51 protein-coding genes and 1 pseudogene (2 of these 52 cut by a window edge) are annotated in these 57,671 nt (G+C 66.7%); 19 read left to right on the plus strand and 33 right to left on the minus strand.

Annotation, left to right across the window (positions count from 1 at the left end; all coding sequences use genetic code 11):
* The 9 genes from ASC63_RS15445 to ASC63_RS15485 all read right to left on the minus strand — a co-directional run.
* A protein-coding gene (locus tag ASC63_RS15445; protein ID WP_235492361.1) for a GDSL-type esterase/lipase family protein crosses the window boundary here: on the minus strand, positions 1-132 show its beginning. 450 nt of this gene lie to the left of the window's left edge; only the first 132 of its 582 coding nucleotides appear in the window; it begins with the start codon at positions 130-132; its stop codon lies beyond the left edge, outside the window.
* Between the two features lie 188 nt (positions 133-320).
* A complete protein-coding gene (locus tag ASC63_RS15450; RefSeq protein ID WP_055816406.1) occupies positions 321-1,181 on the minus strand; it encodes an aldehyde dehydrogenase family protein in 861 nt (286 codons plus the stop codon).
* On the minus strand, positions 1,178-2,740 hold the full coding sequence (locus ASC63_RS15455; RefSeq protein WP_235492362.1) for an aldehyde dehydrogenase family protein: 1,563 nt from the start codon (positions 2,738-2,740) through the stop codon (positions 1,178-1,180). Before ASC63_RS15455 ends, ASC63_RS15450 begins: the two co-directional genes overlap by 4 nt.
* 3 nt (positions 2,741-2,743) lie before the next feature.
* Entirely contained in the window at positions 2,744-3,769 is a 1,026-nt protein-coding gene (gene deoC / locus ASC63_RS15460; RefSeq protein WP_055816408.1) for a deoxyribose-phosphate aldolase, read from the minus strand.
* On the minus strand, positions 3,766-4,764 hold the full coding sequence (locus tag ASC63_RS15465; protein ID WP_235492363.1) for a sugar-binding transcriptional regulator: 999 nt from the start codon (positions 4,762-4,764) through the stop codon (positions 3,766-3,768). Before ASC63_RS15465 ends, deoC begins: the two co-directional genes overlap by 4 nt.
* Positions 4,765-4,993: 229 nt before the next feature.
* Complete coding sequence (locus ASC63_RS15470) at positions 4,994-5,692, minus strand: nucleotidyltransferase domain-containing protein (RefSeq protein WP_055816409.1); 699 nt, start codon at positions 5,690-5,692, stop codon at positions 4,994-4,996.
* 7 nt (positions 5,693-5,699) lie between these two features.
* Positions 5,700-6,527 (minus strand): class I SAM-dependent methyltransferase, encoded by an 828-nt coding sequence (locus tag ASC63_RS15475; protein WP_055816411.1) that lies wholly within the window; start codon positions 6,525-6,527, stop codon positions 5,700-5,702.
* Positions 6,524-7,024 (minus strand): MarR family winged helix-turn-helix transcriptional regulator, encoded by a 501-nt coding sequence (locus ASC63_RS15480; RefSeq protein WP_055816413.1) that lies wholly within the window; start codon positions 7,022-7,024, stop codon positions 6,524-6,526. Before ASC63_RS15480 ends, ASC63_RS15475 begins: the two co-directional genes overlap by 4 nt.
* A 10-nt stretch (positions 7,025-7,034) precedes the next feature.
* Positions 7,035-8,105 (minus strand): alkene reductase, encoded by a 1,071-nt coding sequence (locus ASC63_RS15485; protein WP_055816415.1) that lies wholly within the window; start codon positions 8,103-8,105, stop codon positions 7,035-7,037.
* Between the two features lie 197 nt (positions 8,106-8,302).
* Between ASC63_RS15485 and ASC63_RS15490 the strand changes: the two genes are divergently transcribed.
* On the plus strand, positions 8,303-9,244 hold the full coding sequence (locus ASC63_RS15490) for an ROK family protein (RefSeq protein ID WP_055816417.1): 942 nt from the start codon (positions 8,303-8,305) through the stop codon (positions 9,242-9,244).
* A gap of 54 nt (positions 9,245-9,298) precedes the next feature.
* On the opposite strand, the gene ASC63_RS15495 is transcribed toward ASC63_RS15490, so the two are convergent.
* Entirely contained in the window at positions 9,299-10,519 is a 1,221-nt protein-coding gene (locus ASC63_RS15495) for an MFS transporter (protein ID WP_055816652.1), read from the minus strand.
* Between the two features lie 58 nt (positions 10,520-10,577).
* Here ASC63_RS15495 and ASC63_RS15500 point away from each other — a divergent pair, with 58 nt between their 5' ends.
* Positions 10,578-11,246 carry a maleylpyruvate isomerase family mycothiol-dependent enzyme gene (locus ASC63_RS15500; protein WP_055816419.1) on the plus strand — a complete coding sequence of 223 codons (669 nt, stop codon included), beginning with the start codon at positions 10,578-10,580 and terminating at the stop codon, positions 11,244-11,246.
* A 7-nt stretch (positions 11,247-11,253) separates the two neighbouring features.
* Here the strand turns inward: ASC63_RS15500 and ASC63_RS15505 are convergent, their stop codons facing one another.
* The 5 genes from ASC63_RS15505 to ASC63_RS15525 are packed head-to-tail and all read right to left on the minus strand — an operon-like array spanning position 11,254 to position 14,649.
* A complete protein-coding gene (locus ASC63_RS15505; protein WP_055816422.1) occupies positions 11,254-12,183 on the minus strand; it encodes a bifunctional riboflavin kinase/FAD synthetase in 930 nt (309 codons plus the stop codon).
* Positions 12,180-12,647 carry a hypothetical protein gene (locus ASC63_RS15510; protein ID WP_055816424.1) on the minus strand — a complete coding sequence of 156 codons (468 nt, stop codon included), beginning with the start codon at positions 12,645-12,647 and terminating at the stop codon, positions 12,180-12,182. Before ASC63_RS15510 ends, ASC63_RS15505 begins: the two co-directional genes overlap by 4 nt.
* A 33-nt stretch (positions 12,648-12,680) precedes the next feature.
* The gene (locus ASC63_RS15515) at positions 12,681-13,049 is read right to left on the minus strand and encodes a hypothetical protein (protein ID WP_055816426.1); all 369 of its coding nucleotides are present in this window, start codon (positions 13,047-13,049) and stop codon (positions 12,681-12,683) included.
* Positions 13,046-14,014, minus strand: coding sequence for a tRNA pseudouridine(55) synthase TruB (gene truB / locus ASC63_RS15520; protein WP_055816428.1), 969 nt, complete (start codon positions 14,012-14,014; stop codon positions 13,046-13,048). Before truB ends, ASC63_RS15515 begins: the two co-directional genes overlap by 4 nt.
* Positions 14,011-14,649 (minus strand): TetR/AcrR family transcriptional regulator, encoded by a 639-nt coding sequence (locus ASC63_RS15525; RefSeq protein ID WP_055816430.1) that lies wholly within the window; start codon positions 14,647-14,649, stop codon positions 14,011-14,013. Before ASC63_RS15525 ends, truB begins: the two co-directional genes overlap by 4 nt.
* A 72-nt stretch (positions 14,650-14,721) precedes the next feature.
* Between ASC63_RS15525 and ASC63_RS15530 the strand changes: the two genes are divergently transcribed.
* The 6 genes and pseudogenes from ASC63_RS15530 to ASC63_RS15555 all read left to right on the plus strand — a co-directional run bounded on the left by ASC63_RS15530 (position 14,722) and on the right by ASC63_RS15555 (position 20,316).
* Positions 14,722-16,155: a DHA2 family efflux MFS transporter permease subunit gene (locus ASC63_RS15530; RefSeq protein WP_235492365.1), complete on the plus strand. Its 1,434-nt coding sequence runs from the start codon at positions 14,722-14,724 to the stop codon at positions 16,153-16,155.
* A 260-nt stretch (positions 16,156-16,415) separates the two neighbouring features.
* Positions 16,416-16,766: pseudogene (locus tag ASC63_RS15535) on the plus strand (NAD(P)/FAD-dependent oxidoreductase); the annotation flags it as partial.
* Between the two features lie 51 nt (positions 16,767-16,817).
* Entirely contained in the window at positions 16,818-17,570 is a 753-nt protein-coding gene (locus tag ASC63_RS15540) for a 3-oxoacid CoA-transferase subunit A (protein ID WP_055816435.1), read from the plus strand.
* Positions 17,567-18,235 carry a 3-oxoacid CoA-transferase subunit B gene (locus tag ASC63_RS15545; RefSeq protein ID WP_055816440.1) on the plus strand — a complete coding sequence of 223 codons (669 nt, stop codon included), beginning with the start codon at positions 17,567-17,569 and terminating at the stop codon, positions 18,233-18,235. The genes ASC63_RS15540 and ASC63_RS15545 overlap by 4 nt, the downstream gene beginning before the upstream one ends.
* The gene (locus tag ASC63_RS15550; protein WP_055816441.1) at positions 18,235-19,146 is read left to right on the plus strand and encodes an amidohydrolase family protein; all 912 of its coding nucleotides are present in this window, start codon (positions 18,235-18,237) and stop codon (positions 19,144-19,146) included. Before ASC63_RS15545 ends, ASC63_RS15550 begins: the two co-directional genes overlap by 1 nt.
* Before the next feature lie 171 nt (positions 19,147-19,317).
* Positions 19,318-20,316 (plus strand): ketopantoate reductase family protein, encoded by a 999-nt coding sequence (locus tag ASC63_RS15555; protein WP_055816443.1) that lies wholly within the window; start codon positions 19,318-19,320, stop codon positions 20,314-20,316.
* 7 nt (positions 20,317-20,323) lie between these two features.
* On the opposite strand, the gene ASC63_RS15560 is transcribed toward ASC63_RS15555, so the two are convergent.
* Positions 20,324-20,998, minus strand: a complete 675-nt coding sequence (locus ASC63_RS15560; protein WP_055816445.1) for a hypothetical protein — start codon at positions 20,996-20,998, stop codon at positions 20,324-20,326.
* A 43-nt stretch (positions 20,999-21,041) separates the two neighbouring features.
* Between ASC63_RS15560 and ASC63_RS15565 the strand changes: the two genes are divergently transcribed.
* Complete coding sequence (locus tag ASC63_RS15565; RefSeq protein WP_082487919.1) at positions 21,042-21,980, plus strand: A/G-specific adenine glycosylase; 939 nt, start codon at positions 21,042-21,044, stop codon at positions 21,978-21,980.
* Between the two features lie 12 nt (positions 21,981-21,992).
* Here the strand turns inward: ASC63_RS15565 and rbfA are convergent, their stop codons facing one another.
* From rbfA to ASC63_RS15595, 7 genes are all read right to left on the minus strand, one after another.
* On the minus strand, positions 21,993-22,463 hold the full coding sequence (gene rbfA, locus ASC63_RS15570) for a 30S ribosome-binding factor RbfA (RefSeq protein WP_055816448.1): 471 nt from the start codon (positions 22,461-22,463) through the stop codon (positions 21,993-21,995).
* A 127-nt stretch (positions 22,464-22,590) separates the two neighbouring features.
* The gene (gene infB / locus ASC63_RS15575; protein WP_055816450.1) at positions 22,591-25,365 is read right to left on the minus strand and encodes a translation initiation factor IF-2; all 2,775 of its coding nucleotides are present in this window, start codon (positions 25,363-25,365) and stop codon (positions 22,591-22,593) included.
* An 83-nt stretch (positions 25,366-25,448) separates the two neighbouring features.
* Complete coding sequence (locus ASC63_RS16150; RefSeq protein WP_082487920.1) at positions 25,449-25,712, minus strand: YlxR family protein; 264 nt, start codon at positions 25,710-25,712, stop codon at positions 25,449-25,451.
* Between the two features lie 34 nt (positions 25,713-25,746).
* Entirely contained in the window at positions 25,747-26,757 is a 1,011-nt protein-coding gene (gene nusA, locus ASC63_RS15580; RefSeq protein ID WP_055816452.1) for a transcription termination factor NusA, read from the minus strand.
* 106 nt (positions 26,758-26,863) lie between these two features.
* A complete protein-coding gene (locus ASC63_RS15585) occupies positions 26,864-28,627 on the minus strand; it encodes a proline--tRNA ligase (protein ID WP_055816454.1) in 1,764 nt (587 codons plus the stop codon).
* A 44-nt stretch (positions 28,628-28,671) separates the two neighbouring features.
* On the minus strand, positions 28,672-29,820 hold the full coding sequence (gene ispG / locus ASC63_RS15590; RefSeq protein WP_200936947.1) for a flavodoxin-dependent (E)-4-hydroxy-3-methylbut-2-enyl-diphosphate synthase: 1,149 nt from the start codon (positions 29,818-29,820) through the stop codon (positions 28,672-28,674).
* A gap of 44 nt (positions 29,821-29,864) precedes the next feature.
* Positions 29,865-31,235, minus strand: a complete 1,371-nt coding sequence (locus tag ASC63_RS15595; protein WP_055816456.1) for a M50 family metallopeptidase — start codon at positions 31,233-31,235, stop codon at positions 29,865-29,867.
* Between the two features lie 108 nt (positions 31,236-31,343).
* Between ASC63_RS15595 and ASC63_RS15600 the strand changes: the two genes are divergently transcribed.
* The 3 genes from ASC63_RS15600 (at position 31,344) to ASC63_RS15610 (ending at position 34,098) form a co-directional block, all read left to right on the plus strand.
* On the plus strand, positions 31,344-32,612 hold the full coding sequence (locus ASC63_RS15600) for a serine/threonine-protein kinase (RefSeq protein ID WP_235492367.1): 1,269 nt from the start codon (positions 31,344-31,346) through the stop codon (positions 32,610-32,612).
* Positions 32,609-33,076 carry a hypothetical protein gene (locus tag ASC63_RS15605; RefSeq protein ID WP_055816458.1) on the plus strand — a complete coding sequence of 156 codons (468 nt, stop codon included), beginning with the start codon at positions 32,609-32,611 and terminating at the stop codon, positions 33,074-33,076. Before ASC63_RS15600 ends, ASC63_RS15605 begins: the two co-directional genes overlap by 4 nt.
* Positions 33,077-33,186: 110 nt before the next feature.
* The gene (locus ASC63_RS15610; RefSeq protein WP_235492369.1) at positions 33,187-34,098 is read left to right on the plus strand and encodes a DsbA family protein; all 912 of its coding nucleotides are present in this window, start codon (positions 33,187-33,189) and stop codon (positions 34,096-34,098) included.
* 97 nt (positions 34,099-34,195) lie between these two features.
* Here ASC63_RS15610 and ASC63_RS15615 read toward each other — a convergent pair whose 3' ends face one another.
* The gene (locus ASC63_RS15615) at positions 34,196-35,287 is read right to left on the minus strand and encodes a 1-deoxy-D-xylulose-5-phosphate reductoisomerase (protein ID WP_055816459.1); all 1,092 of its coding nucleotides are present in this window, start codon (positions 35,285-35,287) and stop codon (positions 34,196-34,198) included.
* A 22-nt stretch (positions 35,288-35,309) separates the two neighbouring features.
* Entirely contained in the window at positions 35,310-36,269 is a 960-nt protein-coding gene (locus ASC63_RS15620) for an FKBP-type peptidyl-prolyl cis-trans isomerase (protein ID WP_055816461.1), read from the minus strand.
* A gap of 129 nt (positions 36,270-36,398) precedes the next feature.
* Between ASC63_RS15620 and gabT (ASC63_RS15625) the strand changes: the two genes are divergently transcribed.
* The 3 genes from gabT (ASC63_RS15625) to ASC63_RS15635 all read left to right on the plus strand — a co-directional run bounded on the left by gabT (ASC63_RS15625) (position 36,399) and on the right by ASC63_RS15635 (position 39,426).
* On the plus strand, positions 36,399-37,739 hold the full coding sequence (gene gabT, locus ASC63_RS15625) for a 4-aminobutyrate--2-oxoglutarate transaminase (protein WP_055816463.1): 1,341 nt from the start codon (positions 36,399-36,401) through the stop codon (positions 37,737-37,739).
* 29 nt (positions 37,740-37,768) lie between these two features.
* The gene (locus ASC63_RS15630; RefSeq protein WP_235492370.1) at positions 37,769-38,590 is read left to right on the plus strand and encodes a hypothetical protein; all 822 of its coding nucleotides are present in this window, start codon (positions 37,769-37,771) and stop codon (positions 38,588-38,590) included.
* Between the two features lie 155 nt (positions 38,591-38,745).
* Positions 38,746-39,426: a lysophospholipid acyltransferase family protein gene (locus tag ASC63_RS15635; RefSeq protein ID WP_082487938.1), complete on the plus strand. Its 681-nt coding sequence runs from the start codon at positions 38,746-38,748 to the stop codon at positions 39,424-39,426.
* A gap of 10 nt (positions 39,427-39,436) precedes the next feature.
* Here the strand turns inward: ASC63_RS15635 and ASC63_RS15640 are convergent, their stop codons facing one another.
* Entirely contained in the window at positions 39,437-39,910 is a 474-nt protein-coding gene (locus tag ASC63_RS15640; protein ID WP_055816470.1) for an OsmC family protein, read from the minus strand.
* A 132-nt stretch (positions 39,911-40,042) separates the two neighbouring features.
* Between ASC63_RS15640 and gabT (ASC63_RS15645) the strand changes: the two genes are divergently transcribed.
* Genes gabT (ASC63_RS15645) through ASC63_RS15655 form a run of 3 tightly spaced genes read left to right on the plus strand, consistent with a single transcriptional unit; the run spans position 40,043 to position 43,584 of the window.
* Entirely contained in the window at positions 40,043-41,392 is a 1,350-nt protein-coding gene (gabT, locus tag ASC63_RS15645; RefSeq protein ID WP_200936954.1) for a 4-aminobutyrate--2-oxoglutarate transaminase, read from the plus strand.
* Positions 41,393-41,406: 14 nt separating this feature from the next.
* Positions 41,407-42,453, plus strand: coding sequence for an asparaginase (locus ASC63_RS15650; protein ID WP_200936948.1), 1,047 nt, complete (start codon positions 41,407-41,409; stop codon positions 42,451-42,453).
* 3 nt (positions 42,454-42,456) lie between these two features.
* Positions 42,457-43,584 (plus strand): NAD(P)H-dependent flavin oxidoreductase, encoded by a 1,128-nt coding sequence (locus ASC63_RS15655; protein WP_082487922.1) that lies wholly within the window; start codon positions 42,457-42,459, stop codon positions 43,582-43,584.
* On the opposite strand, the gene ASC63_RS15660 is transcribed toward ASC63_RS15655, so the two are convergent.
* A complete protein-coding gene (locus tag ASC63_RS15660; RefSeq protein ID WP_055816476.1) occupies positions 43,579-44,778 on the minus strand; it encodes an ABC transporter substrate-binding protein in 1,200 nt (399 codons plus the stop codon). The two genes, ASC63_RS15655 and ASC63_RS15660, sit on opposite strands and share 6 nt — an antisense overlap.
* Positions 44,779-44,985: 207 nt before the next feature.
* Between ASC63_RS15660 and ald the strand changes: the two genes are divergently transcribed.
* On the plus strand, positions 44,986-46,107 hold the full coding sequence (ald, locus tag ASC63_RS15665; RefSeq protein ID WP_055816478.1) for an alanine dehydrogenase: 1,122 nt from the start codon (positions 44,986-44,988) through the stop codon (positions 46,105-46,107).
* Here the strand turns inward: ald and ASC63_RS15670 are convergent.
* The 6 genes from ASC63_RS15670 to ASC63_RS15695 form a co-directional block, all read right to left on the minus strand.
* On the minus strand, positions 46,088-49,168 hold the full coding sequence (locus ASC63_RS15670) for an FtsK/SpoIIIE domain-containing protein (RefSeq protein ID WP_055816480.1): 3,081 nt from the start codon (positions 49,166-49,168) through the stop codon (positions 46,088-46,090). The genes ald and ASC63_RS15670 overlap by 20 nt on opposite strands.
* Positions 49,169-49,318: 150 nt before the next feature.
* Positions 49,319-49,867 carry an FHA domain-containing protein gene (locus tag ASC63_RS15675; RefSeq protein WP_235492371.1) on the minus strand — a complete coding sequence of 183 codons (549 nt, stop codon included), beginning with the start codon at positions 49,865-49,867 and terminating at the stop codon, positions 49,319-49,321.
* Positions 49,868-49,932: 65 nt separating this feature from the next.
* A complete protein-coding gene (locus tag ASC63_RS15680) occupies positions 49,933-52,305 on the minus strand; it encodes a transglutaminase-like domain-containing protein (RefSeq protein ID WP_082487923.1) in 2,373 nt (790 codons plus the stop codon).
* Entirely contained in the window at positions 52,302-53,648 is a 1,347-nt protein-coding gene (locus ASC63_RS15685; protein ID WP_055816489.1) for a DUF58 domain-containing protein, read from the minus strand. The genes ASC63_RS15680 and ASC63_RS15685 overlap by 4 nt, the downstream gene beginning before the upstream one ends.
* Positions 53,645-54,616: an AAA family ATPase gene (locus tag ASC63_RS15690; protein ID WP_055816491.1), complete on the minus strand. Its 972-nt coding sequence runs from the start codon at positions 54,614-54,616 to the stop codon at positions 53,645-53,647. The genes ASC63_RS15685 and ASC63_RS15690 overlap by 4 nt, the downstream gene beginning before the upstream one ends.
* A gap of 84 nt (positions 54,617-54,700) precedes the next feature.
* Positions 54,701-57,671, minus strand: the final stretch of a protein-coding gene (locus ASC63_RS15695; protein WP_055816493.1) for a fibronectin type III domain-containing protein. The gene runs 2,975 nt beyond the window's last position; 2,971 of the gene's 5,946 nt are visible here — the last part of the coding sequence; its start codon lies off the right edge, out of view; its stop codon occupies positions 54,701-54,703.

Below are 57,671 nucleotides of genomic sequence, written 5' to 3' on the forward strand. Positions count from 1 at the left end.
CGAGATCACGTCATCGGTGGTGTCCCCGCCGACGCCGTAGTTCGCGACCTCCTCGTCGGAGAACCACTCCTGCCAGCGCCCGGCCTCGGTGAGGCTGTCGCCGATGAAGGCCGTCACGCTACTGCCTGGCACCTGTGGCTCCCGTCGCATTCCCCTTTGCATCCATCATCACTCGGATGCGAGGCAGACGCCACCCCACCATCGGCAACGATCTCGATTACGCAGGTGAGCCGTCACGAATCGACCCTCGTTCACGATCGGAAGGTCGAAATGCGTCGGCTCGGTACGCCACGCCAGCGCGTCAGGCTGGTGCGTCGGCGCTAAATGAGCGCCTTCGTATGCCAGACGGTCTTGGTCTCGGTGAAGGCGAGAATGCGGTCGAGGGCCGGCGAGGCGGCATCCGGCCCGTTCTCGGGCTGCAGCACACGCTTGAGCGTGTCGGCCGCAGCGATCTGCAGATCAACCCAGTCGAGCGCGCCGGCGCCGACCAGGTCGAGCGCGTTCACATCGGCGTGCGAGGCCAGCCAGGGCGTGATCTCTGCGGGCGAACCGGTGAGGATGTTGACCACGCCAGCCGGAACGTCGCTCGTCGCGAGCACCTCGGCGAGGCTGATGGCAGACAACGGCAGCGCCTCGCTCGCTATGACGACCACGGTGTTGCCCGCGACGAGCGCGGGCGCGACCGCGCTCACAAGGCCGAGTAGCGAGGAGTCCTGTGGCGCCACGATGGCGACGACGCCCGTGTGCTCGGGCACCGAGAGGTTGAAGTACGGGCCGGCTACCGGGTTGGCGTTGCCACTGACCTGCGCGTATTTGTCGGTCCAACCGGCGTACCAGACCCAGCGGTCGATGGCCTCGTCGACCTGGGCCGATGCGGCGGCGGATGTGACGCCCTCCGTCTCGATGATCTCCGCGATGAACTGCGCGCGGCGCCCATCGAGCAGCTCAGCGATGCGATAGAGCACCTGGCCGCGGTTGTACGCGGTGGCACCCGACCAACCGGTGACGGCAGAGCGCGCCGCTACCACGGCGTCCCGAGCATCCTTGCGCGAGGCCCTGGCCGCGTTGGCGAGAAAGGCGCCCTTCGACGAGAGAATCTCGTACGTACGGCCTGACTCACTGCGCGGGAATTTTCCGCCGATGAACAGCTTGTACGTCTTGGGAATGGCGAGGCGGCTCATTTGGTGGTTCCCTTCTTCGCGCGACCCGCTGATCGAGTAGCGCGCTCAGCGCGCGTCTCGAGATCCCCTGCGGCAGGCCCGACCTCGATACGCGGGCTACGCGCCCCTACTCGAGACGCGGTTGTCGCCGGCTTCAAGTACGCGGCGAGACCGTGCCGCCCACCCTCGCGACCGTAGCCCGACTCCTTGTACCCGCCGAATGGGCTGGCCGGGTCGAAGCGGTTGAAGGTGTTGGCCCAGATCACGCCGGCGCGCAGCTGGTCTGCGACGGCGAGAATGCGGCTGCCCTTGTCGCTCCAGATGCCCGCAGAGAGCCCGTACGGCGTGTTGTTCGCCTTGGCGATAGCCTCGGCCGGCGTGCGGAAGGTCAGCACCGAAAGCACCGGCCCGAAGATCTCCTCCCGGGCGATGCGGCTCGACGTCGACACATTCGTGAAAATCGTCGGGGCGAACCAGAAGCCGTTCTCGGGAATCGCGCAGTCGGCGCTCCAGCGCTCGGCTCCCTCGGCCTCGCCGATGTCGGAGAGCTCGCGAATGCGCTGCAGCTGCTCGGCCGAGTTGATGGCGCCGATGTCGGTGTTCTTGTCGAGCGGGTCACCGAGGCGCAGCGTCGACAGCCGCTGCTTGAGCCGCTCCACGACGTCATCGTGGATCGATTCCTGGACGAGCAGGCGGCTGCCCGCGCAGCACACGTGGCCCTGGTTGAAGAAGATGCCGTTGACGATGCCCTCGACCGCCTGGTCGATGGGCGCGTCGTCGAAGACGATGTTCGCAGCCTTGCCGCCGAGTTCGAGTGTGAGCTTCTTGTCTGTGCCGGCGACCGAGCGGGCGATCTCGCGGCCGACCGCCGTGGAGCCGGTGAAGGCGACCTTGTTGACATCCGGGTGGTTGACGAGAAGTCGACCGGTCTCCCCCGCACCCGTGACGATGTTGACGACGCCGGCCGGCAGCTCTGCCTGCTGCAGAATCTCGGCGAAAAGCAGCGCGGTCAACGAGGTGGTCTCGGCGGGCTTGAGCACGACGGTGTTGCCCGCGGCGAGCGCGGGAGCGATCTTCCACGCGAGCATCATCAGCGGAAAGTTCCACGGGATGACCTGCGCGGCGACACCCAGCGCGCGCGGCGCAGGGCCCACGCCGGCGTGATCGAGCTTGTCGGCCCAGCCCGCGTAGTAGAAGAACCAGGCTGCGACGAGCGGAACGTCGACGTCGCGACTCTCCTTGATGGGCTTGCCGTTGTCGAGGCTCTCCGCCACGGCCAGTTCGCGGGCGCGCTCCTGCACGAGCCGGGCGATGCGGAAAAGGTACTTGCCGCGGTCGGAGCCGCGCATGCGCGACCAGGTCTTCTCGTAGGCGCGACGGGCGGCGGCGACGGCGGCATCGACATCCGCTTCGCTTGCCGTGGAGATCGTGGCGATTCTCTTCTCGGTCGCGGGCGAGATGGTGGCGAACGGCGTGCCGCTGCCGTCAACGAACTCGCCGTCGATGAAGAGGCCGTACTCGCTCTTCAGGTTCAGGATCGCCTGCGACTCGGGGGCCGGGGCGTACTCGAGAAAGCTCATGGATCAATCCACCGTTACGTAGTCGGGGCCGGAGTAGTGGCCGGTTGTGATCTTCTGGCGCTGCAGCAGCACGTCGTTCAAGAGGCTCGACGCTCCGAAGCGGAACAGCTCGGGGCGCAGCCATTCCTCTCCGACGGTCTCGGCAACGGTCACGAGGTAGCGAATCGCGTCTTTCGAACTGCGGATGCCACCTGCCGGCTTCACGCCGATCTTCTCGCCGGTCATGCGATGCCAGTCCCGCACGACCTCGAGCATCGAGAGCGTGACCGGCAGGGTGGCTGCCGGCGACACCTTGCCCGTGGAGGTCTTGATGAAGTCGCCGCCGGCGAGGATCGCCAGCCAGGAGGCGCGCCGCACGTTGTCGTAGGTGTTGAGCTCGCCCGTCTCCAGGATCACCTTGAGGTGGGCGTATGTGCCGTCGCTGCGGCGGCATGCCTCTTTGACCGCGACGATCTCGTCGAAGACGAGCCCGTAGCGGCCCGAGAGGAACGCCCCCCGGTCGATGACCATGTCGATCTCATCCGCACCGGCGGCCACAGCATCCGCCGTATCGGCGAGCTTGACCGCGAGCGAGGCCCGACCGCTCGGGAACGCCGTGGCGACGGCCGCGACGTTGATGCCTCCGCCCAATCCGTGCGCCGAGGCGTGTGCATCGCCCAGGGCGCGCACCGCATACGGCACCATGTCGCCGTACACGCACACCGCGGCGACCCGCGGAACCGAGGCGTCGGACGGGTCGGGGTTCACCGCCTTGGCCACGAGCGAGCGCACCTTGCCGGGCGTGTCTGCGCCTTCGAGGGTCGTGAGGTCGATGAGCGAAATGATGGTGTCGAGCGCCCGCGCCTTCGAGGTGGTCTTGATGGAGCGCGTGGCCAGGCCGGCAGCACGCTGCTCGAGACCGACGGCGTCAACTCCGGGAATGCCGTGCAGGTACCGACGCAGACCGGCTTCGGTGAGGTCTCCGCCCAGCACATCGACGGCTCGCGCGGCGGGAGACAGGTTCCTCGCCGTGGGGGTTTCGAGAGTCACTTCGCTCCTTCTGCTTCGATGGGTTCGGTTTCGACGGGTTCTGTTGCGGCTGGCGCTGTTGCGACGGGTTCCAGCAGCGCGTGCGCACTCGCCTCGTCTGTGATGAGAATCGTGCACAGCCCGCTCACGGCGACGGCGCGGCACACGGCGTGCTTGGACTCCCCGGCTATCACCGCGATGCTCGTGCGCGCGCCGCGCAGTTCGTCCAGGGTGATGCCGAGGGTTCGGCCGTTGAGTTCATCGTCGGCCACGCTGCCGTCTGCCGTGATGAAGCGACCGACGACGTCACCGACCGCGCCTCGGGCGGCCAGTTCGGCAACCTCGTCGGCGCTGAGGTAGCCGCTGCCCACGTGCACCGAACTGGTGTCGGCAACGCCGGCACTGAAGAGATAGGCGGATGCGTTGCGAGCCAGTTCAAGCACGCTCTGCACCGATCGATCGGCCTCGATGGCGCGTCGCGTCGCGGCTTGTTCGAAGATGGCGGGGCTGGGCAGCAGCGTCGCCGTGCCCTGCGCCTTACGGGCGATGATGACGGCCGTGTCGGCCGCTGCGGTAGCCTGCCGAGTGCTGGAGACGCTGCCATTGATCTGCACGGGGTTGACGCCGACCGCCCAGCCGGGTCGCAGCCGCGCGGCTACAGCCTGCAGCGTACGGCCCCAGCTCACGCCGAGCGTGCGCGGCACGGGGCGCAGCGTGGTGAGGTAGTCGGCGGCGGCCTGAGCGACGCGCGCCTGCACATCGGAGTCGAGCACGGGAACGACGACGGCGTCGACGAGGCCGTACGCTGCGCACAGCTCGCGCTCGAGCGAGAACCGGCGAGCGCTGGGGTGCACGATCTCGATGCGCACGAACCCCTGTTCGCGCGCCTGCACGAGCAGCCGCCCGACCTTCCAGCGACTCACGCTGAGGGCCACGCCGATCTCGTCCTGCGTCTTGCCGGCCTCGTAGTAGAGCTCGGCGGCCTTGACGGCGAGTATCTCGTCTGTGTCGCTCATCGACATCGCCACACCTCCCGCTGGAATCTTCACCATCTTCAGCTTAGAAACAGCGAGCCCATATTGCTACGGTTGCGCATCCGTTGCTCAAATGCGCACAGTTCGCTGACCACCTCCACTGTGTGCCAGCGTTGCGCCAGTTCGTCACGGTTGCGCCAGCAGGGGTGGCGCATCTGACGCGAAAGGGCGCAACGGCCAACTCGAGTGTCTACTGTTGGGAAGAGAACGGTTATCGCACGAATTCCGCCTGCAGCCGTCCGCCGTATGGTTCGAGAAGTTCGGATGTCTTGGCAAGCAGCAGAGCGGAATCGTCGCTGAGAAGCGCGTCCGTCAGCTCGTGTGCGATCCGTCCGTCCCACTGGCGGAGGCGCCGCGCGAGCCACTTTCCGCTGCCGAGCCATTGATTGTTCGCGAGAAGCAGGAAGCTTGCGAGTTCGTCGAACAGTGCCGCCTTCACGACGGCGACCTCCAGAGCATCAGTTAAGGAGATGAGGTCGTCAGCAAGGTCGGTGAGGCGGTATCGACGAAGATCGAGTTCGTGATCCGATATGCGGGGTCCGGCGCTGATCCGTTCCTGATAGGAACCGCGAAGATCGGTGAGTTCGGAACCGTGCTTGATGGCAATTCCATCAAGCAGCATGTGCACGATAGTCGGACGGCTTTCGTCGATACCTTTGCTCGCCCACGAATCAAACGCTTCGGCGGTGTAGGCGAACACCTCAAAGATCTCGCCACCGTATTGAGTGGTCTGCGCAAGGCTCGTGGCCGCTCCGTCAAACATGGAAGGCGGTCCGATAACCAGGAGATCGATGTCGCTGGACGGCGTGCGCTGGCCAGTGCTGGTGCTTCCAGCCACGATCACATGATGAGCGTCAGGAAAGCGATCAGATGAGAAGTCCGTCGCCAGCGAGAACAGGCGGTTTTCCATACGCTCATTATGGCTTTCGGGCGACCAAAGAGAATTCGAGCGGCAACGCGTTCGGATCGCCTGGGTGAACGTATCCTTCCGACGACTCGACGAAGCTCGGAAGTGCCCGCCAGGGAATTGTCTTGCTCTCATGGAATGCCTCGAGGCGAAGGCCCGCAGTCAAAAGAGACTGAATGATCTCCGAAAGGGAATGCGACCATTCGAACGTCGTTGAATTCGCCAAGCGCACCTCGTCGTCCGCATAGGTCGTTCCGTGGTCGTACCGGGTCGGTTCATCGCTCTCGAAATAGGGCTGTTTGAGCACCAGCAGCCCATCGGTGCGGTCGTAGTCGATTGCGTTCAATACGGGGTGTGCGTCGCGCACGTAGAACGTACCTCCCGGTTTCAGAAGGCTGTGGATGGCATGGGCCCAGGTATCGAGACGAGGCAGCCACATGAGCACTCCGACGCTGGTGTAAACGACGTCGAACTGTTCCTTGACGACGCCCGGAGCCTCATCCACGGTGCATGTCTCAAACCGGGCGTCAACTCCGGCGCGCTCGGCGAGTTCGCGCGCGACTCGAATCGACTCGGGAGAGAAATCAATTCCGGTGGCCTGAGCCCCCAGACGCGCCCAGCTCAGGGTGTCCGTGCCGATGTGGCATTGAAGATGCGCCAGCGTCAGGCCACGGACAGATGAGGCAGGAAGAAGAGGGCGGAGTACGTCATAGTCGGCCTGCACGATACCCGATACAACATCCGGATCGTCAGCGAAGGCTGTCGCGCCGTATGCCTCTACGTGGGCGGGTACGCGTTCATCCCAATTCGCACGGTTCGTTTCGACGAAATCGTTCACTCGCTGGCCTCGACGGAGTTCAAGAGGAGCGGCGCGGGCGGTGTCGCTTCGATTGCGGCGAGAAGCCGCGCTGCGGTTGTGGCGAATACCTCTCGCTGGTCTGCGGAGAGACTGTGGGCGGTACGTTCTTCGAGTTCCGCCCAGGCTGCTCGAACCGGTTGCTCGAGAGCTCGACCCTTGTGCGTGAGATGAACGAGGGTCACGCGCCCGTCCTCCGAAGATCGCGACCGGGTGACGAGCCCCGCCCGCTCCAGGCGCTGCACGGATTTGGCGACGGTCGAGTGATCCAGTTTTTGGAGGTCCCCCAGTTCCTTCTGTGACCGACCGTCGCAGTCCCAGAGCTGGAAGAGCATGAGCTCCTGGCCCGGAAACAGGCCGAGTGGTGCGAGGAGGGATGCGGCCAGCGCGCGATGGGAGCGCGCCAGGGTAAAGACGGCCCAGCTCAACGGGTTGTCCTGCGCTGCGGAGAGCGGGGGCGTCGCGGGCTGGGCCGTCATGGGTTCCTCGTCAGTTCGTCGCGGTTTCGATGGCGGGATAGTCCGTATAGCCCGCCGCTCCCCCACCATAGAACGTTGCGGGATCAGCCTCGGTGAGGGGCGCACCGGTTCTGAGCCGCTCCACAACATCCGGATTGGCAAGGGCCCATCGCCCGATCGGCACGATATCCGCCAGGCCGGATTCGACGTCCTGGCCGACGGCATCGGGCGTACGTCCGGCGCGGAGCACCAACAACGCTCCCGGCCAGGCCGAGCGGATGTCACGGAGAAGCTCATCGTCACCAGCGTGGAAGACGTGCAGGTATGCCAGGCCCAGCGGCGCGAGCTCGCTCACGAGATGCCGGTATTGCTCGCCGGCGGTGTCACCCTCATCGATGCCGCCGATCGGCAGGCCGGGCGAGAGGCGGATGCCGACGCGGTCGGCCCCGATCTCCTCAGCGACGGCAGTCACGACCTCGACGACGAAGCGCGACCGCGCCTCGACCGAGCCTCCGTATTCGTCCGCGCGATGGTTCGCATTGGGCGAGAGGAACTGGTGCAACAGGTATCCATTCGCTCCGTGGATTTCGACACCGTCGGCACCGGCCTCGACCGCCGATGCCGCAGCATGGCGGAAGTCCGCGATGGTCTGGGCGATGTCCTTGGCGGTCATCTCGCGCGGCTCGGCGGTGGGCTGCCTTCCCGACAGGGTGAACATGTCAACGCCTGCGGCGATCGCCGATGGTGCCAGAGGCGCCCGATGGTGCGGCGTGTTGTCAGGGTGAGACATGCGCCCGACATGCATCAACTGGAGGAAGATGCTCGCTCCGGCCGCGTGAACGGCATCCGTCACCTCGCGCCATCCGGCGACGTGTTCGGGGCGGTAGATGCCCGGCGTGAAGATGTACCCCTGGCCGTCGTCGGAGGGTTGCACACCCTCGGTGATCAGGAGCCCAAGAGACGCACGCTGCGCGTAATACTCCGCGGTCAGCGACCCGGGGGTGCCATCTGCCTGCGCGCGACTGCGGGTCATCGGTGCCATCGCCAGACGGTGCTGCAAGTGCGTGCGACCGAGGGTGAAGGGATCCCAGACGATGCTCATGCCCCGACCTCCCCACGGAACTCGTTGATGACGTGTGCTTTCATGATTGCCTTCCTTTTCGCCTTGTCTATTTATGTTGCCGACCACATGAATCTACCTCGCGAAAGGTGGTCGGCAACGAATGTTCGATGTAGGCGAACAAAGCAGCATTCCCGGGCGAGGGCTTCCGCCACCGCTCAAGCCCCTAAAGTTAAGCCGTGACTACATCCGTTGCCCTCGCCCTTGATTTCGGCGGCACCAAGGTGGAGGCCGCGCTCGTCACCTCCGATGGCGTGCTCGTCGACGGCACCCGTTTTCGCCAGCCCACCGGGCGCAATGCGGCCAGCGTCGACATCGAGAACTCGGTGCGATCGGTCGTCATGAACTCACTCGAAACGCTGCCGACGGATGCGACGCTCGTGGGCGTCGGCATCGGGTGCGCCGGTCCCATCGAGCGTTCCGTGGGGCACGTCTCCCCCCTCAACGTGCCGGCCTGGCGCGGGTACCCCTTGCGCGACTTCGTGACCTCGATAGTGCATCCGATCGCCGGCGAGGTGCCCGTGCACCTGGAGATGGACGGCGTCGCCATCACGCTCGCCGAGCACTGGGTGGGCGCCGCCCAGGGCGTCGACAACGTGATGGGCATGGTCATCTCCACGGGCATCGGGGGCGGCCTCATCTCCGGCGGTCGAGTGCTGACAGGCTCCGGCGGCAACGCGGGACACATCGGCCACATCGAGGTCGCCGGAATCGTCGGGGAGAACACCTTCGGCAGCACCTCGCTGCTGGAGGCGATGGCATCCGGCCCGCACACCGTCGCCTGGGCGCGCACGCAGGGCTTCACGGGCACAACCGGCGAGGAACTTGCCGCGGCATACGCGGCAGGCGATCCCGTCGCCCACGACGCGATAGTGCGCACGGGCACGGCCGTCGGTCAGGCCATCGCGAGCGCGACGGCGCTGCTCGACCTGGACATCGTCGCCATCGGCGGCGGCTTCGCGCAATCCACTCCCGACCTCTTCGACGTGATCAAGCAGACCGTCGGTCGCCACCATTTCGCCTTCGTACGCAAGGTGCGGGTGGTGCCGTCCGGTCTCTCCGGCGCGGGCCCGCTCATCGGTGCGGCGGCGCTCATCCACCGCAGCGAACTGGTGCCCTGAGCAGGCACGTACCCAGATCAGGCACGGCGCACACGGCGCCGCCTCGACCGCGGCTCAGCGCCCGAAACTGTCCTCGAGCAGGCGTGGACGAGCGACCACGAACCCGGCGAGCGCTGCAACGAGCGCGGTTCCGAGCAGCACCCAGAGCGGAAGAATCCAGCCGCCAGAGACCTGATGCAGCACTCCGACCGCAAGAGGTCCCAGTGCGCCCAGCGTGTACCCGATGCCCTGCGCAAAACCGCTCAGCGCAACCGCGCCTGCGTGAGTTCGCGTGCGCAGATTGATCAGAACGAGGCAGAGCGGAAACAGCAGTGGGCCGAGACCCGCAGAAGCGACCCACACCCACGTTGCCGTGCCCGGCAGGAAGATCAGCCCCAGATCGCCGATAAGGAAGGCGACGACGCCGACATAGACGAGCACACCGACGTTTTTCATGCGGGAGGCGAGAACCGGTATCAGCAGCCCAGACGGGATCCCCATACCGGCGAAGAGCGAGAGCAGCACGCCTGCCTGGCTCGCATCCGTGCCCGCCGTGTCGTGCAGGATCTCGGGGAGCCAGGCGAACATCGCGTAGGCGTTCACCGAGGAGATGCCGAAGACCACACCCAGCGACCAGCCCAGGGCGGTGTGCCAGACGCGCCCGAGGACACGTGGCTCCGCCTCCTCGATGAGTTCGCCCGCCGAGGCGGCATGGGGACTGCGCTTCAGGAGAATCGCCATCCACGGCAGCACGGCGATAACGGCAAGCGCAGCCCACATGCCCACCGAAAGGCGCCAGCCCGCCCCGTCGGCAACAGGAACGGCGACGAGCGGTGGCAGCAGCGTACTCAGAGACAGAACCGTCGCATATAGCGAGGTCATCAAGCCGATGCGGTCGGGAAAATACCGTTTGACCAGCGGCGGAAGCAGCACGTTGCCGACAGCCATGCCCGCGAACGCAATGACCGAGCCTGCCGTGAGAATCGCGAACGAACCGGATACCGCACGCAGCAGGTGACCGACGATGATCGCAAGCAGCGACAGCACCACCACGAGTTCGAGACTCGCCCTCCGCGTGAACAACGGCGTGAGAATTCCGAAGAGCGCGAAGCAGACCGGAGGCAGCATGCCCAGCACGCCGACGGCGAGGCTGTCGAGCGGGATATCCGCCCGCACCTGGGAGAAGATTGGAGAGAGCGCCGCGACCGCCGTGCGCAGGTTGAATGCAACGAGCAGGATGCCGAGCAGCGCGAGCGTTCGACCGTGCCACAGGGGAAGGCTGCGAGGCTGTGGCACCACCTCAGCCTACCGGCGCGACGGGCGGCCTCCTTGCACCGCACGTAGACTCGTGCGCATGGCCGAGTTTGCGAAATACCTGCCGCTGAGCCAGCGTCCGAGGGTCGATGAGACAGGCGTGAGTTCTCACTGGGACGCCGCCATCGGGGGCATTCTTGTGCGCCTGGCCGGCATGCTCGAGGGGCTCACCCCCGAGCAATGGGAGTCACCCAGCCTGTGTGAAGGCTGGCGTGTGCGCGATGTCGCCGGGCACCTGGTGTGGCGGGTCGGCAGCAGCACGGGCCAGATGCTCAAGACCGGCCTGCGCGAATATGTCGGCACGCACGTGAACCCGATGAGGGCGATGGATGTCTTGAGCCTGCGCGCGGCGGAGGCGAGCTATGCGACGCTCGTCGCACAACTGCGGCACATCGCCGCACTCAAGCTCGCGGGTACCGGTCGTCTGGGCCTGGGCGAGCTGACCGAGGTCGTTGTGCACGGATTCGACATGGCGCAGCCCCTGGGCATCGATCTGGCGATCGATGGCACCGTGACGGGTGCTGTCGCTCTCGGGCGCACCATGATCCTGCCGCTGGAGAAGAAGGAAGTGCTGCGCCGGCGCACTCTGGTGGCCACCGATGCCGACTGGAAGCTCGGCCGGGGCCCTGAAATCCACGGCAGCGCCGAGGCCATAGTGCTCTTCCTGTTCGGCCGGGGGCCGCTGCCTGCTGCTTCGGTGGTTGAGTAACGAATCGTCAGGCGAGGATGCGGCGGGCCCGGTCCACGTCGTCGGCGATCTGGGCGATGAGCGGGTCAATGCCGGAGAACGCCACCATTCCGCGGATGCGTTCGACGAATGAGATAGACACCCGGTGTCCATAGAGGTCGAGGTCGCGATCGAGAACGTACGCCTCGACCTGTCGCTGCGGCACCCCTTCGAACGTCGGATTGTTGCCGACCGAGATGGCTGCGGGATATCTCTCTCCGGCGTCGGTGAGCCATCCGGCGTAGACCCCGTCGGCGGGAATCAGCCCCTCGGACTCGGGCGAGAGGTTGGCCGTGGGAAAACCCAGCTCCCGGCCGCGTTTGGCGCCGTGAACCACAACGCCGTGCACGGCCGGAATGTGGCCGAGCAGCCGCGCGGCGTGTGCGACGTCGCCCTCGGCGAGCAGCTGGCGAATCCAGGTGGATGACACGCGCCGCCCGTCTTCGGGGCGCACATCGTCGATGAGCTGTACGCGGAAACCGAGCTCAGCGCCGAGCGCGGTGAGCGTGTCGATGTTGCCCGCACCGCGCGAGCCGAAGCGGAAGTCGCTGCCGATGAGCACAACCTTCGCGTGCAGGGCATCGACCAGGATGCGCCGCACGAACTGCTCGGGCGTCTGCGAGGAGAACGCGCGGTCGAAAGCCAGCACCAGGCTGGCCTGCACGCCCGTACCCGCCAGCAGCTCGAGCTTCTGCTCGAGGCCGACCAGATCGGAAGGGCACTTGTCGGGAGCCAGCAGCCGCAGCGGATTGCGGTCGAAGGTGACGACCGCGGACTGCAGGCCCTCGGCATCCGCGACGCTCGTGAGCATGCCTATCACGGCGCGATGGCCCGTGTGTACCCCGTCGAACTTGCCAATGGTGACGGCGCTCGGCCCGAAATTCTCCGGAACGGCTGCAAGGCCGCGAAAGACCTTCACGCTGTCTCCGCCGGACGGTGGCGGGCAAGCCAGAGCATGCCGAGAATCGGAAGAACGAGCGGAATGAACAGGTAGCCCATGCCGTAAACCGACCACACGGTGGACTGGCGCCCGAACGGGTCGATGCTGCTCAAGCCCAGCGCCGCCGGCAGGAACAGGCTCAGCGAACCGACGATGAGAACGCCGCACAGTTCGAAGCTGATGGTCGACCATGCCACGCGATACCAGCGAGCGCCCGGGGCGATGAGGGCGATGGTGGCCACGATGTACACGACCGCGGCGAGCGCCGAGAGAGTGAACGCCACCGGCGCTTCACCGAAGCGGTCGATGATCTGGAAGACGCTGCGCCCGGTGGCCGCCAAGGCAAGAATGCCGTAGACGACGATGAGCAGGCGGCCGACGCCGGAAACGCGGCGGCCGGCAGTCGGATGCGGTACGGAACTCGCCACGGGTTTCTCAGTCATATCGTGTCAATTATCGCAGGCCGTGAGGCAGCCTTATGCCCCCTGAACCAACCAGATGGCGTTCATGCGGTAGAGCATCACGGCAATCGCCAGGCACACCACTCCCAGGATGACCGTGCTCCAGCGGTTGCGTTCGAGCAGTGCCCAGAATCCGCCGGCGAATGGCAGGATCAGAGCGGAGATGAGGTAGATGTAGAACTCGGCCAGCGACCCGGTCGGCTCGTTGCCTGCGAACGGGGAGACGATGGCTACAACAAGCTGCGCTATCAGCAGCAGCTCGACGAGAGCCGTGGCGCCCATGGTGAGGTCGCCCGGTGCGCGACCGATCAACCCGACGACGATACAGAGCACACCCGCGATCACGGCCACGACGATCTGCGCCGTGGTGAACCATTCGATCACTCTTCGTCTGCTCCATTCGAGGGCGAACCCGCGACGATCTCGTCCGCGGGAAAGTTGGCCAGCACTCTGACCTGGCTCCCCCAGAACTCTACGAGACCGACGAGCCGGCCGTCCGGCGCAATCGCCGCGACCGGACCGCCGGGCAGCTGATCGAGCTGAGCATCGGGCAACTCCAGCCGCTTGCCGTGCCCCAAATCGATGGCCTGCTCCGTCGTCAAATCGTATCGGGGGAACAGGGCGGATGCCGCGCTCGCCGGCGCCAGGAGGCGCGCCGCGACGTCCATGCCCTCGATCGAGGCGGCATCCGCCACCCGGAACGGACCGACGCGTGTGCGCCTCAGCGCGGTGAGGTGCCCGCCCACACCGAGCGCCGCGCCCAGGTCACGCGCGAGCGCGCGAATGTAGGTGCCCGAGGAACACTCGACCCGCACCCGGAGATCGAGAGCGCAGACGCCATCGTCGAGGTTCACCGGGTCGGAGTCGAGCAGCTCGAAGCTCGTCACGGTGACGCTGCGGGCGGCAAGCACCACGTCCTCCCCGGCACGCACGCGTGCATACGCACGTTTTCCGTCGACCTTGATGGCGCTCACCGCGCTCGGAACCTGCTTGATGTGGCCGGTGAGCTCGGCGATTGCCGCCCGCACCGCGTCATCAGTGAGAGCACGGACACTCGCCGCAGGCGCCCAGACCAGCAATTCGCCCTCGGCGTCATCCGTGGAGGTGCCCGCACCAAGGCGGATCGTCGCCTCGTACTCCTTGTCGGCGCCCACGACGTATGTCAGCAGTCGGGTTGAGCTGCCGATGCCGAGCACGAGCAGGCCCGTGGCCATCGGGTCGAGCGTGCCCGCGTGGCCCACCTTGCGCGTGCCTGCCAGCCGACGCGTGCGCGCGACGGCGTCGTGGCTGGTCCAGCCCTGGGCCTTGTCGACGAGCAGGATGCCGCTGGCCGACGGCGTTTGATTCACGGGGTCTTTCCCGCCCGCGTCACGGCATCCAGCACGATGTCCAGCTTGCCGCGAAAGGTGCAGGCCATCAGCTCGGTCACGTAGTCGTCGGAGCCGTACTCATCAGTCATGCGCATGGCGATCAGGGTGTTGAACAGCATGCCGTGCGCCAGAAAGGAGACCACATCATCCGGCCCCATGCCGGCCTCGTCACGCAGAATGGAGTAGATCTCAAGGAATCCGTTGCGCGCGGCCGCGCCGATCACCGGGTCATGCCCCATGATGAAGCCCTGCATGAGCGAAAGCAGGATGCCGCGATCGGCAATGAGATCGGCGTACGTCGCCCCGAAACGTGCCCTGCGGGCCTCGACGTTCTCGTTCGCGACGGCACTTGCGGCGATGGAGGCGCGAAAGGCCACAACCAGCTTCTCCAGGGCGCGCCCGAGCACCTCGACGAAGAGGTTCTCCTTGCTGCCGAACATGCGCACGACGTACGGCTGGCTGATGCCCGCCTCCTGGGCTACCTGGTCGGTCGTGGCACCCGCATAGCCGCGTTCCCCGAAGACCCTCGACGCCGACGCGAGAATCTGCTCGCGCCGCTCGGCCGCCGGAATACGCTCGGTACCGGGCGCCCGTTCTGAAATATTTTCGCTCACACTTGACAGGTTATCAGTCGATAACTAATCTCAAGTTTAGTAATCATTCAATTACCACATTTGGGAGTAATCGTGCCTATCACCCGTCGCCGCATTCCGGTGTGGCTCGCCATCATCGCGGCATCCCTGCCGATGTTCATGGCAACGCTCGACAATCTGGTCGTGACCAGTGCCCTCCCGGTGATCAGCCGCGATATCTCCGCGACAATCGAGCAGTTGCAGTGGGTGATCAACGCCTACGCACTGGCCTTCGCCGCCTTCATGCTCATGGCCGTGGCCCTTGGCGATCGCTTCGGCCGGCGCACCGTGTTTCTGATCGGCATCGTGCTCTTCACCGGCGCGTCCGCGCTCAGTGCGCTCAGTTCCGAACCGTGGATGCTCATCGGCTCACGTGCGCTGCAGGGCGTGGGTGCCGCCGCACTGATGCCGCTCTCCCTCACGCTGCTTGCCGGCTCGGTGAGCAAGCGGCTGCGTCCGGCCGCGATAGGCATCTGGGGCGGCATCTCGGGTCTCGGCGTAGCCGTCGGCCCGCTCATCGGCGGCGCGGTCGTCGAGGGCTGGAACTGGCAGGCCATCTTCTGGCTCAACGTGCCGATCGGCATCCTCGCCATTCCGCTCGCGCTGATAGCGCTGCCGAACAGCTTCGGCAACCGTGTACGCGCCGACGTGGTCGGAATGCTTCTTGCCGGCTTCGGCGTGCTCGGCCTGGTCTATGGCATCGTGCGCGGCAACGACGCAGGCTGGGACAGCACAGAGGTGCTCGCTTCGCTCATCGGCGGGGCGGCACTGCTGGCCGTCTTCATTTTCTGGGAACTGCGCACGAGTTCTCCCTTACTGCCGTTGCGACTGTTCCGCGACCGCAGCTTCACGGTGGCCAACCTCGTTGGAGTCGGCTTCAGCTTCGGCATCTTCGGCGCCGTCTTCATCCTGATCCAGTACCTGCAGATCGTGCAGGGGCACAGCCCTCTCGAGGCGGGAATCATGACCACGCCGTGGACGCTTGCACCCATGATCGTGGCGCCACTGGCCGGCCTGCTCGCGCCCCGCATTGGCACCCGGCTGCCGATAGTCGTCGGACTGTCGCTGCTCGCCATCTCGATGGCGTGGCTTGCATTCGTCATGACGGCCACCACCCCGTATGGCGAGTTGCTTCCGGCTTTCCTCATCGCCGGAATCGGAATGGGCCTGGTCTTCGCGCCGAGCGCAACGGCCGTGCTCGCAAATATGGTGCCTGACGACCATGGAAAGGCATCCGGCGCCAACTCCACGCTGCGCGAGATCGGCACTGCGCTCGGCGTGGCGGTGCTCACGGCGGTCTTCACGGGCGCCGGTGGCACCCTGACTCCCACCGGTTACGTGGGTGCCGCCATCCCGGCCGTCTATGTCGGTGCGGCAGTACTGGCGCTCACCGCGGTCATCGCGCTCGCGATGCCGTCGGGCAAACGCCCTCGCGAGGTCGCGCCGTCTGTCGGCGAGGAACTGCACGAGCTGGCCGAAGCCCACTGATCACACGAGTAAAGCTGACCCGCACGACCGTTATGGCGCTCGTGCGGGTCTGCGCGTCACACGACGTTTCCGCGCCGTGGAAAGTCTGTTGAGCTCGATTCTGCGCATTGCGACCATTGCAGAATTGGTGCTGGCCGCGTTCGGTTCGCGGACGCTCCAGAACTCAGGGAGCCATGGTGAACAGTCCGATGTCAGCGACCGAGAACGCGCCAGTGCGCCAGCTCATCATCATCGGATCCGGCCCGGCCGGCTACACGGCCGACGGTCGCGAGACGGCGCTGGATGTCTCAGGCGTATTTGTCGCAATCGGCGCCGACCCCCGCACCCACCTCGTGCACGGTCAGCTCGATCTCACGCCCGAGGGCACCATCGCCGTCCAAGGACGCAGCTCGCGAACGAACATCGCCGGGGTCTTTGCCGCCGGGGATGTCGTGGACCATAGCTATAAGCAGGCGGTGACGGCAGCTGCGTCGGGCACGGTCGCCGCACTCGATGCCGAGCACTACCTGGCGAGCCTGCCCGCAGAACTCATCGAACGCGCATCCGCAACCGCCGTCGGCACATCCGGCTTCTGCCAAGCGGAAGAGTGTTTTCAGCTACCCTGTCATTAGGATGAGCTGGCATCACCTGTTCGGAATCTCACCAACCGCAAAGGATGCACGATGATCGACAAGTTCAGAGCTGAACTGACGGAAGCACTCGAGGTTGTATGGTCCGGCGCGTCGATCGCCGTCGGTGGCTTCGGCAGCTCCGGGCGGCCTGATGCGCTGATCAACACCCTCTGCGAGCTCGACCTGCACGACCTGCACGTGATAGTCAACAACGTCGGGCACGACTTCACCGGGGTCTCGCGCCTTGTCATGGAGGGCAGAGTGCGCCGCGTCACCGCGTCGTTCCCGATCCTTCCGGAGTTCTACGAGGCGTATTTCGCCGGCAAGGTCGAGCTGGAGTTGATACCGCAGGGAACTCTCGCCGAGCGCCTGCGCGCCGGAGGAGCCGGCATCGCGGCCTTCTTCACGCCATCGGGAGCGGGAACGATGCTGTCTGACGGAACGTTCCCGCTGGCATACCGCGACGGCGTGGCAGCAACGTATATTCCGGAGAAGGAATGTCGCGAAATCAACGGGCGCCTGCACGTGCTGGAGTACGGCATCGCCGCGGACTTCGGGCTCGTCAAGGCTCAGAAGGCCGACCGCAAGGGAAATCTGCGCTTCCATCTCACGGCACGCAATTTCAACCCGGTTGCGGGGATGTCCGGACGCACAACCTTCGCGGAGGTCGAGCAACTCGTCGAAGCGGGCCAGATAGCACCCGACGACGTGCATCTGGCCGGAGTATTCGTGGACCATATCGTCATGACCGGCCCGCCGGTGCCGGCTACGTTCGACTACCGGGAAAGAGAGAGCATCGCGTGAGCGTCAACGAGAGCACCAGCGCGACGCTCACCGGCCTGAGTCGCGACGACATCGCCCGCCGCCTGGCGCAGGATCTGCTCGACGGCTACACGGTCAATCTCGGCGTCGGCATCCCGCTGGCGGTGCCCAACTTTCTGCCTGACGATCGCGAGATCTTCCTGCACGCCGAAAACGGCATCCTGGGCATGGGGCCGTACCCGGGCGCCGAGCACGAGGACCCCGATCTGACGGATGCCGGCAAGCGGCCGGTCAGCCTGATCACGGGCGCGGCAATAGTCGATTCGTCGACATCCTTCGCGATAGTGCGCGGAGGCCACCTCGACGTGACGATTCTCGGCGCGCTGCAGGTCTCCGAGACCGGCGATCTCTCGAACTGGTACGTTCCCGGCCGCAATCCGGCGGTGGGCGGCGCAATGGATCTCGTCGCCGGTACCCCCGAGGTCTGGGTGTGCATGGAGCACGTCGATCGCGCGGGCGCGCCAAAGATCGTGCCCCAATGCACCTTTCCCGTGACGGGCTTTCGGGTCGTCACTCGCATCTACACCGACCTCGCCGTCTTCCACGTGAGAGACGGTAACCTGATCCTCACAGAATGCACCCCGGGCGTGCGGCCCGAAGACGTGCGTGAGCGAACCACAGCCACCTACACCGAGGAGCTCGTTTGATGAGCGAACTGCAGATCGACCTTGACCAGATCGTCGCCATCGACGTTCACACCCATGTGCACCGCTCGACAAGCCAGACATCCGACGATGCAGGCGGCAACGAGGCAATGGGCGAGTACTTCGGAATCGGCTCGATGCCGAAGTACAGCATCCCCGAGCTCGCGGCGTACTATCGCGAGCGCAAGATGGCGGCGGTCGTGTTCACCGTCGACTCCATCTCGCAGGACGGCCTCGATCCCGAGCCTTCGAACGAGGAGATCGCGCGCCTCGCGGCAGAAAACTCCGATGTGCTCATTCCCTTCGCCAGCATCGACCCGGCGCGCGGCAAGGCCGGCGTGGAGCAGGCCAAGCGACTGATCAGCGACTACGGGGTGCGCGGCTTCAAGTTCCACCCCAGCACGCAAGGATTCTTCCCCAACGATCGCAGTGCGTACCCGCTGTATGAGGTCATTGCCGAGCACGGCCTGGTGTCGCTGTTCCACAGCGGCCAGACCGGTGTGGGCGCCGGCCAGCCCGGGGGCGGAGGAGTGAGGCTCAAGTACGCCAACCCGATGCTCGTCGACGACGTTGCCGCCGATTTTCCCGACATGGACATCATTCTCGCCCACCCTTCGTTCCCCTGGCAGGACGAAGCATTGGCCGTGGCCACGCACAAACCACGGGTGTACATCGACCTCTCCGGTTGGTCGCCGAAGTACTTTCCGCCGCAGCTCGTTCAATACGCGAATACCCTGCTGCGCCACAAGATGCTCTTCGGCTCGGATTTTCCGGTGATCACACCGGAGCGTTGGATGAGCGACTTCAGCAAGCTCCCCATGAAGCCGGAGGTGGTGCCGATGATTCTCAAAGACAACGCGGCACGGCTCTTCAAGCTCGGCGCGGCGACGCCGTCGCCAGACGAGAAGAGCTGAGCGCCGCTGAGGCTCGTGAGGGCTTCGAGACGCCGCTCCATGTCGAAGACAGTCTCTCGCGCGGTGAAGCGGGTGGCTTCGAACAGCAGGGTGTGGGCCGTATCCCCATCGATATCCTGCAAGGGGAGTAGCCGTCGGCGCGAGAGGCTTTCGAGCGCTTAAACTGAACGTATGCGAATCGGCGTGATCGGGGCAGGCGCCATAGGTGGCACCATTGCCGCCCTGCTCGATCGCGGCGGGCACCAGGTCGATGTCACCGCTCGCGGGGAGCACCTCGCGGCGATCCGTCGTGGCGGGCTGCGTCTCTCGGGGGCGTGGGGCGAGCACACGGCGCATGTGCAGTCATCCGAAAGCCTGCAGCACCAGCCGGAGCTCGTGTTCCTGTGCACGAAGGCACAGGATGCCCCGGCAGCCCTCAGCGCACACCGTCAGCTTCTCGACGAGATTCCGGTGGTCATCGTGCAGAACGGTCTCACCGGGCTCGAGACGGCATCGACGCTGCTCCCCAACTCAGATTGCGTCGGCGCGCTGGCCCTGTACGCGGCGAGCTTTCTCTCCCCCGGCCAGATCACCGTCACCACGGCCGGATCGACGTACATCGGAGCAGGAGACGGAGAGGCCGGAGTGCCCGCGATCTACGCCGCGGATGTGCTCGGTGCGGTGATGCCAGCGACGGCGACGAGCAATTTCATCGGCGCCCAGTGGACGAAACTTATCGTCAACCAGGTCAATGCGATGCCGGCCATCACGGGCCTGAGCGCGCAGGAGACGCTGAGCTCCGCCGTGCTGGTGCCGATCATCACGGCGAGCATGCGCGAAGCTGTGCGCACCGGCTTCGCGAGCGGCATTCGGTACGGCAGCATCCAGGGGCTCAGCAACGGCCTCCTGCGTGCGTTCGTGGTGGCCCCCGCTTCTCTTGCGCAGCAGCTGCCCCGGCTGATCGGCCGAAGAATGGGGTCGACGCCAAACCCCGGTTCGACCCTGCAGAGCATTCGACGCGGCCAGCCGAGCGAGATCGACTATCTGAACGGCGCCGTTGTCGAGGCCGCCACCCGCCTCGGCCGCGAGGCACCCGTCAACGCCGCGCTGGTCGAACTCGTACACGAGGTGGAGCGCACCGGCGCGTTTCTGGGTCGAGCGGCCGTCGCCGAGCGGATGCAGCGGGGCTGAGCCGCGTTCAGCAGCTGTCGGCGAAGACCCGGGTCGGCTTCTCGGCATTCGTGTTGTCGACGATCGCATTGGCACGCCCACGCGGGAACGCATCGAGAAGATAGAGTTCCTGACCGCGACGATAGCGCGAGTTTGATGCGGCATCCGCATCGGCGTCGACGCCGAACTCGGCGGCCAGACGCGCATACGCGCTCGCCCACGGGACCTCGAGGTAGAGCGAGTAGTTCCAGATTCCTCGCAGTTCGTCCCTGTTCAGGAATACACCGTCGACGATGAGTACGGCGTCTTTGCCGCTGGTCAGCCACCGGGACTGGCGATTGTCATCGCGTCGAACATCGAACGCCGCCGTCTGAAAGCCGGCACTGCCCGCCATGCGGAATGGGTCGATGAGTACCCGGCGAAAGGTGCGGTAGTCGTAAGAATCCTCGTAGAAGCCCTGCGGGGAGTCCTCGCCCAGCCGACGACGGCGCTCGCGAGGGTTGTGGAAATCGTTGATCGACGCGCGAAAGGTGTCATACCCGGTCTCGCGAAAGGTCTCGGCGAGTCCGTCGGCGAATTCCCTCGTGCCCGAGCCCTCGATGCCATCCACCGCGACGATGACACGACCCCTGCCATAGTTGTGGGTGATTTCGGCGGTGATCCCCCGCAGAAACTCGATGCGGGGTGTGGCGATGAGCTCCATGATGCGAGCCTAGCCTTCGCCGCCGCCCGATTACGCTGGAGGGATGGGATCGCGCATACGGGCAGGGCAGTCGCGGCCCCCGCGGCGCGACCCGTCAGAGCGCGGCACAGGCTCATCAAAGCTGGCCGACACCGTGATCGCCTGGTTTGCCCAGAACCAGCGGGATCTGCCGTGGCGCCGGCCCGGATTCTCTGCGTGGGGCACGCTCGTCAGCGAGTTCATGCTGCAGCAGACCCCCGTCTCCCGCGTCGTTCCCCGCCTCGAGGAGTGGCTGGAGCGCTGGCCGACGCCAGCGGATCTCGCGGCGGTACCCGCCGGCGAGGCCGTACGGGCCTGGGCCTCGCTCGGCTATCCCCGTCGCGCGCTGTGGCTGCACGCCTGCGCGGTGTCCATCGCCGAACGGCACGGCGGGGTGGTGCCGCACGATGTCGATGAGCTGCTGGCTCTGCCGGGGATCGGTGATTACACGGCTCGGGCCGTCAGCGCGTTCGCGTACGGGCACAGGCATCCGGTCGTAGACACGAACATTCGCCGTGTCATAGCCCGCGCGGTCGCCGGGCAGGGCGAGCCGTCACCGCCGTCGGCCAGGCGAGATCTGGCCGCGATGGAGGCGTTGCTGCCGCAGGATCCCCCGCAGGCCCGAGCGTTCAATGCGGGCCTGATGGAGCTCGGCGCCATCGTGTGTACGGCGAGGGCACCGCGATGCGAATCGTGTCCGCTGGCGAGATCCTGCTCGTGGCGAGCCGCCGGGTACCCCGAGCACACGGGTCCGCGCAAGGCGGTACAGAAGAAGTACGAGGGCAGCGACCGCCAGGTTCGCGGCCTGATCATGGCCGAGCTGCGCGCCGCCCACAAGCCCGTCACCGACACCGAGATCGTGACGCTCTGGCCGGATGCGACGCAGCGCGACCGCGCGCTCGCCGGTCTCCTGCGCGACAGCCTCGCCATCCGTGCACAGGGCGGCTACACCCTGCCCAGCTAGATCGGTTGAAGGCTATTCGCCGTCGCGATCGAGCGCGTCGGATTCGTCCTCGTCGTCGACGAATTCGCGGGGCTTGATGTACGGATCCTCGTCGCCGGCGTAGTGCGCGGATGCCGCCAGCCCGGCGACCTCCGTGTCACGATCGCGCGCCTCCCGCAGCAGATCCTCGATGTGCGCGGCATTCTCCGGAATCGCGTCGAGGATGAACTCCAGCGAGGGCGTGAGCCGCGAGGTGATGTTCTTGCCCACCTCGGTGCGCAGCAGACCGGTCGCGGCCTTGAGGGCCGCAGCCGTGCCCTCGCGCTCCTCCGCCGTGCCGTAGACGGTGTAGAACACGCTGGCGTGCTGCAGGTCGCCGGTCACCTTCACGTCGGTGATGGTGAGAAAGCCCAGCCTCGGGTCGCGCAGCCCGCGCTCGAGCCGCTTGGCGACGATCACCTTGATTCTGTCGGCGAGCTTTCTCGCCCGAGCCGGGTCAACCATGTCTCCCTCTCTCCCCCCGTGGAGCTTGACTCCTTTGGGGTCCCCGTGCCTTCACAAAAGTGAATCGGGGTAGGGTCCTACGCTCTCTTCACTTGTGTAAAGGCACGTAGGACCCCGACCCGAGCAACTAATCGCGGGGCTTTTCCTTCATCTCGATCGTCTCGATCTCGTCGCCGATCTGAATGTCGTTGAACTTACCCAGACCAATGCCGGCCTCGAAGTCCGTCCGCACCTCGGTGACGTCGTCCTTGAACCGACGCAGCGACTCGATGGCCAGGCTGTCGCCCACCACAACGCCGTCGCGAATGACGCGCGCCTTGGCGTTGCGCGTGATGGTACCCGAGCGCACGATGACACCGGCGATGTTTCCGAACTTGGAGGAGCGGAAGATCTCGCGAATCTCCGCGACACCCGACTGCACCTCCTCGTACTCCGGCTTGAGCATGCCCTTGAGCGAGCTCTCGATCTCATCGATGGCGTTGTAGATCACCGAGTAGAAGCGAATGTCCACTCCCTCACGAGCGGCACGCTCGCGCGCCTTCGTGTCGGGGCGCACGTTGAAGCCCACGATGATCGCGTTGTCGATCGTCGCCAGGTTGACGTCGCTCTCGGTGACGGCACCCACACCACGGTGGATGATGCGCAACTGAACACTGTCGTCGACCTCGATCTTGAGCAGCGACTCCTCCAGCGCCTCGACGGCACCGGAAACGTCACCCTTGATGATGAGGTTGAGCGACTCGACCTTGCCCTCTTCGAGTGCACGGGTGAAGTCCTCGAGGCTGATGCGCTTGCGGGCCTTGGCCAGCAGGGCGTTGCGCTCGGCGGCTTCGCGCTTCTCGGCGATCTGACGGGCCGTGCGGTCTTCCTCGGTGACGAGGAAGGTGTCGCCGGCACGTGGAACGCTGGAGAGACCCTGAACCTGCACCGGCCGCGACGGGGTCGCCTCCGCGACGGCGTCGCCGTTCTCGTCCATCATGGCGCGAACACGGCCATAGGCCGTTCCCGCCACGATCGGGTCGCCGACGTGCAGCGTTCCCGACTGGATGAGCACGGTCGCCACCGAGCCACGGCCCTTGTCGAGGCGGGCCTCGATGGCGACACCGCGGGCGGCCTTGTCGGGATTGGCGCGCAGGTCGAGCCCGGCATCCGCGGTCAGAAGCACGGCATCCAGAAGCTTGTCGATGCCGATGTTCTCGCGTGCAGAGACGTCGACGAACATGACGTCGCCGCCGTATTCTTCGGCAACCAGACCGAACTCGGTGAGCTGCTGGCGCACCTTGGCCGGGTTGGCATCCGGCTTGTCGATCTTGTTCACCGCAACCACAATCGGCAGGTTTGCGGCCTGCGCATGGTTCAACGCCTCAATGGTCTGCGGCATGATGCCGTCGTCGGCTGCGACAACCAGAATCGCGATGTCCGTCACCTGCGCACCACGTGCACGCATGGCGGTGAACGCCTCGTGACCCGGGGTGTCGATGAAGGTGATGGCGCGCTCAACGTTCTCGTGCTCGGTGACCACCTGGTACGCACCGATGTGCTGCGTGATGCCGCCGGCCTCGCCGGAGACGACGTTGGCGTTGCGAATGGCGTCGAGCAGCCGGGTCTTACCGTGGTCGACGTGGCCCATGACGGTGACAACCGGCGGGCGTGCCTGCAGGTCGTCGTCGCTCTCCTCGTCAAGTTCTGCCTCGAGGTCGATGTCGAAGCCCTCGAGCAGCTCTTTGTCTTCGTCTTCGGGCGAGACGATCTGGATCTTGTAGCCCAGTTCCTCACCGAGAATGCCGAAGGTGGCCTCGTCGAGCGACTCGGTCGCCGTTGCCATCTCACCGAGGTGGAACAGCACGGTCACCAGGTTGCCGGGGCTCGCGTCGATCTTGTCGGCGAAATCGCTGATGGATGCGCCGCGACGCAACCGCACAATGGTGTCACCATTGCCGCGGGGTACGCTCACGCCACCCAGCGACGGGGCCTCGCGCAGCTCGAATTCCTGACGCTTCGTACGCTTTGACTTGCGGGCGCGGTTCTTGCCACCGCCGCGACCGAACGCGCCGGCCGTGCCGCCGCCCGGTCCACGACCACGACCACCACCACCGGCGGGACGGGGCGGACCGAAGCCCGTTCCGCCACCGGGCCGCTGGAAACCGCCTGCAGCGCCGGCGCCGGCACCGGCACCGCCGGGACGCTGGAAGCCGGGGCGACCGCCGCCGGCACCGCCTGCGCCACCGGGGCGCTGGCCGAATCCTGCGGGGCGCGGGCCGCCGACGCGCGGCGAACCCGGACGCGGAGCGGCCGGACGCGGGATGTTGCTCGGGGTCGGACGCTGGCCCATGCCCTGCGCGCTGGCGAACGGGTTGTTGCCCGGGCGCGGGTTGGTGGGACGCTGGCCCATGCCCTGGTTGGTCGAGAACGGGTTGTTGCCCGGGCGAGCTGCGCCGGGGCGCGGTGCCGCGGCGTCGCCGGGCTTTGCGCCCTTCGCGTCGGTCGCTGCCGGGGTTCCTTCCGCGGACTTCTCTTGAGACGCCTGCTCGCTCGCGGCTTTGTCGGCAGCGGCCTTCTCGGCGGCAGCCTTCTCTGCGGCGAGCGCCTGGCGCTCTGCGACCGAAAGCGGCGCGGCCGGAACGGGTGCGGCAGGGGCATCCGGATCTGCCGGAGCAGGTGCGGGCGCGGCAGCAGCAGGCTTCGCCGGAGCGGGAGCCTTCTTGGGTGCCTCAGCCTCCTTAGCGGGGGCCTTGATTCCGTCGGCCTCGAGCGCAGCCTTCAGCTTGCGCGCGACCGGTGGTTCGATGCTGGAGGACGGTCCTTTAACGAACTCGCCCATTTCTTTGAGCTTTGCAAGGGCTACCTTGCTGTCGACACCGAGTTCGCTTGCGACCTCGTGTACGCGTGGTTTTGCAGCCACAATTCTCCTGTTCCGGGCCTGCGCCCGGAAAGGGGCAGACCGTTAATGACGGACGGGTCTCATTTCGAGCCGCTCATTAGTTGTCACTCATGTGTGATCACTTCGCCGTTCAGCCTGTTCTCTAGTGTGTGTGTATCGAGCGCGACCGCGGCCCGCAGTGCTCGCCCGAAGGCGCGTCGCTGGGTGGCTGTGGTGTAACACTCGATAGTCGGATGCACCCACGCACCCCGACCGGGCAACGTGGCGGTTTCATCCACCACAAGTTGTGATTCCCGGGCAACGACCCTCAGAAGAGAAGATCGGGGAGCGCGCGAACGGCATCCAATGCACGTTCTAACGGGTTCCATCTTACACACCGCTCTTCGAGTGAAGGATTCGCCCTTAGCTCTCTTCGAGGATGGAGTCCGGCTGGATATCGATCTTCGCGCCGGTGAGCTTGGCGGCAAGGCGGGCGTTCTGGCCCTCTTTGCCGATCGCCAGGGAGAGCTGGTAGTCGGGCACCAGGGCCCGCACCGCCTTCAGCGACTGATCGATGACGAACGCGCTGGTCACCTTGGCGGGCGACAGCGCGCTGGCCACGAACGTCGCCAGATCCGGAGAATAGTCGACGATGTCGATCTTCTCGTTGTTGAGTTCGGCCGTGACCGCCCGAACACGCTGCCCCAGCTCGCCGATGCAGGCGCCCTTGGCGTTGATGCCGGGTTCCGTCGCGCGCACAGCGATCTTGGTGCGGTGACCGGCCTCGCGGGCCAGGGAGACGATCTCCACGAGACCGCTGGCGATCTCGGGAACCTCCAGCGAGAACAGCTTGCGCACGAGCGAAGGATGCGTGCGCGAAACGGTGATCGAAGGCCCCTTGAGCCCCTTCGACACGCTCGTGACGTAGACGCGGATGCGCGATCCGTGCGTGTAGTCCTCGCCGGGAACCTGCTCCTCGGGGGGCAGGATCGCCTCGATCGAGCCGAGGTCGACGTGGATCATGCGGGGGTTCGGCCCCTGCTGGATCACACCGGCGACGATGTCGCCCTCGCGACCGCGGAACTCGCCGAGCACCGCGTCATCCGCGATGTCACGCAGACGCTGGTTGATGACCTGCTTCGCGGCGAACGCGGCGATGCGGCCGAAGTCGCTGGGGCTGTCTTCGGACTCGCCGATGACCGCACCCTCCTCGTCGAGTTCCGGCACGAAGACGCTCACGTGACCGGTCTTGCGGTCGAGGTGCACGCGTGCCGGCGCAGGCGTGTCGTCACCATGGCCGTGCTTGGGCTCCGGCTGGTCGGTGTGCTTGAGGTACGCCGTCAGGATCGCCTGCTCGATGATCTGTACGAGTTCCTCGAAGGGAATCTCTCGCTCGCGTTCCATGAGACGCAAGACGCTGAGGTCGATGTCCATGCCGGCCTCCTCTATTCGTTTTCGTGCCGCGGATTCAGCCACGCGGGTCAACTCTCTACGGTACCCGACCACACGCCATTCCGTTACCCGAATCGGGCGAGCGGGATCAGCGCAGGCGGGCGGGAACCTCGGCGAGCGGCACGGGGGTGCGCTCGCCGGTGCGGCGGTTCCAGAGCTCGACGACACCGTCGGCGGCGTCGCGGCCCACGACAACGACACGCGGCACGCCGATGAGCTCGGCGTCTCCGAACTTGACGCCGGGCGACACCTTGGGGCGGTCGTCGAAGAGCACCTCGAATCCGGATGTCTCCAGCTCGGCAACCAGCGTCTCCGCCACCTCGAAGATGGCCGCGTCGCGCCCGGCCGCAACCACGTGTACGTCGAACGGAGCCACGGTCTCGGGCCAGATGAGGCCCTTCTCGTCGTTATTGAGCTCGGCGATGATCGCCAGGATGCGGGTGACGCCGATGCCGTACGAACCCATCGTGACCGTGACAAGCTTGCCGTTCTCGTCGAGCACTTTCAGGCCCAACGCCTCCGCATACTTGCGGCCGAGCTGGAAGACGTGACCGATCTCCATGCCGCGGGCGAGTTCGACCGGACCCGAACCGTCGGGAGCGGGGTCACCGGCACGCACCTCCGCGATCTCGATCGTGGCATCCGGCGCGAAATCGCGGCCTGCCACGAGGCCGAAGACGTGTTTGCCGTCGACGTTCGCGCCGGTGATCCAGCCGGTGCCGTCGACAACGCGCGGGTCGACAACGTAGCGGATGCCCGTGGCCGACTTCTCGCCGAGAACCGCGCCGTCGGCACCCCACGGACCGATGTAGCCCTTGACGAGGCCGGAGTGGGCGGCAAAGTCTGCCTCATTGGCGGGCTCGACCTCGGCGGGGGCGAATGCGACCTCAGCGCGCTTCATGTCGACCTCGCGGTCGCCGGGAAGGCCCACGACCACGAGGTCACGGCTGCCGTCGAGGTTGCGCAGGGCGAGCACGACGTTCTTGAGTGTGTCCGCGGCGGTCCAGGCACGGCCGTCGGGGCGCGGGTGCTTCTCATTGGCCAGCGCGACGAGCGAGGCGATCGTGGGCGACTCGGGGGTGTCGAGCACCTCGGCCGGCGTGAGCTTCTCGTACGAGCGCGACTCGGGCACGACCGTCGTGAAGGCCTCGACGTTGGCCGCGTATCCGCCCGCCGAACGCACGAAGGTGTCCTCACCGATGGGGGTGGGGTGCAGGAATTCCTCCGAGCGAGACCCGCCCATGGCGCCGGCATCCGCCTGCACGATGGCGTATTCGAGGCCGAGCCGCGTGAAGATGCGCTCGTAAGCGTCGCGCTGCGCCATGTACGAGGCGTCGAGGCCGGCGTCGGTGTGGTCGAATGAGTATGCATCCTTCATCGTGAACTCGCGGCCGCGCAGCAGGCCGGCACGGGGGCGAGCCTCGTCGCGGTACTTGTCCTGAATCTGAAAGATCGTGAGCGGCAGGTCTTTGTAGCTCGAGTAGAGATCCTTCACGAGCAGGGTGAACGCCTCCTCGTGAGTGGGGGCGAGCACGTAGCCGGCGTCTTTGCGATCGCTGAGCCGAAACATCAGCGGGCCGTACTCGTCGTAACGCCCGGTGGCCTCGTACGGTTCCTTGGGCAGCAGCGGTGGGAAGTGCACCTCATGCGCTCCCGCGGCGGTCATCTCCTCGCGGATGATCGTCTCGATCTTGGCCTTGACGCGAAGCCCCAGCGGCAGCCAGGCGAAGATGCCTGCCGCCTGGCGACGGATGTAGCCGGCGCGCACGAGCAGCCGATGACTCGTCACCTCGGCGTCGGCCGGGTCTTCACGAAGGGTGCGGAGAAAGTAGTTGGAGAGGCGTGTAGGCACGCGCTCTACTTTACCGAGGTGTGCGAAGCTGCCGGCACGGCCGCTCAGACCGTGACGACCTGGGGGGCGCCACTCTCGCCCGCGGGCATCTCGGCGGCCAGGCGGTTGGCCTCGGCGATGAGGGTCTCGACGATCTCCGACTCCGGCACGGTCTTGATGACCTCGCCCTTGACGAAGATCTGGCCCTTGCCGTTTCCGGATGCCACGCCCAGGTCGGCCTCACGCGCCTCCCCCGGCCCATTCACCACGCACCCCATCACGGCGACGCGTAGCGGAACGGTCATGCCCTCCAGACCGGCGGTGACGTCGTTGGCCAGCTTGTAGACATCCACCTGGGCGCGCCCACAGCTGGGGCACGAGACGATCTCAAGCTTGCGCTCCCGCAGGTTGAGCGACTGCAGGATCTGCAGCCCCACCTTCACCTCCTGCGCGGGGGGCGCTGACAGCGACACGCGAATGGTGTCGCCGATGCCCTCGGCGAGCAGGATTCCGAAGGCGGTGGCGCTCTTGATGGTGCCCTGGAACTCCGGCCCGGCCTCGGTAACGCCGAGGTGTAGCGGCCAGTCGCCGCGCTCGGCAAGCAGCCGGTACGCCTTCACCATGACGATGGGGTCGTTGTGCTTGACCGAGATCTTGAAGTCGTGAAAATCGTGCTCTTCGAACAGGCTCGCCTCCCAGACCGCGCTCTCCACGAGCGCCTCCGGGGTGGCCTTGCCGTACTTCTGCAGGATGCTGGGCTCAAGCGAGCCGGCGTTCACGCCGATGCGGATGGAGACATCCGCCGCCTTCGCCGCCGCCGCGATCTTGGCCACCTGGTCATCGAACTTGCGGATGTTGCCGGGGTTCACACGCACGCCGGCGCATCCGGCATCAATGGCCGCGAACACGTAGTTCGGCTGGAAGTGAATGTCGGCTATCACCGGAATCTGGCTCTTCTTGGCGATGATCGGCAGCGCCTCCGCGTCATCACGACTGGGCACAGCGACACGCACGATGTCGCATCCGGATGCCGTCAGCTCGGCGATCTGCTGCAGCGTCGCGTTGATGTTCGTGGTCGGCGTCGTCGTCATGGACTGCACGCTCACGGGTGCATCACCGCCGACGAGCACCTTGCCGACTTTGATCTGGCGGGACTTGCGCCGCGGGGCCAGGGTTTCGGGAGCCTTCGGCATTCCCAGATTGATCGCTGCCACGTCAATCAGTCTAGGTTGCGTCTCTGGATGTTGCGTCGGAGGCGTCAGCCGAAGAGGTTGATCGGCTTCACGATGTCGGCATAGGCCAGCAGCACGCTCATGGCGCCCAGCACGATGATCACGGCGAAGGTGAGCGGCATGAGCTTGCCCATGTCGACGGGGCCGGGGTCGCGCCGTTTGAACAGCTTCGCGAAAAAGCGACGGATGCCTTCCCACAGCGCCCCGGCGACGTGCCCGCCGTCGAGCGGCAACAGCGGCACCAGGTTGAACACGAACAGTGCAACGTTCAGCGAGGCAACGAGCCCGATCATGGTCTGCACCTTCGCGACCACCGGAATAGTGTCGGTACTGGCGATCTCGCCAGCGAGTCGCCCTACGCCGACGAGCCCCACCGGCCCGTTCGCGTCACGCGCCTCGGAGCCGAATGCGGCATTCCACACATCCACCATGCGCGCCGGCAGATTCACGATGATGTGCACCACCGAGCCGATGTTGCTGCCCACCGCGGTGAATGCACTCGAAAGCGGCTGCTGCACGAGTTCGGTGCCCGGCCCGATGCCGATGAAGCCCACGTCCTGGGTCTTGTCGTTGCCCGATGCGTCTTTCACGACCGCGCCGTTGGCATCCGTCACGTAGCGCTTGGAGACCTGGGGCATCACCGTGAGGTCGGTGCGCGCGCCATCGCGCTCGACAACGACCGGCACCGTCTGGTTCGGCGACTGCTGAATGAGCTTCGTCACCTGGTTCCAGCTGGTGACGGCCACCCCGTTGTAGCTGATGAGCTTGTCGCCCGTCTTCAGCCCGGCCGCCGCTGCGGGGCTCTGTGGGTCGGATGCCTCGCACGTCTGGCGCGTGCTCGTCGCCGCCAGCACGCACTGCGACACGCTCGAAACGGTGGTGCTGTACTGCTGCGCGCCGATGCCGCTGAGGAGCACGGCATAGAGCACGAGAGCTATCACGAGGTTCATGAACGGGCCGCCGAGCATGATGATGATGCGCTTGTACACGGCCAGACGGTAGAAGGAGCGACGCTCGTCGTCTTCGGTGACGGCGACCTCGGAGGGCAGGCCTTCGGCGAGGGTCTCGAGGTAGCCGGCGGCATCCGTGTTCTGATCCTGCACGATGGTCTGCAGAAAGCCGGTACTGGCGTCGCGACCGTGCTCGGCACCCTTCTCGGGCGGGAACATGCCGATCATGGCGATGTAGCCGCCGAGCGGGATGGCCTTCACGCCGTACTCGGTCTCGCCCCGTTTGCGCGACCACAGCGTCTTGCCGAAGCCGATCATGTACTGCGTCACCTTGACACCGAAGAGCTTGGCGGGAACCAGGTGCCCCATCTCGTGCAGGCCGATCGACAGAGCGAGGCCGATGACCACGATGACGACGCCGAGAATGAACAGGAGTACGGATTCCACGTGGCCAAGAGTAGTGCTGGGTCGCTGTGGATGGGCTGGTTGTGCGCTGTGGGCACGTCTCGCGACCGCGGTTACCATGGAGACCGCGCGGGCAAGGGGAGGTGGCAGGTGAGCGTCGTTGCAGATGATCCGTTCATCGGTCGCCTGATCGGTGACCGATATCGCATCGTTGGGCTGATCGGGCGCGGCGGCATGGCATCCGTCTATCGCGCCGACGATGGAATGCTGCACCGTCAGGTGGCCCTGAAACTCTTGTTGGCCGACTCGACCGACGCCGCCGAGCTCGGCAGGCAACGAGTCGAGATCGAAACCCTCGCCTCGCTCAACCACCACGCTCTTGTCACTCTCTTCGACGCCGGCACGGAGGCGACGGATGCGGGCGAACGTGCCTTTCTGGTGATGGAGGTCGTCGACGGCAGGAATCTGCGGGACGCGATCGCCTACGGCCTGGATGCGACGCAGATTGCACATATCGGTGCTGACGTCGCCGAGGCGCTGCACTATGTGCACGGTCGGGGCGTGGTGCACCGTGACGTCAAGCCGGCCAACATCCTGCTGGCGACCGGGGGCCTGCCGGGGCGCCCGGTATTGGCGAAGCTCGCCGACTTCGGCATCGCACGCCTCATCGACTCGTCGCGCCTGACCTCGACGGGCGTCGTCATGGGCACGGCCAGCTATCTCAGCCCCGAACAGGCCCGAGGCGGCGAGGTCGGCCCCGCCACCGACGTCTATTCGCTCGGAATCGTGCTGCTCGAGGCGTTGACCGGCGAAAACCCCTTTCCCGGCACCGCCGTCGAGTCGGCCAGCGCGAGGCTCAGCCGTGAACCGCATGTGCCCGGGGCGCTGGGCCACGACTGGGGTTCGCTGCTCACGGCCATGACCGCACTCGATCCAGACCAGCGGATGTCTGCCGCCGATGCCGCCGTCGCCACCCGCCGCATCGCCAATGCTGCCAGCGTCGTCGTCGCGAACGATGCGACGGTGCCCGCAGGCGTCGCTACCGTACCCACCGTGCCGATCGGTGGCGCCTCACCAACGGTCGCGATGACTGCGCCGCCCGCGACGACACGGTCTCCGACAACACCGCCCCCGACAACACCGAGTACTGCAGAGCACAATCCGACCGCGGCGACGCTGCGGTATCCCGCGGCACCGAGCAAGCGGCCACCGGGTGAGCGCCCGCCGCGCACTCTCCCGGCTTCTCGACGCATCATCGGCGTCGCCTGCGCGGTCGTCATAGTGATCGCCGCGGCGGGCGGGGTCCTCGCCTGGGGCGCTGCGGACAAGCATCCGACCCCGACACCGAGCCCGTACCCTTCCGTTTCCGGCACCCTGGGAACGCATCTCAAGCAACTCCAAAAGAGTGTGCAGCCATGAGCCGGAATACTCGCGCGGAGGCGCGGCGAGCCCGGCTGGGCATCGTCGCGGTCGTGCTCCTCGCCTCCACGCTCAGCGGATGCACAGCCACGAAGGCGGAGATCGGAACGTCCGTGGCGAAGTCGCTCGAAGCATCCGTCATGACGGTGACGAAGTCGGCGGCGGCCGGAGACCCCGCGGCCGCGCTCCTCGCCCTGGCTGCGCTGCAGACGCAGCTGACCCGGGCAACGGCATCCGGCGCGGTGAGCGCCGACCGCCAGGCCCGCATACAAGCCTCGATCGATCTCGTGCGCGCCGATCTCACCGCGGCGTTGCCGCCGAAGCCGGCGCCGACCATCACGCAGACGACCGCTCCCTCCAGCAACGACGGCCCCGATACGAAAGACGACAAGGGCGCGCCCTCGAAGGGTAAAGGCAAGGATCCCGGCACCGGCCCGGGCAAGAACAACGGCAACAACAAGTGAGCCGAGTGGCGGCGCCGTAGATACACGGCAACTTCATAGGGAACCACTCGCCATAATGGGTACTGTCCCCGCGCGCCGTGAGTCACGGCCGACCCCGACCAAGGAGTGCAATGGCATCCGGCTCAGGCTCAGACCGTGTTCCCAAGAAGGATCGCCGGGAGGCCGCGCGCGAGACGGCGCGCATCATGCGGGAAGAGGCTGCCAAGCGTGCCAAGCGACGCAAGTGGATAGTGCAGGGCTCGGTATCGGTGGCCGTCATCGCCGTGCTCGCGATCATCGCGCTGGTGATCGTCAGCAGCATCAAGCCCGCGGGCCCCGGCCCCAAGAACATGGCCAGCGGCGGCATCGTGCTCACCTCTACGACGAAGGCCGTCACCTCGCCCGCACAGCCGGCCAACGCGACCCCGGTGCCGACGGACGAGTCGGCGACCCCTGACAAGGCGCACATCATCGTGTACCTCGATTACCAGTGCCCGATCTGCAACCAGTTCGAGACGACAAACGCCACGCAACTCGGGCAGTGGATCGACGGCGGCCTGGCGACCCTGGAGATTCACCCCGTCGCGATCTTGGATGCGTCGTCGAACGGTAACCGCTATTCGACCCGGGCCGCGAACGCCGCCTCATGTGTGGCCAATTCCAAGCCCAGCGCCTTCTTCGCCGTCAACTCTGCGCTGTTCAAGAACCAGCCTGCCGAGAACGGCAACGGCATGAAGAACGACAAGCTGCTCTCAATTCTGAAGGGCGCCGGTGCCAGCAGCGATGCCATCACGAAGTGCGTCAACGACGAGCCGTTCTCGTCGTGGATCACCGCTCGAACGAAGGCAGCGACAAGCGACAAGAACCTCGTCAACCCGGCGAACGGCTACTTCGGCACCCCCACCGTTCTGGTGAACGGCACGATGTACACCGGCAGTGTCTCGGATGCCTCGGTCTTCGCGAGCTTCGTGCAGCAGACGATGGCCGCCGGCAGCGGCGGTTCCACCTCGACGCCGACGCCGACCGCCACCCCGGCCGGCTAGGCCGCACCTTCCAGCAGATCACCCCGTTTTCGTAGCGCACGTCCTCCTCGGCGGGGGCGCGCTGCGAAACCGGGGTGGCCTGGGATGATCTGCCGCGTCAGCGGGAGGCGATGAGGCGGTCGGCCTCGGCGCGCGCCCAGAGTTCGGTCTCGGCGAGCGACTCGAGGGTGAGCTCGCCGGGCGGCACGTGAGCGTCGAGCACGCGCTCGATGGTCTCCACGATGTCGAGGTAGCCGATGGCTCCGGCGTGGAAGGCGAGCACGGCCTGCTCGTTGGCCGCATTGAAGACGGCAGGCCAGGTGCTGCCGCGTTCACCGACGCTCTTGGCGAGGGCGACCGCGGGGAACGCATCCGTGTCGAGGGGCTCGAAAGTCCACGTCTGCGCGGTCGTCCAGTCCAGCGGCGTGCCAACGCCCGGCACGCGGTTCGGCCAGTCGAGCCCGAGCGAGATCGGCAGGCGCATATCGGGCGGTGAGGCCTGCGCGATGGTCGAGCCGTCGGTGAACTCCACCATCGAGTGCACGATCGACTGCGGATGCACCGCGACCTCGATGCGCTCGTACGGCACGTCGAAGAGCAGGTGTGCCTCGATGATCTCGAGCCCCTTGTTGACGAGGGTCGACGAGTTCGTGGTGACGACCAGCCCCATGTCCCAGGTCGGATGCGCGAGAGCCTCGCGCGGCGTCACATCCTTCAGCGACGCTCGTGTGCGACCCCGAAACGGGCCGCCGGATGCCGTCAGCACGAGCCGGCGCACCTCGCCTGCCGCCCCCGACCGTAGTGCCTGCGCAATGGCCGAGTGCTCCGAGTCCACGGGCACGATCTGCCCCGGCTTCGCCGCCGAGCGCACGAGTTCGCCGCCGACGATGAGTGACTCCTTGTTCGCGAGCGCGAGCGTGCGGCCGGTCTCGAGGGCGGCCAGCGTTGGCCCGAGACCCACGGAACCCGTGATGCCGTTGAGCACGACATCGGCCTCGACGTCGCGCACGAGCCGGGTCGCGTCATCCGCCCCCAGAGCGGTCTGCGTCACGCCGAACTCTGCCGCCTGCGCGCCCAGAGCGTCCGCCTGTGTGCCGGCCGCAAGCCCGACGATGCGGAAGCGGTCGGGATTGGCCCGGATGACATCGAGCGCCTGCACGCCGATGGAGCCGGTTGAGCCGAGAACGATGACGGTGCGCACGACACCCATCGTAGAACCCGACTCGGTACCCCTACCGTGCGGTCTGCAGAATGTCTATGACGAAGACGATGGTGTCGGTGCCCTTGATGCCGGCGCCCGAGTTGCCCTTCGTGCCGTAGCCATCTGCCGGCGCAATGGATACGAGCACCTGCGAACCGACGGTCTGGCCGACGAGTGCCTTCGAGAAGCCGGGAATGAAGCCCGAGGTCGCCTGGGAGATGGCGGACTTGCCCCAACTCTGGTCGAAGACCTTGCCCGTGCTCCAGATCGAACCCTGGTACTGCATGCTCACCGTGTCGTTGGCCTTGACCACCTCGCCGGAGCCCTTCTGCAGCACGGCAATGGTGGTCTTCGCCGGCGGCGCGGTCTTCGGCATGGTGACGGTCGGCTTCCCGTCTTTCGCGAGCTTCACGGTCGGCATTCCGGCGACCGGCGGCTGCTGCGTGCCCTTTGCGCGGCTGGGCAGAATCTTGACGACATCGGCAACGAACACGATCGAATCCGTGGTCTTCAGACCCAGCTGGGTCGGGTCGGCACTGCCGAACGCGGTCTTGACGGGAAGGGTTGTCACCGAGCGCGAGCCGACCGGCAGGCACTCGATGGCCCGCACGATGCCCGGAATGATCTGGGTCTCGTCAACCGAGACCGGCTGCGTGGTCTCGCCGTCGAATCCGTTGTTCGTGATGACCTTGCCCGTCGTGCCGTTGTACGCGGCGAGCCCGATATCGACGGTGCTGCCCTCGACAGACTCTTTGCCCTTGCCCGTGATGGTCACGGTGCGCTCGACCTTGGTGGCTTTCAGAGGCGAAGTGATCTTCACCGTCGGCTTGGCCTGGAACTTGCCCGTGACCTTCACCGAATCCGATTGGGATCCGGAGACCGTGCCGGCGCATCCATTCTTCTTGTCCTGGTCGACGGTTGACGCCGCGGTGCAGCCGGCGAGCAGCAGAACGGCGGCGAGTGCCGCGATGACGGGGAGGGATTTGCGCACGGAGTTCACTTTCAAGACTGTGGGGGTGGAACACCAGTCTGCACGAGAAAGTTTTGTTGAAGCTGACCGTGAGCTCAATCGCCGACCGTGACCCGCCGGAGCCGGAGGGGAAGATTCATACAACCTACGATGGTAGTCATGACACGTGCTTTCCAGATTCCGCAGCAGCGCCAGCTGAAGACGGAACTCCCCGGCCCCCGCTCGATCGCCCTGCAGCAGCGCCGCGTGGCCAGCGTCTCACGCGGCGCGGGCACGCTCGCCAATATCTACATGGAGCGTGGCGACGGCGCGATTCTGGTGGACGTCGACGGCAACCAGCTCATCGACCTCGGCAGCGGTATCGGCGTGAACACCATCGGTCACGCGCATCCGGATGTCGCCGCAGCCGCCGCCGAGCAAGCCTCACGTCTCACGCACACGCTGTTCACCGTCACCCCCTACGAGAACTACGTGCGCGTGGCCGAGAAGCTGGCCGAGCTGACGCCCGGCGACTTCGAGAAGCACTCGATTCTGGTCAACTCCGGGGCCGAGGCGGTGGAGAACGCGGTGAAGATCGCCCGCAAATACACCGGGCGCCGCGCGATAGCCGCGCTCGACCACGCGTTCCACGGCCGCACCAACCTCACCATGACCATGACCTACCGCCCCTGGCCCGAGCGTGCGGGTATGGGGCCGTTTCCTGGCGAGATCTACAGCGTGCCGACGAGCTACCCGTACCGTGACGGCCTGAGCGGGGCCGAAGCGGCGGCGCGCACCATCGACTACATCACCACGCACATCGGCGCAACGGAGCTGGCCGCGCTGTTCGTCGAGCCGGTGCAGGGCGACGGCGGCGTCGTCATTCCCGCACCCGGCTATTTCGAAGCGCTGCGCGAGTTCTGCACCGAGAACGGCATCGTGTTCGTGGCCGACGAGATCCAGACGGGCATGGCGCGCACGGGCGCCTGGTACGCGATGGAGCACGTTGGCATCGTGCCCGACCTCGTCACCACGGCCAAGGGCATCGCCGGTGGCTTCCCCCTCGCCGCCGTCACCGGCCGCGCCGAGATCATGGATGCCGTTCAACCCGGCGGCATCGGCGGCACCTTCGGCGGCAACCCGGTCTCGACGGCCGCAGCGCTCGCGGTGCTGGACATCATCGAGCGCGAGAACCTCAACGCCGAGGCGCAGCGCGTGGAGGCCACCCTGCGTGCCCGCATCGGCAATTGGACCGAGCGCTTTCCCATCGTGGGTGAGGTGCGCGGCATCGGCGCCATGTTCGGCATCGAGCTGGTGCACCCCGGCACGAGAGAGCAGAACCCCGAGGCGCTGACGGCGGTCATCCGCTACGCCACGAGTCATGGCGTCATCCCCCTGGATTCCGGAAGCTGGGACAGCGTGCTGCGCCTGATGCCGCCCGTTGTGATCAGCGACGAGCTCATCGATGACGCGGCGAGCGTGCTCGAGGAGGCGCTGGCATCCGTCGGCTGAGGCTCTTCAGCGCGTTCCTGGCTGCGCTGGTGGTGACGATCGGGCTACTCGTCGGCCTCGCGACGACGAGCGCACACGCGACGGCACCCTTCAACCCGGCCTTCATCGTCAGCGACGACAGCTTCTTCAATTACCAGGCGATGTCTGCCACCGAGGTGCAGGACTTTCTCGAGCAGCAGCTGTGTGTTTCACGCGATTCGGCACCCTGCCTGGCCGACTTTCGCCAGACGACCGGCGACCGCACGCGAAGCGGCCCCGGCCAGTGCGACGGATACACGGGAGCAGCCGACGAGCGCGCAAGCCGCATCATCTGGAAGGTGGCGCAGTCCTGCCGCATCAACCCGGCCGTGCTGCTCGTGCTGCTGCAGAAGGAGCAGTCGCTCGTGACCCGGCCGTCGCTCGCCGGCTACCAGAAGGCCACCGGATACGCGTGCCCCGATTCTGCGGATTGCAACGCGAAGTACCTCGGCTTCGTGAACCAGGTGTACATGGCCGGATGGCAGCTGCGTGAGTACACCCAGCATCCGAATGCCTGGCGGTACCGCATCGGCAAGACGAAGGTGCAGTACCACCCGAAGCTGGAGTGCGGCAGCTCGGTCGTGAACATTCGCAACCAGGCCACGGCCGACCTGTACAACTACACGCCGTACCAGCCGAACGCCGACACGATAGCTCACCCGCATGGGCCGGCAACGTCCTGCTCGACATACGGCAACCTCAATTTCTCGAGCATCTGGCGGCAGTGGTTCGGTGACCCCCTGGCCGTGCGGTTCCCCGACTGGTTCCCGGGCTGCCTGAACTTCGTGGGCGGCCAGGACTGCCCGGCCCCGAGCGTGCCCGCCTTCGGCTGAAGGCGTGCCGCGAGGCTCGTACCACGCGCAGGAATGCCGCATACCGCATCCGGAATATAGGCGCGGTTAGTCTCGTATGCGTGAACGAGACGGTTCCGTCCGAAGACGACGCAGCGAGGCGCCCGGGATTCCTCTATCTTTTCGGGCGCGCGGTCATGGCTCCGCTCAGCCGGCTCGTGTATCGGCCCACGGTGATCGGCCGCAAGAACGTGCCAAAGACCGGCGCCGTCATTCTGGCCAGCAACCACCTCTCGTTCATCGACAGCATCGTCATCCCGATGGTCGCACCGAGGCGCGTGCAGTTTCTGGCGAAGAGCACGTATTTCGACGGCAAAGGCCTCAAGGGCTGGGTCTCTCGTTCTTTCTTCACCTCGATCGGGGCGGTCGGCGTGAGGCGCGGCGCGGGGCAGGCGGCACAGGATGCGCTGGATCAAAGCAAGGTCATTCTCGACAGCGGCGCGGCGTTCGCGGTCTATCCCGAGGGCACACGCTCACTCGATGGGCGGCTGTACAAGGGGCGCACCGGGGTGGCCTGGCTGGCACTGACCACCGGGGCCGTCGTCGTTCCCGTCGGACTGATCGGCACGGACAAGCTGCAGCCGGTGGGCGTGACGATCCCCCGGGTGACGCCCGTGACGGTGAAGTTCGGCACGCCGATCGACCTGAGTCGCCACGGTGCGGCCACCTCCGGCAAGGCACGACGGGCGGCGACGGACGAGATCATGGCGGCCATCCACGAGCTGAGCGGCCAGGAGCTTGCCGGAACCTACAACGAGGCGCCGCCGGCCAACACGGTCGAGCGGGTCAGGCGCGCCCTGCGCCCCGAGCGCCGGTAGCGCCTGCGGGTCAGGCCAGAACGAGCGTCTCCGGCTCGTGCTCGACGGGAAAATTGACGGATGCCGCGATGAAGCATTTCGAGGCGGCCTCCTGGTGCAGCGACGCGGCCAGTTCCCGCATGCCGGGCTCCGCCACGGTGACCCGCGGGCGCAGCGTGGCACGGGTGAAGTGACCGCTGCCGTCGGAGGCGGACTGCATCACGCCGGACGCGGCATCCGTGTAGGAGACCACCACGACGCCGTGGCTTGTCGCCACGTGCAGATAGCTGAGCATGTGGCACTGGCTGAGCGCGGAGAGCAGGAGCTCCTCAGGATTCCACCGTTCGGCGTTGCCGTGAAAGGTGCGATCGGCCGAGCCGTCGATGGCCGCCTTGCCCGCCGCACTGATCACGTGCTCGCGACCGTAGTCGCGATAGCCACTCGTGCCGGTACCGCGGTTGCCGGTCCACTCGGTGGTGACTTCGTAGTTGTGCACGTTGTCCATCTGCTCATTCTCGCAGCGGTGACTTTTGACAGCCGTGTCTTTTACAACAGCGGATGCGCGCGACACCGGCGATAAACTGGACTCACCATGACTGACACCCTTGCCGCCGCGCTCGCATCCGCCTCTTCGACCATGCAGTCGAATGCCGCGTCAGATGCCGTGCCGCAGCAGCGACGCGTCGTGACTGCGGTGCCGGGGCCGGCATCCGTTGCGCTGCACGAGCGTCGTCTCGCCGTCGTGCCCGTCGGCGTCGCCTCCACGGTTCCCGTGTACATCAAGCGCGCACACGGCGCGATTGTGGTGGATGTCGACGGCAACCAGTTCATCGACCTCGGCGCGGGCATCGGCGTGACGACCATCGGCCACACCGACCGGGCCGTGGTGGATGCCGCGGTGGCCCAGCTGGACGATTTCACCCACACGCTCTTCACGATCACCCCGTATGAGTCCTATGTGCGGGTCGCCGAGCTGCTCGCCGAGCACACGCCGGGCACCCACGCCAAGAAGACCGTGCTCGTCAATTCCGGCGCCGAGGCGGTGGAGAACGGCGTGAAGATCGCCCGCAAGCACACCGGTCGCCGCGGGGTCGCCGTGCTCGAGCACGCCTATCACGGCCGCACCAACCTCACCATGGCCATGAACTTCAAGGCCGCACCGTATGCCAGCGGCTTCGGGCCATTCGCCGGCGATGTCTACCACGCCCCCAGCTCGTACCCGTATCACGACGGCCTCAGCGGTGCGGATGCCGCGCGGCGCACCGTCGCGTATCTCGAGAAGGTCGTCGGAGCACCCGACCTGGCCTGCCTCGTTGTCGAGCCGATTCAGGGCGAGGGCGGCTTCATGGTGCCGGCGGAGGGCTACCTGCCTGCGCTGCAGGAATGGTGCACGGCGAACGGCGTGGTTTTCATCGCCGACGAGATCCAGTGCGGCATGGCCCGCACCGGCGCGTGGTTTGCGAGCGAACACTTCGGGCTCGTTCCCGATATGGTGCTCGCGGCCAAGGGCATCGCCGGTGGGCTGCCGCTGGCCGCCGTCACGGGGCGCTCCGAGATCATGGACAGCGCCCAGCCGGGCGGGCTCGGCGGCACCTTCGGCGGTAACCCCGTCTCGGCCGCCGCGGCCGTGGCCGTCTTCGAACAGATCGAGAAGAACGGGTTGCTGGCCGAAGCCGCGCGCATCGAGCACACGCTGAAGCCCGCACTGCTCGGCCTGCAGCAGAAGTACGACGTGATTGGCGATGTGCGCGGCATCGGCGCCATGCTCGCGATCGAGCTCGTGCAGCCGGGCACGGGGGCGACGAGCAAGGAGCCGAACGCGGCCGTCGTCGCATCCGTCGCCGCCTACGCCGCGCAGCACGGCGTGCTGCTGCTGACCGCAGGTACCTACGGCAACGTGCTGCGTTTTCTGCCAAGCCTCGCCCTCACCGATGAGCTACTGGCCGACGCGATCTCAGTGATCGACGACGCCTTCGCCGCGCTGTGAGCGTGGCCGGCGGGGTGAGCGCCGCTCCGCGCGGCACCTTCGGCACGGACGAGGCCGCTGAACTCGCCGTCGTGGAGCGCGGCGGCTTCATCGAGTCACGGCATGCGGGGTCGGCGATAGTGCTGGGGCCCGATGGCGCGGTCGTGGCCTCACACGGCTCCCCCGCCGCACCCATGCTGCCCCGCTCGAGCATGAAACCGTTCCAGGCGATAGCCGTCATGACGGCCGGAGTCGCGCTCGACGGGGCATCCGCGGCGCTCGCCACCGCGAGTCACGCGGGAACCGCCGCGCACGTCTCGCTCGTGCGCAGTCTGCTCGCCCGCGCCAATCTCGACGAGAGCTCCCTCGCCTGCCCCGCCGATCTGCCGCTCGACGGCGAGGCCCGCACGGCGCTGCTGCGGTCCGGTGAACCCGCCCGCCCGATCTACATGACGTGCTCGGGCAAGCACGCGGCGATGCTGCTGGCGTGCGCGCAGAACGGCTGGCCGGTCGAAGGATATCTTGAGGCGCAGCATCCGCTTCAGCAGCAGATTCGCGATGTTGTCGAGCGGCTCACCGGCGAGAAGGTGCTGGCCACCGTGCCCGACGGATGCGGCGCCCCCGTTCACGCGATGACGCTCACCTCCCTCGCCCGCGGCATCCAGCGCATTGCGACGGCCTCGGAATCGTCACCGTTCGCCCTGTACCGCAACGCCGCAGTGCTGCGCCGAAGTGTGCTCGAGAACGCCTGGGCCATCGACGGCCCTGGCCGGGTGAACACCGTGGTGATCGAGAAGCTCGGGGTCTTCGCCAAGTGGGGTGCCGAGGGTGTGATGGTCGCCAGCGCGCCGGACGGCACAACGGTGGCGCTGAAGATGCTCGACGGAGCTCTTCGGGCCGCCACGATCGTAGCCCTCGCGTTGCTATCGGATGCCGGGGCGCTGCAACGCACGGCCGTCGCGTCCGTGATTCCCGAGTTGGGTCTCGACGTGCTCGGCGGTGCGAGCGTTGTCGGCGGCATTCGGCCCAGTTACGCTCGGCCCAGCGCCCGAGCGCGCACCACCGACAACCGGGAGGCGTGAACGATGACGGAGGACTCCGTGGCCAATCTCTCTGAGCGCGGCTGGAGGTCCACCGCGTTCACCCGGCTCGTGGGCATCGAGCTGCCGCTAGTGCTCGGTGCGTTCGGGGGCGCCTCGTCGACCGCGCTCGTCGCGGCCGTGAGCAACGCGGGCGGGCTGGGCTCGTACGGCCTGTATGGGCTCGGTGCCGATCGCATCCGCAGTGTCGTCACCGAGCTGCGCACGCTCACCGAGCGACCGTTCGCGCTCAACCTGTGGCTGCCGTTCGACGGCCATGAGTGGGATCTGCCGAGCGCGCAGCAGTTTGCCGATTACACGCGGGCTCTCGCGCCGTACTTCGAGGAGTCGGGGCTGGCGCTGCCCGAGCAGCCCGCGACGTTTCTGCCCAGCTTTGATGAGCAGCTTGACCCGGTGATCGAGGCGCGGCCCGCTGCCCTGAGCTTCGTGTACGGGGTGCCGCCACAGGATGTTCTGGAACGTTGCCGCCGGGCCGGCATCGTGACGATAGGCACCGCTACAACGCCGGATGAGGCCAGGGCACTGGCGGCCGGCGGCGTCGACGCCATCGTGGCGACGGGCATGGAGGCGGCGGGGCACCGCGTCTCGTTCCTGCGTCCGCCCGAAGAGTCGCTGATCGGCACCATGGCGCTCGTGCCTCGCGTCGTCGATGCCGTCGATGTTCCGGTGATTGCGGCGGGAGGCATCGCCGACGGTCGTGGGGCGGCCGCGGCGTTGGTGCTGGGTGCGCAGGCCGCACTGATGGGCACCGCGTTCCTGGCCTGTGACGAGTCTGCCGCCAACTCCGCGCACCGCGCGAAGCTGTGGAGCGCGGACGCGGAGACGACCGTCGTGACTCGCGCGTTCAGCGGCCGAGCCGCGCGCGGCATCCCGAACAGGATGAGCCGCGAGCTGGGCCCGAGCGGCGAGGGCCTGGCACCGTTCCCGGTGCAGGGCTGGCTGGCTTCGCGCATCAAGGCCACGGCCGTGCAGCGCGAAGACCCCGAGTTGATGTCGCTGTGGGCCGGGCAGGGCGCGCCGCTGGTTCGGTACCACAGCGCCGCGGATGTCGTAGCGGCCGTCGTGCGCGATGTGGACGCACTCCTCCCGGTGGTCGAGCAACCGAGGCTATGAGCCAAGGAGGGCGCTTGCGAAGGCCGCCTGGTACTCCTGCTGCTCGGCGTCGGTGAGAGTGCGGAACTGATGCGCCCTGGCAAACATCGCGTCGTCGGGAAACACGAGGGGGTTGGCGGCAAGCGCCGGATCGACCGTGGCCGCGATCTCCTTCGCGCCGTCGACCGGGCTGACGGTCTTCACCCACGAGGCAACCTCGGCCGCGACATCGGGTTGGTAGTAATAGTCGATGAGCTTCTCGGCATTCGCCAGATGCGGTGAGCCGATCGGCACCTGAAAGTCGTCGCTGAAGAGCGTGCCCCCGGCATCCGGCATGGCGAAGCTCCATTTGTTGCCCGCCTCGGCGTTCAGCAGCGCCACGTCGCCGCTCCAGCAGATTGCCGCAACCGTGTTCCCCGCGCGCAGGTCGTTGGTGTACGAGTTCCTCGCCGGCGCAAGTTGGCCGTCACCCACCTGCTTCTTCAGCACGTCCACCGCATCGTAGAACGCATCCGTGCCCCAGTGCTCGCCGACGTCGACGCCGTTGTCGAGCATGATGAGGCCTATCGTGTCGCGCATCTCGGAGACGACGCCGACGCGCCCCTTGAACGACGGGTCCCACAACTCCGAGACGGAGGCAATCCCGTTCGGCACCGCCTCGGTATTCCAGCAGATGCCGGCGAAGTTGCTCTGCCAGGGCAGCGAGCGCTGACGGCCCTCATCGAAGTCGACCCCGGTGAGCGGAGCGCGCAGATTCTTCGCATTCGGCAGCCTCGAGGCGGTGAACTTCTGCACGTATCCCAGCCGGATGAGTCGTGCGGTCATCCAGTCGGTGAGCACCATGAGATCGGCACCGATGTCTTTGCCCCGGGCCAGTCGTCGCTCGACCGAGTCATAGTAGCTACCGTTCGCCGTAATCGACTCGGAGTACTTCACCGAAATGCCGCTGGCCTTCGTGAAGGCGTCGAGGCTCGGGTGGCCACCCGCAGTATCCGCGTCGAGGTAATCGGGCCAGTTCGCCCAGCGCAGCGTCTTCTCGGTGCTCGAGCTGTCGGATGCCGCGGAAGGCTTGACGACACCCATCGGCGTGCATGCGGCGAGCGCGAACGACGCCGCTGCAGCACCAGCCGCGGTCAGCACCGACCGCCTGCTCAACTGCGTCTGCCTCGCGGCACGAATAAGGGTACGAATCTGCGGGTCGCTCGGCGGCTGCATGCGTCTCACGAGCGCGCTCCTTCTGGGCTCTGCGGCGATATCCGTCGTGGTGAATCCTAAACTTCGCGCGATCGGAACCTCGACGCAACACATCGCTTCTCACGAATGCGGCACACGGAGATACGCTGAAATGGAGCCGGCCCACAAGGCCCGGCTCACCCGCGTCATCGCATTCTGCCACCGCAGCGCGCCCAACGGAGGGACACCATGAGAATCGCCATCGTTCGCGAAATCAAGAACAACGAGTTTCGGGTGGCCATCACCCCGGCTGGCGTGCACGATCTCGTTTCGCACGGGCACGAGGTCATCGTTGAGCATGACGCCGGTCTCGGTTCCTCCATTCCCGACGAAGCATATGCCTCGGCGGGCGCACGAATCTCCGCCACCGCTGCCGAGACGTGGTCGGCCGCGCAGTTGCTGCTCAAGGTGAAGGAGCCCCTCGAGAGCGAGTACGGCTACTTTCGTGAGGGCCTTGTGCTGTTCACATTCCTGCATCTGGCCGCGGAGCCGCAACTGACGCGAGCACTGATCACCTCGGGCATGACCGCCATCGCCTACGAGACGGTGCAGTCCGCAGACGGCTCGCTCCCCCTGCTCGCCCCCATGAGCGAGGTTGCGGGTCGCCTTGCCCCCATCGTCGGCGCCAACACCATGCTCAAGCCGAACGGCGGCCCCGGCCTGCTGGTTCCCGGAGTGCCGGGCACGCATCCGGCCGTTGTCACGGTGATCGGCGCCGGGGTCGCCGGAAGCAATGCCACCGGTGTCGCGGTGGGGCTCGGAGCGGAGGTGACGGTGCTCGACACCAACATCGCCCGGCTGCGGGAGCTCGACGCCGTCTACGCCGGCCGCATCAAGACCATCGCCTCGAACAGCTTCGAGGTGCAGAAGGCCGTGATCGCCTCCGATCTGGTGATTGGTGCCGTGCTCGTGCCCGGGGCCCGCGCGCCCAAACTCGTGAGCAACGAGACCGTCTCGCGCATGCGCCCCGGCAGCGTTCTGGTGGACATCGCGGTCGATCAGGGCGGATGTTTCGCCGACTCGCACGCGACGACGCACGCCAATCCGACCTTCACCGTGCACGGCTCGCTGTTCTATTGCGTGGCGAACATGCCGGGCGCGGTTCCGCACACCTCAACCTATGCGCTGACGAATGCGACGCTGCCGTACGTTCGCGCCATTGCGTCGCGCGGCTGGCGTTCGGCCCTCGCTGGCGACGCGGCATTGGCCGCCGGACTGAATGTGCACGCGGGCGCCGTGACCAACAATGCTGTGGCGGATGCGCACGGGCTCGCCGGTGTGCCTCTCGTGTCTATTCTGCATTCGCTGTAGTCGGGCTCACTGCGGTCAGGCTCGCCGTCGGCAGTCGCGCCCGGCTGAGGTGGCCCTCAGCGTCGCACAGCCACACCCGATCGCGCTCGGGCCCGAGCAACGGCGGCAGCGCGCGGGTGCGCGCGATGGCACGCACCTCCGCAGGAGTGCAGCCGTCGAAGGCCAGCATGCCACGCGTTCGCAGCGTGCCGAGCAGCGACCAGCGTGCCTGCCAGGCATCCGGATCGCCGACGATGACCGATGCCGGTGACCCCGCTGAGGTGGAGGACACGTCCAGGGAAGCCACGTCCGTGGAGCGTGCGTCGAGGCCCGTGACGACGGCACCGGCCCCGAGCGCGGCCTGCAACTCGCGCAGGCGGCGCGCCGGTGCGCGGGTGACGAGCAACAGGACGCTTCCCGGCTCGAAGGCCAGCAGAGGGGCGGTCTCCTTACGCGCACCGCGCTGCCTGGGCCGGCCGTTTTCCTCGGTTTCAGGGAGGGCGAGTTGCACCCGGTGGCCCTTCCAGCATGCGCCTCCGGGCCGAAGCGTCTCCTCGTAGAGCGTCGCGTCCGCGCCGGCGAGCAGGTGTTCCTGGCGGTTCGGCATGCGCAGAACGAGCTGTGCGCCGAACAACGCAGCCAGGGACCCGAGCGCACCCACCAGCCGTTGCACGGTGACGACGAGTCGTATTCCCGCTGCCGGACCGTCACGCAGCACGGTGGAGAGCATCTCGACGAACTCCTGCTGGTAATCACCGGGCAGCCGCGAATAGACCGAGTCGATGTCGTCAGCCAGGAGCAGCGTCTGCCTCGTCTCCCCCTGCCGCAAGTCGTCCAGGTCGTGCCCGGAGCAGCGCTCGGATGCCCACCGCAGGGCATCCCAGCGGCGCTCGGCGGTGTCTCCCAGGCTCAGTACCGCGCCGGAGAACCCCGACTGCGCCGCCAGGGAACTCAGCATCGTGCTCTTGCCCGAGTGCTGGGCACCCAGAACGAGCAGACTGCCTTCGAGTCTCGGACAATACCGAACCACGCTTTGCCGCTGTTCCTCGGGCACGTCCTCGACGCCGAGAACCAGGCTTTCGTTCGAGCCTTCGGCACCAGCTATCAGGGTGCCCAGCGGAATCTCTGCGGGGAGGGGGTCGAGCCACGGCCGTCGTGCGCGCGCCGGGACGTGCTGCGCACCCGACTCTCGCGCCGCCGCATCCGCCGCGTGCGTCGCTCTCGCGATCGCGTCGATGTCGTCGACCTCAGTGACGGCAATCTGCACCAGCGCGGTGGCGCCGTCTGAACCGATGATGCACCGGCCGGGGTTTGTCGCGGGAAGCGCCGCGGCGGCATCCGTGCCCACCACCGCCTGGCTGTCTGCACGGTTGTTGACGCGAAGAGAGAGCCGCAGGCCACAATTGGCCAGCAGCGCATCGCGCATGGCACCCGCCGGGCGCTGGGTGCACAGGATGAGATGAACGCCCAGCGAGCGACCTCGGGCAGCCACATCACTGAGCACGGCATGCAGTTCGGGCAGTGCCTCGAGCATGGCGGCGAACTCGTCAACCACAATCACGAGGCGGGCCAGCCGCCCGCGACAGGCCGGGTCGGCAATGTCCGTGGCCTTCAGCTGGGCCAATGTGCGTTCCCGGCTGCGCAGCTCGGCCCCCAGGCTCGCCAGCGCCCGCGAAGCTGCCACGTGGTCGAGATCGGTCATGACCCCCACCGTGTGGGGCAACGCGGTGAGCGGGGCGAACGCGGCACCACCCTTGAAATCGATGAGCAGAAAGGTGACCTCGTCGGGCGTGTGCGCCGCCGCCATGGCGGTGACCCACGTGATGAGCAGTTCGCTCTTGCCGCTGCCCGTCGTGCCACCGACAACGGCGTGCGGGCCCTGCGACACCAGGTCAAGCATGCGCACCCCCGACTCGTCGAGGCCTATCACGCAGTCGAGAGAACCGGGCTTTGTCTTCGGCCCCGCAAGCCCGGCAGGCACGGCAAGCTGGGCGAACCGTACCGACGGCGGCACGCCGCGCATCGCTGAGATTCCGGCCGCGGCAGCGTGGCGACGCAGCACCCGCACGAAGCGCTCGGCCTCCGCCGCCGTGACCAACTCGAGCGCGAGACCCGCGCCTTCCCCCACAGCCTCGCCCCCGGCGCTGATGGCTTCGGCACCGATCAGTTCGGCATTGCCGGCCCCCACAATTCTGACCACGGTGCGACAGCTCGTGGGCAGCGCCTCAATGGAATCAGCGAGAGCGATGACCAGCGGTGCAGCGGATGCCCCGGGCACGTCACCCGCCTGGCTGCGGCGGGCGCTTTCCACGCTGGCGGCGCGAGCCCCTGACGAGTTGCCTTCGACCCCCGTGGTGCGGTATTTCTCGCGGACCTCGATACGAATCTCGGTCTTCCGGCCTCCCGCCGCGTGCGGCAGGCCCGCAGCCCACTCCCAGCCCTCGTGTGGCACGACGGCCAGTCCGGCCAGCTCGGGCGAGAGCGCGTGCACGAGTTGCACCAGGTACCCGCGAGCGACGGCGCGGGCCTGCGCGACGGGGCCGACGATTCCGAGCCCGGCAGCGGCATCCGTCACCACGACGGCATCGCCCAGGCTTGTCGCGCTCGCACAGAGCTGCCGCTCGTCGTCGGTGCGTGGGGATCCCCCGATGCTCAGCTCACTTCTCACCGTGCCCAGCCCGAGCGCGAGAGTTGTCGCCCCGGAATCCGCCCGCCCGCCACGCCAGCGGGTGATATCGCCCTCGGCATCGCGCAGAAGCGCAGCGGCCGGTGGGTATCGATGGGCCCGCCGGGTGCGCTCGTCATCGTGGCGCAACACGATCTGCTCACGCAGCCGTGCGGTTTGCCGCCGTACCTGAATGCGATGCTTGCGGCGCTGCCGCCGAGCATGCCACCGCCCGTCGACCATGCCCGCCACGGCGACTATCGGGCTGAGCGCCGCAAAGACGAGAGCGAAGGGTGAGCGGGTGATCGCCCAGATCGCGCACGCCGCGATCAGCGGTGCGACGCTCGCCACCAGTGGGAACGAACCTCGATGCGGATCTGGTGGATGCTCGGGGAGGGTGAGCGGCTCGATCGTCATGCCCCAAGACCATCACCGACGCGGCCCCCGCGCGGCGCGAATGCCGCCAGCTGTGGGAAACTCGCTCAATTCCGCGCTGTCGAGGAATAGGCACGGTCGAAGAATGGGCGCTGCCGAGGAATGGCCGCGCACGACTCAGGCGTCGACGCCTCAGCTGACGTCGAAGTGCTGGTCTCCGATCTCCACGCGGGCACCACGACCGACCCGGTATCGGCGGCCGGGCTCGCACAGACGCGCACCACCACCGGGGGCATGAACGACAGTACCGTTGCCCGAATAGCGATCACAGATCCACAATTCGCCGCCCTCGAGGCCGAACTCCAGGTGCGTCTTCGACACGGATCTGCCCGGATCGGTGATCTGCACGACCTGCGCGACCGACTCCCCCGGCTGCGCGATCGGTCGGCGCCCCAACAGTCCCCCGCCCATCACACGAGCGTGTTCGCCCGTGCTGAAGGTGAGGAAGAACACGGTGGTCGGTCCGGTCTGCTCGTCGACCACGCTGGGCTCGTCCGCGACGGCGGTGTTGGCGTCAGCGGCCGCGACGGGCTCAGGAGCGGGCGCCGGCGGTTCCAGCACGATCTCTCGGCTCACGATGGCGGGTCCGGCAGAGGCCGGCCTGGGTAGTGGCTCGATGATGGTGGTGTCGGATGGCCGCGGGTCGGCGATCGCGGGCCGGGTCAGCGGCGTCGCATTCACCGCGCTGCCGCATTCGCCGCAGAACATGGCTCCCTCGGGCAGTAAACTGCCACACACTCGACAGTTCATTGCCCGTCCTCTCTCCATATTCGGTCGTTGCGTGCCGCGGTCTCTTGCTCGCCTGCCTCGCTCGGGCGCCTGCCCCTCGTCTTCTCTCCACGGTAGACCCCGAGAGAGCGCAACGAGACCGCCGCCTTCAGCCGCTGCCATCGGCTGCGCTGACTGCCGAGAGAAGAGCGCAGTTCCCGCACGTCCTTCCACACGGCATCCGCCTCGTCGGGGGTGGGCGCGCTCGGGCTGAATACGGCCCGATTCGCCGCGGATGCCAGCACCAGCGGTCGCATCCCGCCCACTGTTTCGGCGAGCTCGATGCGTGTCGCGGCCGGCGGCGGCGCGTATCCGTAGTCGACGGCGGCATCCGCGAACTCCTGCCAGCCACCGGCGATGCGCTCGATGGAGGTCGGGGCACGTTTGCGCAGGGTGCGCCGCCGCATCTTCGCCGCCACCACCGCGAGGAAGGGGGCGGCGAGAATGGCCAGTGCGAGCAGGCTCCAGCCGGCTATCGTGAGCACCGCCAATAGCAGGGCAACGAAGGCACCCGGCCCCGAGTCGTCCTGCTTGTCGACGTGCGACTGCGGCGATTCCTGTGGTTGCTTGATGGTCTCGTCCCTGGGCGGCTGCACCACCGATTGGGGCCTGGAGATCTGCTTCGGCACATCCGGCTGCTTGGCCGGAATCTGTCGCACCGGAGGCGTTGGATCAACAGTGACCCAGCCATCCGCCTTCGTCTGCACCTCGATCCAGGCCGAGACATCAGATCCGGTGAACGTCACGGCGCCGCTGGTCGATGCACCAGCCGGCAGGGCGAAACCGAAGACCACCCGGGCCGGGAATCCGAGCTGCCGGGCCATGAGCGCCGCCGTGACGGCGTACTGCTCCTGGTCGCCGATCATCGGCACATCCGTCAGCAGTTGCGTGATGCGGTCTGCGCTGTGACCCGAGCGGCTCACCGGCTCGGTTCCGATGCCGTGGCTGATGTATCCGTTGGCCTTCAGCGCCTTCAGCGCGGCCGCGAGCTTCGACCCCGGGCTGTTTTGCGAAGCGGAGTAGTCCTGCAGCGTCGAGACCAGCTCGTCGGGCACCACACCGGGCTTGGGAAGGGTTGCTGAGCCCGGCTCGGCCGAGTCGAGCTGCGCGGCGGTGCGCTCGGGTTTCACGACGGCATCCAGGCTGTAGCTGTCGCCGGTGCCAACGGTGCGCGTGACAACGCTCGTGCCCGTGGTGTCGTTGTAGAAGAACGAATTCTCCAGGGCTGCGGCGTTCGAACCGTCGAAATGCACCTGCTGCAGTTGGCCGGCGCCGGGCAACCAGACTCCCGTATATCCCTTCACGGTCACGTTCAGTGTGACGTGCCTGCCGTCCACGCCTGCCTGATCGAGCCGGTACGGCACTCGGGTGAACGAACCGGATTCGCCGTGCGCTCCTTCGGCCCCCACCGCGTACACGACCCCGTCGTAGCTGTCGAGCGTGGCGATCTGGATGCGCCGGTCACCGGCAAGACCGCTCACGGTGAACATCGGCTTGTTCGAATCGGCCGGTTCGAGGTATCCCCTGAATCCGACAAGTGGGCTCGGGTAGTCCCGGGGGTCAAACGGTTGAACCACGCGGGTGCGCACGACGTCGCGGGGGGCTTTCGTCGGCAGAAGAATCGTCGCGGCGGTCCCGACGGATCCGGCGATCACCAGGATCACCGCGGCTCCCGCGACGGTGCGCAAGCCGATGTGACGGCGGTCCCTCGAGGTCTCAACCGCCACGCCTGACTGAGCGGCCAGGGCCCGTACCGCGGCGGAACGGCGCCGCCAGCGGAACCAGTTCAGCCAGAACAGCAGCACGACCAGCAGTCCGAGCGCCGCCGGCAACGGCGACTCGTCGACGCTCGGCCCCAACAGAATCGCCGCCACGAAGAGCAACATGGGGGCCAGCACCGCGAGCTCGCCGTACCGCGCCCGCAGCGCAACGGTGAGCCCCGTGACGGTGGCGAGAAGAATCAGGATGAACGCCGGCACCAGCAGCGCCTGGTAGGCACCGACGGGTAAAGAGATCGTGACGAGTTGCTTCCAGCTCAGCGCTGTGGCCTGCAGCAGTCCAAGCTCACCGGATGCCGAGGGCAGGATGCCGCTGATCGCCTCGTGCGGAATCGCCAGCGGCACTCCGAGCGCCAGGTACAGGGCGATGACGGCGGGCACCATGACAGCACTCGTCCAGCGGAAAATGGCCCCGAGCACGGCCAGCACGCAGCCGACACCGACCGTGACAGCCGCCATCACCAGGAATTCGCCGCTGCGGTAGACGCCCCAGAATGGCGAGGCAGCGATGGCCGTCGCCGCGATGGCAAAGACCAGGTTGACGACGATGGCCGTCGCGGACGGCCGCTTCACGCGACAGCCGCCCGTCGGGCGAGGCTCTTCTGCAGATCATCGAGGAAGCCGACGGTGAGCACGGTCAGATCGGTCACCTGGCGCAGCGACGGCGCGGCGCCTTCGTCGCAGACGACCGCTATCACGTCGACGCCGAGCGGAAACTGCAGGGAGGCGGCCCGCAGTTCGGTGGGCGTCACGGTGGAACCGCAGACGAGAAACGCAATGGAAATGCCGGCGGCACCTTCCGCCGCCACGCGGCAGAGCTCGGAGAGCCGCAGCGCCGTGTCTGCCATCGCCACCCGGGCGAGGTCGTCGAGCAACCGTGCCCGGTTGACCGTGCTGAGTCGTCGCATCGCGTAGACGGCACGCTTGGCGAATTCCGGAGTCTTCTCGCTGGCGACCACCGAGACGGTTCTCGCGTCCCGAATCGCGCGAACCCCCAACGATCCCGCGACGCTCACCGCCAGCTCGAACTCCTCGTCGCCGGCGTAGTCGGCCGTGGCGAGGCTCAACGCCACCATGAGGTGGCTGCGACGGGTCTCCTCGTACTGGCGCACCATGTAGCTGCCGGTCTTCGCTGTGCTCTTCCAATGGATGTTGCGACGCTCGTCACCGGGAACGTATTCGCGCAGCGCATGGAATGCGACGTCGCTGGCCGTCAGGTCACGCGTGGGCGTGCCCTCGAGGTCCTTGATGAAGCCGGTGCTCATGCTGGGAATCGCAATGGTCTTCGGGTGCACGAACAGCTCGAGAACGCTGGCCCAGACCACCTCGCGGCGAATCAGCCCCACGGGGTCGGCTCGCACCGTGCGCACCGGTCCGATGGGAATCACACCGCGACGCGAGGTCGGCACCAGGAACACGTCGTGAAAGCTTGCGTCTTTGGCCAGGGAAGGCATGGCGAATTCGGCCAGGCCGAGACCGACGGGAACCTCAACGCGCACACCGGCGATGCGCCGTCTGCTCGGGTTGTGCACGATCAGCTCTCCGGGAGCCTTGTCACCGACGACAACGCGATTGCCCGGCATGGCCAGCCGCACCTGAAAGGCGTTGCGGCCGATCAGGTAGAACAGGGCGGCACAGACCAGCGCAAGCCCGGTCCAGGCGACCACGACGGCCTCCGTCCAGCCGAGCGCGTATCCCAGCCAGAATGCGAGCACTATCACTATCGCGATGGACCAGCCGAGCGGCGTCACGACCGAGCTGACCCTCCGCCACACGAGAGCGAGCGCGTCGAACGCCGTGCGCACGACACGCACGGCGTTGACTATCGCGTCGGCGAGCCGACCGTCGCGGGTTCCGACGATGCGGGTTCGTGCGTTGGTGAGCTCGTGCTGCGTTCTGGTTACGGTGTTGGTCACACGGCTTGCCGATCAAGCGGTGGTGGGGTCTCGATGAGAATCTGCGCGACGACGCTCGAGGTCGTCACCCCATCGAATTCGGCCTCAGGGTCGAGCACCATGCGGTGTGCCAGCACCGGTTCGACGAGCGCCTTGACATCATCCGGAATCACGTAGTGCCTGCCGTTGGCGGCCGCGAGCGTCTTGGCGGTGCGCAGCAGCGCGAGGGCGCCGCGCACGCTCACGCCGAGACGCACCTCGACGGCGGTACGCGTGGCATCCACCAGCCGGGAGACGTAGTCGTTGATGGCGGCATCCACGTGCACGGTGCGGGCGAGCGCGCCCATCTCCACCACGGTGTCTGCGGGCACGACAGCGGGAACAATGACCTCGTGCGCCTTGTGGTCGGATCCGTCGAGAATGCGCAGCATGGCCTCGTGGTCGGGGTAGCCGATGGATGCCTTCATGATGAAGCGGTCGAGCTGCGCCTCGGGCAAGCGGTAGGTTCCCGCCTGCTCGATGGGGTTCTGCGTGGCGATGACCATGAACGGCGCCGCGACAGGATGGGTTACTCCGTCGACGGTGACCTGACCCTCCTCCATCACCTCGAGCAGCGCAGACTGGGTCTTGGGGCTGGCGCGGTTGATCTCGTCGGCGAGCACGATGTTGGCAAAGATGGGTCCGCGGTGAAACTCGAAGTTGCCGCTGCGCTGGTCGTAGATGTTGACACCGGTGATATCGCCGGGAAGCAGGTCAGGCGTGAACTGTACGCGGTTGCTCGAGCCATGCACACTCTGCGCTATGGCGCGCGCCAGCGAGGTCTTGCCGGTGCCGGGAAAGTCCTCGAGAAGCAGGTGGCCCTCGCTGAGCAGCGCCGTGAAGGAGAGGCGGATGACGTGCGTCTTGCCGAGCACAACGCGCTCGACATTCGTCACCATCCGCTCGAAGACATCGGCGAACCACTCGGCCTGCTCGGGGGTCATGGTCATGCGGGTACCTCTCCACGTTCTCGCGCCGCTGTGGCGGCTGAATTCAGTATGCCGGTGGGCCGGGCAGATGCGGCGTCAGACAGGCTAACCAAAGTCAGAGCCCCTGTAGTTGATGGTGTAAGTCGTGCCGTTCGTGGTGACGGTGACAGAGAGGGACGGAGCGGACGCGCCCAGAGGCACCGTGCAGCTGCCGTTGGCGCCCGGCGTCAGCGCCGCATCGGCCTGTCCGCAGGTGAATGTCGCGCTTCCTGCGCTGAGCGAGGCGCTGTCCCAGGTGAACGTTGCTGGAGTGGTAGTGACAATCGGGTCGGCGGGGGGATCAACAGGGGGATCAACGGGAGGCGGTGTTGTAGTGGTAGTTGTCTCCGGCGTGAAATGAAGATTCGCGAGTTTGACCGAAACGACAGCGTTTGCGGATGTTGCGCTGTACCAGCCGCTCGTCAGCGAGGTGCCGTCGGGATAGGTCGCGACGGCCTGAAGCGAGACGGACACCCTATTACCGGCAGACACGCCATCGACCCTGAAGGTCTTGGTACCCGAGCTTGGCACACGATCAGGCTGGGCAGTGCCGTTGACTTGATAGTTCCAAGTAATGGTTGCGTTGCCGCTCGAGCTCTGCGTGATCGAGGAGAGGGTGAACTGATTCCAGAGACCAGAGACGGAGCCGTTGGCATTGATGGCCGAGTTGTCCGGCCCAGTCAGGGTGACACCGCTCGGTGCGCTCGGCCGCGAATGCGGAGTTCCCTTCGCGGGGGTGCTCGGAGTGCAGCCCTGCCCGTTGAAGGCGAAAACGATGAACTGATATTTCGTGTTGGCCGAAAGCCCCGAGAGTATGGCACTCGTTGCGCCATCCGTGATCACCGCGGTGCCATCCGCACCATTGGAATCGAATGTTCCAGATGCGCTGCAGCTCGGTGCGCTGCCTCCGGACCACGCTGCGACGTAGTAGGCGGTGATAGGCCGGCCATTCTCGGAGAAGATCCCTGGCCACGAAACTGTTGCGCTTGTGCCGTTCTGTAGATCGACCGTGACACCGGGCGCCGCACTCGTCGCCAGTGGCGGGCCGGCAGGGACCCCGCTCGTCGACGCCGTGTTCCAGATGGCTCCTCCACCGTAGAACGCATTGCGCGAGGCGACGGTCACGGGCTGAGTCGTCCCATTCGCGAGCCCCGTGGCGTCATATGCATAGGTTCCCGCAGGAAGCGTCGTCGTCGATCCGCCGACCGTGACCACGTACGACGTGACGGCGCTGGCGCCGGCGACCGCTGGCGGCTTGTCCCACGTGATGTGCAGGCCGCCATCGAGCGGGGAGACCTGCAGATTCGCGGGCGCGGCCGGCACGATGTTCGACCACACCGAGTCGGGATAGGTGACGGCATCCGATAGACCGAGCGCATTGCGCGCTTTCACGGAGACCCTCACGGCGTTTTCCGGGCCGTTGCCCGGCGTCGGGATCGTGCACACCGTTGCACCACACGGTGTCATCGTCGTGCCGCCGGCGCCCGTGGTCGTCACCTCGAAACCCGTGATGGGCGAGTTGTTGAAGGCGCCCGCGGTCCACGCAGCCGTCAGAGAGCGATCGCCAACACCAGTGATCTGCAGGTTCGCCACCGGGTCCGGCCTGTCCTGAACGGAGATGCGCACGCTGCCCCAGGCGTAGCGATCGGGGTCACCCGTTGCATCCGCCACCTCATACTGAAGGTTGGTGTCGACCGGAGCGGCATTCTGCGCGACGGTCACCGAGAGCCTGCTCTTATCCGCACTCGGGGTGATCGAGACCCCGTCGGGCAGGCTGCCCGAGCCGAGACCACGCACCGCGATGACCCGCAACGGCGTCTGTGGGAACGGGTTCGTCGCGTTGTCGTTGGCGAGCACGTCGATGATGGTGGTCTTGCCGCGCGGCGCGATCTGCGAATCGGCGGCGGGCACGGCGAGCGGGCGCGTCGAGGGCACGACGGTGAGCTGGATGCGACCGGCCTGCCCGGCATTGATCGCATCCTTCACCCCCACCAGAACCGTTGCGTTCGTGCCCTTGGGCGTGCTCTCGGCCGCACTGAGCGTCAGTTTCTGCCCGGAGAGGCTGACCGTGAAACCGGTGGGCTTGGGGTCGAGCACCGTGTACTCGAGCTCTCCCTGGTCTTTCGCGTATGGATAGCTGGTGAGCTTGAGCAGGTCGAGAGTCTTGGCCTGTCCCGGCTCGAAGTCGATCAGTCCACCCGTGAAGACCGGGGGCTGGTTCTCACGCGGCGTCACGGTGATGGGCAGCACGAGCGTGGCCGTGTGCCCGTTCGGATCGGACGGCGAGGTGCCATCCGTCACCTCGAACGAAATGGAGGCGAGACCGAAATAACGGTCGGCACTGCGGAACGAGAGGGTGTGGGAATCCGCGACCAGGTTCGCGCCGTTCGCGTGTGTGGCGCGCACGGTCGAGGCATCCGTCAGCATGACCTTTTTGCCGCCGACGGCGACGACATAGTCGTTGAGATTGATCTTCAGGGTGCTCTCGCTGGCGACGGTCAGAGGCTTGGCACCCCGCTTGATCTGCGGCAGCGCATCGTTGTAACCGGGCACCCAGATGAGCGCATAGGCGACGATCTTCGGGTCATCCGGATGCGCGACGGCGAACGGAATGATCTGGCTCTGGTCGCCGATCTTCACGCGGATGCGCTTGTCGCTCGTGACGCTGGCCACATCGGCGAAGTCGGGCAGAACCGAGAGTTTGAGCCTGCTGACGGGGCCGTCGGCGAAGAAGACGTTCGCCAGGACGTTCACGTCGACGGTCTTCTTGCCGAGGATGTCTGACAGCGTGAGCACGGTGTCGCTGGCCACGGGGCGCGACAGCGGCGCATCCGAACTCACTATCACCGTGAGAAAGTTCGAGCTGGTGCCGCCGCGCTCGTTCTGAATGTCGTAGATGAAGCCGTAGCGGCCCTCGGTCTTCGGCGCCGTCACGGTGACAACGTCGCCGTCGATCTTCGCCTTGGCCGTGCCGGATGTCGGCGCGATCTTGGTGATGGTCAGCGGAGAATTATCCGGGTCCGAATCGTTGGCGAGA

This window comes from Leifsonia sp. Root112D2 (assembly GCF_001424905.1).
GTDB lineage: Bacteria > Actinomycetota > Actinomycetes > Actinomycetales > Microbacteriaceae > Root112D2.

Excerpts from the sequence above, each read along its gene's own strand:
- nusA (WP_055816452.1), bottom strand. The coding sequence starts at position 26,757 with ATGGACATCGACCTCAGCGTCTTGCGTCTCATGGAACGCGAGCGAGAG.
- ASC63_RS15450 (WP_055816406.1), bottom strand. The coding sequence starts at position 1,181 with ATGAGCCGCCTCGCCATTCCCAAGACGTACAAGCTGTTCATCGGCGGA.
- gabT (WP_055816463.1), top strand. The coding sequence starts at position 36,399 with ATGGTAGTCATGACACGTGCTTTCCAGATTCCGCAGCAGCGCCAGCTG.
- ASC63_RS15655 (WP_082487922.1), top strand. The coding sequence starts at position 42,457 with ATGACGGAGGACTCCGTGGCCAATCTCTCTGAGCGCGGCTGGAGGTCC.
- ASC63_RS15640 (WP_055816470.1), bottom strand. The coding sequence starts at position 39,910 with ATGGACAACGTGCACAACTACGAAGTCACCACCGAGTGGACCGGCAAC.
- ASC63_RS15465 (WP_235492363.1), bottom strand. The coding sequence starts at position 4,764 with ATGAGCGACACAGACGAGATACTCGCCGTCAAGGCCGCCGAGCTCTAC.
- ASC63_RS15550 (WP_055816441.1), top strand. The coding sequence starts at position 18,235 with ATGAGCGAACTGCAGATCGACCTTGACCAGATCGTCGCCATCGACGTT.
- ASC63_RS15615 (WP_055816459.1), bottom strand. The coding sequence starts at position 35,287 with ATGGGTGTCGTGCGCACCGTCATCGTTCTCGGCTCAACCGGCTCCATC.
- ASC63_RS15555 (WP_055816443.1), top strand. The coding sequence starts at position 19,318 with ATGCGAATCGGCGTGATCGGGGCAGGCGCCATAGGTGGCACCATTGCC.
- ASC63_RS15510 (WP_055816424.1), bottom strand. The coding sequence starts at position 12,647 with ATGACTGAGAAACCCGTGGCGAGTTCCGTACCGCATCCGACTGCCGGC.
- ASC63_RS15540 (WP_055816435.1), top strand. The coding sequence starts at position 16,818 with ATGATCGACAAGTTCAGAGCTGAACTGACGGAAGCACTCGAGGTTGTA.
- ASC63_RS15480 (WP_055816413.1), bottom strand. The coding sequence starts at position 7,024 with ATGACGGCCCAGCCCGCGACGCCCCCGCTCTCCGCAGCGCAGGACAAC.
- ASC63_RS15500 (WP_055816419.1), top strand. The coding sequence starts at position 10,578 with ATGGCCGAGTTTGCGAAATACCTGCCGCTGAGCCAGCGTCCGAGGGTC.
- ASC63_RS15455 (WP_235492362.1), bottom strand. The coding sequence starts at position 2,740 with ATGAGCTTTCTCGAGTACGCCCCGGCCCCCGAGTCGCAGGCGATCCTG.
- ASC63_RS15610 (WP_235492369.1), top strand. The coding sequence starts at position 33,187 with ATGGCATCCGGCTCAGGCTCAGACCGTGTTCCCAAGAAGGATCGCCGG.
- ASC63_RS15635 (WP_082487938.1), top strand. The coding sequence starts at position 38,746 with ATGGCTCCGCTCAGCCGGCTCGTGTATCGGCCCACGGTGATCGGCCGC.
- ASC63_RS16150 (WP_082487920.1), bottom strand. The coding sequence starts at position 25,712 with ATGGAACCCGTTAGAACGTGCATTGGATGCCGTTCGCGCGCTCCCCGA.
- ASC63_RS15605 (WP_055816458.1), top strand. The coding sequence starts at position 32,609 with ATGAGCCGGAATACTCGCGCGGAGGCGCGGCGAGCCCGGCTGGGCATC.
- ASC63_RS15670 (WP_055816480.1), bottom strand. The coding sequence starts at position 49,168 with ATGACGATCGAGCCGCTCACCCTCCCCGAGCATCCACCAGATCCGCAT.
- ASC63_RS15560 (WP_055816445.1), bottom strand. The coding sequence starts at position 20,998 with ATGGAGCTCATCGCCACACCCCGCATCGAGTTTCTGCGGGGGATCACC.
- ASC63_RS15690 (WP_055816491.1), bottom strand. The coding sequence starts at position 54,616 with ATGACCATGACCCCCGAGCAGGCCGAGTGGTTCGCCGATGTCTTCGAG.
- rbfA (WP_055816448.1), bottom strand. The coding sequence starts at position 22,463 with ATGGTTGACCCGGCTCGGGCGAGAAAGCTCGCCGACAGAATCAAGGTG.
- gabT (WP_200936954.1), top strand. The coding sequence starts at position 40,043 with ATGCAGTCGAATGCCGCGTCAGATGCCGTGCCGCAGCAGCGACGCGTC.
- ASC63_RS15565 (WP_082487919.1), top strand. The coding sequence starts at position 21,042 with ATGGGATCGCGCATACGGGCAGGGCAGTCGCGGCCCCCGCGGCGCGAC.
- ASC63_RS15470 (WP_055816409.1), bottom strand. The coding sequence starts at position 5,692 with ATGGAAAACCGCCTGTTCTCGCTGGCGACGGACTTCTCATCTGATCGC.
- ald (WP_055816478.1), top strand. The coding sequence starts at position 44,986 with ATGAGAATCGCCATCGTTCGCGAAATCAAGAACAACGAGTTTCGGGTG.
- ASC63_RS15660 (WP_055816476.1), bottom strand. The coding sequence starts at position 44,778 with ATGCAGCCGCCGAGCGACCCGCAGATTCGTACCCTTATTCGTGCCGCG.
- ASC63_RS15485 (WP_055816415.1), bottom strand. The coding sequence starts at position 8,105 with ATGAGCATCGTCTGGGATCCCTTCACCCTCGGTCGCACGCACTTGCAG.